The following is a 54,244-nucleotide window of genomic DNA, read 5'->3' as shown; positions in this document are numbered from 1 at the left end:
TCAACCTGCCTTTCTATACCCACGACGAACGCCTGACCACCTTCGAAGCCAAGGGCGAGCGACTGGTGCGCGGCGGACAGAAAGGCAGCTACCGCGACAACCCGGTGGACGCCATCGCCGCCGCCCTGCTGCTGCAAGGCTGGCTCGACGAAAACACCGCACTATTTGAATCCTGACAAGCGCTACGGCGCTTTTCTTTTGGTTACAACCCGAGCCCCGGTTCGCGAGAACCGGCTCGACCCCGAGAAGGAGCAACCATGAGCCTGCCCAATCCCGCCGATCTGATCAGCCAGATGGCGACCCGCCTCAAGGCGCACCTTGCCCAGCGTGAAATCAGCGAACCGCGTTACATCGGCATCCGCACCGGCGGCGTCTGGGTCGCCCAGGCCCTGCTCGCAGAGCTGGGCAGCGACGCGCCATTGGGCACGCTGGATGTTTCCTTCTACCGCGACGACTTCAGCCAGAACGGCCTGCACCCGCAAGTGCGCCCGTCCGCCCTGCCCTTCGAAATCGAAGGCCAGCATCTGGTGCTGATCGACGACGTACTGATGAGCGGCCGGACCATCCGCGCCGCCATGAACGAACTGTTCGACTACGGCCGCCCGGCCAGCGTGACGCTGGTCTGTCTGCTGGACCTGGACGCCGGCGAACTGCCGATCCGCCCCAACGTGGTCGGCGCGACCCTGTCGCTGGCCGCCCACGAGCGGGTCAAGCTGTCCGGTCCGGAGCTGGCACTCGAACTGCAAGACCTTGCCCTTTAATCCGCCCTATTGAGAGTCCCCCTCGCGATGACGCCTCTAGATACCAAGCGCCCGCTGCAGCTCAATGATCAGGGCCAGCTGCGCCACTTCCTCTCGCTCGACGGCCTGCGCCGCGAGTTGCTGACGGAAATCCTCGACACCGCCGACTCGTTCCTCGAAGTCGGCGCCCGGGCCGTGAAGAAGGTTCCGTTGTTGCGCGGCAAGACCGTGTGCAACGTGTTCTTCGAAAACTCGACCCGCACCCGCACCACCTTCGAACTCGCGGCCCAGCGCCTGTCGGCGGACGTGATCACCCTGAACGTGTCGACCTCGTCGGCCAGCAAGGGCGAAACCCTGCTCGATACCCTGCGCAACCTCGAAGCCATGGCTGCCGACATGTTCGTCGTGCGCCACGGTGACTCGGGCGCCGCGCACTTCATCGCCGAACATGTCTGCCCGCAGGTGGCGATCATCAACGGCGGCGACGGCCGACACGCGCACCCGACCCAGGGCATGCTCGACATGCTGACCATCCGCCGCCACAAGGGCGGTTTCGAGAACCTCTCGGTAGCCATCGTCGGCGACATCCTGCACTCGCGGGTGGCGCGCTCGAACATGCTCGCCCTGAAGACCCTCGGCTGCCCGGACATCCGCGTGATCGCGCCGAAAACCCTGCTGCCGATCGGCATCGAGCAATACGGCGTGAAGGTCTACACCGACATGACCGAAGGCCTGAAAGACGTCGACGTGGTGATCATGCTGCGCCTGCAGCGTGAGCGCATGACCGGCGGCCTGCTGCCGAGCGAAGGCGAGTTCTACCGCCTGTTCGGCCTGACCACCGCGCGCCTGGCCGGCGCCAAGCCCGATTGCATCGTCATGCACCCGGGGCCGATCAACCGCGGCGTGGAGATCGAGTCGGCGGTGGCCGACGGCCCGCACTCGGTGATCCTCAATCAAGTCACCTACGGCATCGCGATCCGTATGGCCGTGCTGTCGATGGCCATGAGCGGGCAAACGGCGCAACGTCAATTCGAGCAGGAGAACGCCCAGTGAAGCTCAGCATTCTCGGCGCCCGCGTCATCGATCCAAGCAGCGGCCTGGATCAAATCACCGATATTCACGTTGAAGCCTGCAAGATCGTCGCCCTCGGCGCGGCACCGGCCGGTTTCACCGCCGTCGAAACCATCGACGCCACAGACCTGGTGGCCGCTCCGGGGCTGGTCGACCTGAACGTCGCCCTGCGCGAGCCGGGCTACAGCCGCAAAGGCACCATCGCCAGCGAAACCCGCGCTGCAGCGGCCGGTGGCGTGACCAGCCTGTGCTGCCCGCCGAAGACCAAACCGGTGCTCGACACCTCCGCCGTGGCCGAACTGATCCTCGACCGCGCCCGCGAGGCCGGCAACACCAAGGTGTTCCCGATTGGCGCGCTGAGCAAAGGTCTGGATGGCGAACAGCTCGCAGAACTGGTTGCCCTGCGTGACGCCGGTTGCGTAGCGTTCGGCAACGGCCTGGAAAGCTTCCGCAACACCCGCACCCTGTGCCGGGCGCTGGATTACGCGGCAACGTTCGACCTGACGGTGATTTTCAACTCGCAGGATCACGACCTCGCCGACGGCGGCCTGGCCCACGAAGGTGCCACCGCCAGCTTCCTCGGCCTGCCAGGCATCCCGGAAACCGCTGAAACCGTGGCCCTGGCCCGTGATCTGCTGCTGGTCGAGCAAACCGGCGTGCGTGCGCACTTCAGCCAGCTGACCAGCGCTCGCGGCGTGGCCCTGATCGCTCAGGCCCAGGCCCGTGGTTTGAAAGTCACGGCGGATGTCGCCCTGTATCAGCTGATCCTGACGGACGAAGCGCTGATCGACTTCAGCAGCCTGTATCACGTGCAACCGCCGCTGCGCACCCGCGCCGACCGCGACGGCCTGCGTGAAGCGGTGAAGTCCGGCGTGGTCTCGGCCATCTCCAGCCATCACCAGCCCCATGAACGCGATGCCAAACTGGCACCGTTCGGCGCCACCGAGCCAGGCATCAGCAGCGTCGAATTGCTGCTGCCGCTGGCGATGACGCTGGTCGAGGATGGTCTGCTGGACCTGCCGACCCTGCTGGCCCGCCTGAGCGCCGGTCCGGCCGAGGCTCTGCGCCTGCCTGCGGGCAAACTGGCAGTGGGTGGCGCGGCGGATATCGTGCTGTTCGATCCGAAGGCTTCGACCGTGGCCGGCGAAACCTGGCTGTCGAAGGGTGAGAACTGCCCTTTCCTCGGCCATAGCCTGCCGGGTGTGGTGCGTTACACCTTGGTGGATGGCCGGATCAGTCACCAGGCGTAAAAAAAATGGCGAGGGAGCCAGCTCCCTCGCCATCACTTACTGAAAGGCGCCCCGCCCTTCGGCATTACGCACCGACACCTGATCGTTCAGCGTCCAGAAGTCATACAGCACCCCAAGAAAGAACAACCCGCCGGTCAGCAGATACACCAACCCGCTGATCCACTTGCCCTGATACATCCGGTGCACGCCGAGCGCGCCGAGGAAGGTCAGCAGAATCCACGCCACGTTGTACTCGATCGGGCCCGCGGCGAAACGCAGGTCGGCTTCGCGATCCATCGCCGGGATCAGGAACACGTCGATCAGCCAGCCGATCCCCAGCAACCCGAAAGTGAAAAACCAGATCGTGCCGGTCACCGGCTTGCCGTAATAGAAGCGGTGGGAGCCTGTGAAACCGAAAATCCACAACAGGTAACCGATCACCTTGCTGTGGGTGTCTTTTTCCTTCACACGGGGCAGCTGATAGCCGTTCATTAAGACCTCGTTACACGCGATAGATAAATATTCTTTAATTCTTTGTGACTTTTTTACAGGTAGCCGACGTATGGCAAATGCTACCGTGTGTCCCGTCAAAGCCTTATAGCACCGGACTTCTGTCCGACAATTGCGTCTTTTTGCCGCTTATTTGGTTCCATTGGCATCGGATTGAATCGACCAACGGCCTCGGAAGTGACAAAAAAGCTGTTATAAAGTTGCGCGCTAACACATCAAGAGCCCTGCCTAATGCGTCCATTTTTCAAGACATGGCTAACTATTTGCCTATTAATGCCACTGGCCGCCCACGCCACCAATCGTGAGCAACGTCTTCCAAACGTTAACGGTTTCACCCCTAAATCCCATGCCTCTGCTCCTTCGAACAAAGGCAAACAGGTCAAGCACACCACGCTGAGCAGCACCGGCCGAAGCAAGCTGGTGCCACCGATGGCGACCAAGGAAAGCAGCAACGTCCTCAGTCGCGCGGTAAACGTCCTCGGTACGCCATACCGTTGGGGCGGCAGCAGCCCGAGTAAAGGCTTCGACTGCAGCGGTCTGGTGAAATACGCGTTCAACGACGCCACGTTCGACCTGCCACGCACCTCGAACGCCATGGCCAGTGGTCACGGCGAGAAAGTCGAACGCAAGGACCTGAAGCCGGGCGACCTGATTTTCTTCAACATCAAGAGCCGTCGGGTCAATCACGTCGCCATCTACCTGGGCAACGACCGTTTCATCCATGCGCCACGGCGCGGCAAAGCGGTGAGCATCGACACTCTGAACAAGCCCTACTGGGAAAAGCATTACGTGGTGGCCAAACGCGTATTGCCGAAAGAGCAAGGGCAGATGCGCGTGGTTCAGCGCTAAGTTGACTGATCCAGGATTTGCTTAACCAGTACTGCCCCCTTCGCGAGCAAGCCCGCTCCCACATGGAACNGCTTGCTCGCGAAGGGGCCGGTGGTAACACCGAAAATACCCCTCAGAAATTATCTGGCGTGCGCGCTTTCTCCCGCGCATGTTCGCGGCTGATCAAGCCCTTGGTCACCAGATCCTTCAGGCACATGTCGAGTGTCTGCATTCCCAGCGAGCCACCGGTCTGTATCGCCGAATACATCTGCGCCACCTTGTCCTCGCGGATCAGGTTACGGATCGCCGACGTACCCAGCATGATCTCGTGCGCCGCCACCCGACCGCCGCCGATCTTCTTGATCAGCGTCTGCGAGACTACCGCCAGCAACGACTCCGACAGCATCGAGCGCACCATGGACTTTTCGTCCCCGGGGAACACGTCCACCACCCGGTCGATGGTCTTGGCTGCCGACGTGGTGTGCAAGGTACCGAACACCAGGTGCCCGGTCTCGGCCGCGGTCAGCGCCAGGCGGATGGTTTCCAGATCGCGCATCTCGCCCACCAGGATCACATCCGGGTCTTCGCGCAGCGCTGAGCGCAACGCAGTGGCGAAACTGCGGGTATCACGATGGACTTCGCGCTGATTGATCAGGCATTTGCGCGATTCGTGGACAAATTCGATCGGATCTTCGATGGTCAGGATGTGGTGATGACGATGGGTGTTGAGGTAATCGATCATCGCCGCCAGTGTCGTGGACTTGCCGGAGCCGGTCGGTCCGGTCACCAGCACCAGCCCGCGCGGCGCATCGGTGATCTTGCGAAAGACGTCGCCCATGGCCAGGTCTTCCATGGTCAGCACTTTTGACGGGATGGTCCGGAACACCGCCCCGGCGCCCCGGTTCTGGTTGAAGGCATTGACCCGAAAGCGCGCCACGCCGGGGACTTCGAAGGAAAAGTCGGTTTCCAGATGTTTCTCGAAGTCCACCCGCTGGGTGTCGTTCATGATGTCGTAGATCAGCTCGTGCACTTGCTGGTGATCCAGCGCCGGCAGATTGATCCGCCGCACGTCGCCATCCACGCGGATCATCGGCGGCAGACCGGCCGACAGGTGCAGGTCGGAAGCACCCTGTTTGGCGCTGAAGGCCAGCAGTTCAGTGATATCCATAGCGTCCCTCAATTCCAGTAGAATGCCGCGAACCTTCAGACCGCTGGCGCCTCTTGATGTCCACGATAGCAGACAACATTCTCCAGGTTAGTTCGCGTATTCATGCCGCCACCGCTGCCGCCGGACGCGATGAAAACAGCGTCCAGCTGCTGGCCGTGAGCAAGACCAAACCGGCACAAGCCCTGCGCGAAGCGTACGCCGCCGGCCTGCGCGACTTCGGCGAGAACTACCTGCAAGAGGCCTTGGGCAAGCAGCTCGAACTGGCCGACCTGCCCTTGATCTGGCACTTCATCGGCCCCATTCAGTCGAACAAGACCCGCTCGATCGCCGAGCATTTCGCCTGGGTGCACTCCGTGGATCGTCTGAAAATCGCCCAACGCCTGTCCGAGCAACGCCCGGCGGATCTGCCGCCACTGAACATCTGCATTCAGGTCAACGTCAGCGGTGAAGCCAGCAAGTCCGGCTGCACCCCGCAAGACCTGCCGGCCCTGGCCCAGGCCATCAGCGCCCTGCCGCGCCTGAAACTGCGCGGGTTGATGGCGATTCCCGAGCCGACCGAAGATCGCGCCGAGCAAGACGCTGCATTCGCTGCCGTTCAGAAATTGCAGGCCGGCCTCGATCTGCCGCTCGACACACTTTCCATGGGCATGAGCCACGACCTCGAGTCGGCCATTGCCCAGGGCGCGACCTGGGTCCGTATCGGTACGGCCCTGTTCGGCGCCCGCGACTATTCCCAATCTTGACCATTTCCAGATAAGGACCTGACATGAGCAACACACGTATTGCCTTTATCGGTGCCGGCAACATGGCCGCCAGCCTGATCGGCGGCCTGCGGGCCAAGGGTCTGGAAGCTGCACACATTCGCGCCAGCGATCCGGGCGAAGAAACCCGCGCCAAAGTCAGCGCCGAACACGGCATCGAAACCTTCGCCGACAACGCCCAGGCCATCGACGGCGCTGACGTTGTCGTGCTGGCGGTCAAGCCACAGGCCATGAAAGCCGTGTGCGAAGCGATTCGCCCGAGCCTGAAACCGAATCAACTGGTGGTCTCGATCGCCGCCGGCATCACCTGCGCCAGCATGACCGCATGGCTCGGCGAGCAACCGATCGTGCGCTGCATGCCGAACACCCCGGCGCTGCTGCGTCAGGGCGTGAGCGGCTTGTACGCCACCGGCGCCGTGAGCGCCGAACAACGCCAACAGGCTGAAGAACTGCTGTCCGCCGTGGGCATCGCCCTGTGGCTGAACGAAGAGCAGCAACTGGACGCGGTCACCGCCGTCTCCGGTTCCGGCCCGGCGTACTTCTTCCTGCTGATCGAAGCCATGACCGCCGCCGGCGTCAAACTCGGCCTGCCGAAGGAAACCGCCGAGCAACTGACCCTGCAGACCGCTCTGGGCGCCGCGCATATGGCGGTGTCCAGTGACGTCGACGCTGCCGAACTGCGCCGCCGCGTGACCTCGCCGGCCGGCACCACGGAAGCTGCAATCAAATCGTTCCAGGCCGGCGGCTTCGAAGCCCTGGTGGAAAAAGCACTCGGCGCCGCCGCGCACCGCTCGGCCGAAATGGCCGAACAACTGGGCAAATAAGGAGCCTCACATGATTGGATTGAACACCGCAGCGGTCTACGTGCTGCAAACCCTCGGCAGCCTGTACCTGCTGATCGTGCTGCTGCGCTTCGTCCTGCAACTGGTGCGGGCGAACTTCTACAACCCGCTGTGCCAGTTCGTGGTCAAGGCCACCCAGCCGCTGCTCAAGCCACTGCGCCGGATCATTCCGAGCCTGTTCGGCCTCGACATGTCGTCGCTGGTACTGGCGATCCTCGTGCAACTGGCGCTGATGGCGCTGACCCTGCTGCTGACCTACGGCACCACCGGCAACCCGCTGCAACTGCTGATCTGGTCGCTGATCGGCGTGACGGCGCTGTTCCTGAAGATTTTCTTCTGGGCCATGATCATCAGCATCATCCTGTCCTGGGTCGCACCGGGCAGCCACAATCCGGGCGCCGAGCTGGTGAACCAGATCTGTGAGCCGGCCCTGGCGCCGTTCCGCCGCATCCTGCCGAACCTCGGCGGTCTGGACCTGTCGCCGATCTTCGCCTTCCTCGTGCTGAAGCTGATCGACATGCTGGTGATCAACAACCTCGCGGCGATGACGATGATGCCGGAAATCCTGCGCCTGCTGATGTGAGCTGGTTTCGCTGGGACGGTGACGACCTGATTCTGGAGTGTCACCTGCAACCGGCCGCCCGCAGCGATGATTTCTGCGGGCTGCACGGTGATCGCCTGAAAATCCGCCTGACCGCCCCGCCGGTCGAGGGCAAGGCCAATGCGTACCTGATGGGGTTTCTGGCCAAGGCTTTTGGGGTTTCCAAGAGTCAGGTCAGTTTGCTCAGCGGCGAGCTGAACCGGCAGAAGCGAGTGCGCATCAGCGCACCGAAAAAGCTGCCGGACTTGCCCGGACTAGTGCGCTGATCGTTCCCACGCTCCGCGTGGGAATGCATCCCGGGACCGCTCCGCGTCCCCCGCCGAAGCGGACGCGGAGCGTCCAATGAGGCATTCCCGCGCAGAGCGTGGGAACGAGCGCAAATCAGGCCTGATCGTTGCTTGCCGCTAACCCCACCGGTCTTTAGACTTACGCCTCATTTCAACGAGAGCAGGGTCGATGCCAGCTGCCTTTCCCCCCGATTCTGTTGGTCTGGTGACGCCGCAAACGGCGCACTTCAGCGAACCGCTGGCCCTGGCCTGCGGCCGTTCGCTGGCCGATTATGACCTGATCTACGAAACCTACGGCACGCTGAACGCGCAAGCGAGCAACGCCGTGCTGATCTGCCATGCCTTGTCCGGCCACCACCACGCTGCGGGTTATCACAGCGTCGACGACCGCAAGCCCGGTTGGTGGGACAGCTGCATCGGCCCCGGCAAGCCGATCGACACCAACAAGTTCTTCGTGGTCAGCCTGAACAACCTCGGCGGTTGCAACGGCTCCACCGGCCCGAGCAGCCTCAATCCGGAAACCGGCAAGCCGTTCGGCGCCGACTTCCCGGTGCTGACCGTGGAAGACTGGGTACACAGCCAGGCACGTCTGGCTGACCTGCTCGGCATCAGCCAGTGGGCGGCGGTAATCGGTGGCAGCCTCGGCGGCATGCAGGCGCTGCAATGGACCATCACGTATCCGGATCGCGTGCGCCACTGCCTGGCCATCGCCTCGGCCCCCAAGCTGTCGGCGCAGAACATCGCCTTCAACGAAGTGGCGCGCCAGGCGATCCTCACTGACCCGGAATTCCACGGCGGCTCGTTCCAGGAACACGGCGTGATCCCCAAGCGCGGCCTGATGCTGGCGCGGATGGTCGGACACATCACGTATCTGTCCGACGACTCCATGGGCGAGAAATTCGGCCGTGGCCTGAAGAGCGAAAAGCTCAACTACGACTTCCACAGCGTCGAGTTCCAGGTCGAAAGCTACCTGCGCTATCAGGGCGAAGAGTTCTCCGGGCGCTTCGATGCCAACACCTATCTGTTGATGACCAAGGCGCTGGACTACTTCGATCCGGCAGCGAACTTCAACGATAACCTGGCGAAAACCTTCGAAGGTGCAAAAGCCAGGTTCTGCGTGATGTCGTTCACCACCGACTGGCGCTTCTCCCCGGCCCGTTCGCGGGAACTGGTGGACGCGCTGATGGCCGCGCGCAAGGACGTCAGTTACCTGGAAATCGACGCACCCCAGGGCCACGACGCCTTCCTGATTCCGATCCCGCGTTATTTGCAGGCGTTCGGCAATTACATGAACCGCATTACGTTGTGAGAAAGCCATGAGAGCTGATCTGGAAATCATCCAGGAATGGATCCCCGCCGGCAGCCGCGTGCTCGACCTCGGCTGCGGTGACGGCGAGTTGCTGACCTGGCTGCGCGACCACAAGCAGGTCACCGGCTATGGCCTGGAAAACGACCCGGACAACATCGCCGAGTGCGTGGCCAAGGGCATCAACGTCATCGAGCAGGACCTGGACAAAGGCCTGGGCAACTTCGCCAGCAACAGCTTCGATATCGTGGTGATGACCCAGGCCCTGCAAGCCGTGCATTACCCGGACAAGATCCTCGACGAAATGCTGCGTGTCGGCCGCCAGTGCATCATCACCTTCCCCAACTTCGGTCACTGGCGCTGCCGCTGGTATCTGGCGAGCAAGGGGCGGATGCCGGTATCGGAATTCCTGCCGTACACCTGGTACAACACGCCGAACATCCACTTCTGCACCTTCGAAGACTTTGAAGAGCTTTGTCGCGAACGTGAGGCGAAGGTCATTGATCGGCTTGCCGTGGATCAACAGCACCGCCACGGGTGGGCCAGTAAGCTATGGCCTAATCTGTTAGGTGAGATCGGTATCTACCGCGTCAGCAGCCCGGGGCTTGCGGATCACAGAATCGCGGTCTGAACCACGACATTGCGAGGAGAACGAACATGGGACGCTTGATTACCGCGCTATTGGCCGCCTGCCTGAGCCTGTCGGCCGTGGCCGCCGATGCCATCAAGGGCGAACGCAAGGAAGTGTTCGGTGATGTCACCGTGCATTACAACACCTTCAACTCGACCTTCCTGACACCGGACATCGCCAAGGCTGCCGAGCTGATCCGCAGCAAGAATCAGGGCGTGATCAATGTCTCGGTAATCAAGGACGGCAAACCGCTGATCGCCCAGGTCACCGGCACCGTCAAGGACCTGACCAGCCAGAGCGTGCCGCTGACCTTCCGCCAGATCACCGAACAGGGCGCGATCTACTACATCGCCCAGTACCCGGTGGAACAGCAGGAAACCCGCACTTTTGAAATCAAGGTGCAGACCGGCGACAAGATCAACACCCTCAATTTCAACCAAGAGCTTTTCCCTGGCCAATGATCAATCTCAAGCAACTCGTACTGGCCAGCCATAACGCCGGCAAACTCAAGGAACTCCAGGCCATGCTCGGCGACTCGGTGCAACTGCGCTCGATCGGCGAATTCAGCAGCGTGGAGCCGGAAGAAACCGGTCTGTCGTTCGTCGAGAACGCGATCCTCAAGGCCCGCAATGCCGCGCGCATTTCCGGTCTGCCGGCGCTGGCCGACGATTCGGGCCTGGCGGTGGACTTTCTCGGCGGTGCGCCGGGCATCTATTCGGCGCGCTACGCCGACGGCAAGGGCGACGCGGCGAACAACGCCAAACTGCTCGACGCCTTGAAGGATGTGCCTGAAGCCGAGCGCGGCGCGCAGTTTGTCTGCGTGCTGGCCTTGGTGCGTCACGCCGACGATCCGCTGCCGATCCTCTGCGAAGGTCTGTGGCACGGGCGCATCCTGACCGCTGCCAGCGGTGAACACGGTTTCGGCTACGACCCACTGTTCTGGGTGCCGGAGCGTAACGTGTCCAGCGCCGAGCTGAGCCCGAGCGACAAGAACCAGATCAGCCACCGCGCCCGTGCAATGGATCTGCTGCGCCAGCGTCTGGGCTTGAAATGACCGATAGTTCTTCCGTGTCGTCGCTGATTATCGGCGGCGCCGCCTCCTCGCCTCGGGCGCCGTTGCCGACGCTGCCGCCCCTGGCGCTGTACATCCACATACCGTGGTGTGTGCGCAAATGTCCGTATTGCGACTTCAACTCCCACACCGCCAGCCCGGTGCTGCCGGAGCAGGAATACGTCGACGCGCTGCTCGCCGACCTCGATCAGGATCTGCACGCAGTGTATGGCCGTGAGTTGAGTTCGATCTTCTTTGGCGGCGGCACGCCGAGCCTGTTCAGCGCCGAAGCCCTGGGTCGATTGCTGGAAGGCGTGAAACAGCGCATCCCGTTTGCCGATGACATCGAAATCACCCTGGAAGCCAACCCCGGAACCTTCGAACAAGAGAAGTTCGTCGCCTACCGCAAGCTGGGGATCAATCGCCTGTCGATCGGCATCCAGAGCTTCCAGCAGGAAAAACTCAAGGCCCTCGGTCGCATCCACAACGGCGACGAAGCCATCCGCGCCGCCGGCATGGCACGCCAGGCCGGGTTCGATAACTTCAACCTCGACTTGATGCACGGGTTGCCGGACCAGTCGCTGGACGATGCCCTGAGCGATCTGCGTCAGGCTATCGAGCTAAAGCCGACGCACATTTCCTGGTATCAGTTGACGCTGGAGCCGAACACCGTGTTCTGGAACCAGCCGCCAGTGCTGCCGGAAGACGACACGCTGTGGGACATTCAAGAGGCCGGACAGGCACTGCTGGCCGAGCACGGTTACGCGCAGTACGAAGTTTCGGCGTATGCCCAACCGGGTCGCCCGGCGCGGCATAACCTCAATTACTGGAGCTTCGGCGACTTCATCGGCATCGGCGCCGGCGCTCACGGCAAGCTCAGCCATCCGGACGGGCGCATCGTGCGCACCTGGAAGACCCGCCTGCCGAAGGATTACCTCAACCCGGCAAAAAGCTTCCAGGCCGGCGAGAAAGCCCTGACCAACGACGAGATGCCGTTCGAATTCCTGATGAACGCCCTGCGCCTGACCGCCGGCGTCGAATCGCGCCTGTACCCGGAGCGCACCGGCCTGCCGCTGGAGAGCCTCGACGAACACCGGCGCGAGGCCGAACAAAGCGGTCTGTTGCAGGTCGAACCGTCACGTCTGGCGGCCACCGAGCGCGGACAACTGTTCCTCAACGACTTGCTGCAGAAATTTCTGAGCTGAGCCCAACGCCCAACGGCAGCCCTAAGGAAAAAACATGGATTTGATTCTCGACCTGCTCGCCACCGTGTCCCGCTGGAGCCGCAGCAACCTCTCGGAAATCGCTCTGGCACTGGTGGGCTGTCTGCTGGTGCTGTTCGGCGCTGACTTCAAGGGCTGGGTCGAGCAACGCCTGGGCAGCATCGCCGGCGCCCTGCGCGTGCCGCTGATGGCCCTGCTGTGTCTGATCGGCAGCGGCGCGGCGCTGATCTACGCCACACCCTGGGTGGTGAAGGGCTTGAGCCAGTTCAACAACTACAGCCTGGCGCCGGTGTTGTTGGTGGTGCTGGTGTTGATTGGCGTAGTGGCCGACCGCCGCTGATTTTCAGTACACACAGAACGCAAATGTGGGAGCGAGCTTGCTCGCGAAAGCGGTAGATCATTCGATATTGATATCGACTGAAATGACGCCTTCGCGAGCAAGCCCGCTCCCACATTTATTGTTGCGTGATATTCAGGACTGCTTTTCGAACTTCAGATCCCACACGCCATGCCCAAGACGTTCGCCGCGGCGTTCGAACTTGGTGATCGGGCGTTCGGCCGGGCGGGGTACGCACTTGCCGTCTTCGGCGAGGTTGCGATAGCCCGGGGCGACGTTCATCACTTCCAGCATGTATTCGGCGTACGGCTCCCAGTCGGTGGCCATGTGCAGAATGCCGCCAACCTTCAACTTGCTGCGCACCAGTTCAGCGAAGGACGCCTGAACGATGCGGCGCTTGTGGTGACGGCTCTTGTGCCACGGATCCGGGAAGAACAGCATCAGGCGATCGAGACTGTTGTCGGCGATGCAGCGGTTGAGCACTTCGATCGCGTCGCAGTCGTAGACCCGCAGGTTGGTCAGGCCCTGAGTCAGCACGCCGTTGAGCAGTGCGCCGACACCCGGACGGTGAACCTCGACACCGATGAAATCCTGCTCCGGCGCAGCGGCGGCCATCTCCAGCAGCGAGTGGCCCATGCCGAAACCGATCTCCAGCGAACGCGGCGCGGAACGGCCGAACACCTGGTCGAAATCCACCGGCGCATCGGCCAGCGGCAGGACGAACTTCGGCGCGCCCTGATCCAGGCCGCGCTGCTGGCCTTCGGTCATGCGCCCGGCGCGCATCACAAAACTCTTGATGCGGCGGTGTTGGCGCTCGTCGCCTTCTTCCGTCTGGATTGGCGTGTCGTTCGATTCAGTCATCAATAGCTCTTACTTGATCAGACCATCCAGCGGCGAAGAGGCGCTGGCATAGAGTTTTTTCGGCATGCGGCCGGCGAGGTAGGCCAGGCGGCCCGCGACGATCGCGTGTTTCATGGCTTCGGCCATCATGATCGGCTGCTGGGCGTGGGCGATGGCCGAGTTCATCAGCACGGCGTCACAGCCCAGTTCCATGGAGATGGTGGCGTCGGAAGCGGTGCCGACACCGGCATCCACCAGCACCGGGATTTTGGCTTCTTCGAGGATGATCTGCAGGTTGTACGGGTTGCAGATCCCCAGGCCCGAACCGATCAGACCGGCCAGCGGCATCACCGCGATGCAGCCGATTTCCGCCAGTTGCCGGGCGATGATCGGGTCATCACTGGTGTAGACCATCACGTCGAAGCCTTCCTTGACCAGCACTTCGGCAGCCTTGAGGGTTTCGATCACGTTGGGAAACAGGGTTTTCTGGTCGGCCAGCACTTCCAGCTTCACCAGGTTGTGGCCATCGAGCAGCTCACGGGCCAGGCGGCAGGTGCGCACGGCCTCGACCGCGTCGTAGCAACCGGCGGTGTTCGGCAGGAAGGTGTAGCGATCCGGCGACAGCACTTCGAGCAGGTTCGGCTCGCCTTCGATCTGGCCCAGGTTGGTGCGGCGCACGGCGAAGGTGACGATCTCGGCACCCGAGGCTTCGATGGCCAGGCGGGTTTCTTCCATGTCACGGTACTTGCCGGTACCGACCAGCAAACGCGACTGGTAAGTACGACCGGCCAGAACGAAAGGCTTGTCGCTACGAACGATGCTCATGGGGAATCCTCTGTTGGGGTGAGGGTCTTGCAGAATGCCTTAAATAGCCAAACGCTGTGAAAACGTCGCGAGCGAAGGAAAGACAAGGCAAAAACAGGCGAGGAAGCGGAGTTTACGGGTTGTAAATGAGCATTCCGAGCCTGTTTTTAACGCAGTATTTCTTGCGTGCGCCGAAGGCGCCCAGCACGCAGCAGTTTTCACAGTGTTTGGGATCAGCCGCCGCCGATGGCGTGCACCACTTCGACGTTGTCGCCGTCGTTCAAAGTGGTGTCGGCATGCTGGCTGCGCGGGACGATATCCAGATTGAGTTCGACCGCCACCCGGCGTCCGGTCAGGTCCAGACGGGTCAGCAGGGCCTCAACGGTTTCACCGTCGGGCAGTTCAAAGGATTCACCGTTCAACTGAATGCGCATGCGCAACGCCGCCATCACTTTTTAGGGGGTGGCATTCTAGCCCGATCATGACCTAAAGGTCAGCACCAAGCGTCAAGCGGTTGGATACAGGCGCCAGGCGGCCAGCCCCAGGCACAGCCAGCCAATCAGGAATGCCAGACCGCCGAACGGGGTGATGATGCCGAGCTTGCCGATGCCGAGGGTGGTCAGCAGGTACAGGCTGCCGGAGAACAACAGGATGCCGACGCTGAACGATATGCCGGCCCAGGCGACCAGCCGCCCCTGAAGCTGCGTGGCCAGCAGCGCCACGCCAAACAGCGCCAGCGCATGCACCAGTTGATAGGTAACGCCGGTGTGGAAGATCGCCAGGTATTCGGGTGTCAGGCGGTTTTTCAAGCCATGGGCGGCGAATGCGCCGAGGCCGACACCGGTGAAACCAAAGAAGGCAGCCAGCATCAGAAAGCTACGCAGCATGTAGAACTCCAGTCAGACTCGATCGGCAGGGTCTGTATAATGGCCCGCTCAACCGGTTCGGCCAAGCCATCTCTATGCTGCGTTTATTTCTCCGTCGTTTCACGAAGGCCCTGCTCTGGTTCGCGGGCGGCAGCGTATTGCTGGTGTTGGTGTTTCGCTTTGTGCCGCCACCATTCACGGCGCTGATGGTCGAGCGCAAGATCGAATCCTGGGTCGACGGCGAGCCGATCGATCTGCAACGCACCTGGAAGCCGTGGGACAAGATTTCCGATGACCTGAAGGTCGCGGTGATTGCCGGCGAAGACCAGAAATTCCCCGAGCACTGGGGGTTTGACCTGAGTGCGATCAAGGCCGCACTGGCCCACAACGAGCTCGGCGGTTCGATCCGTGGTGCCAGCACCTTGAGCCAGCAAGTGTCGAAGAACCTGTTCTTGTGGTCCGGCCGCAGCTATCTGCGCAAGGGCCTGGAGGCGTGGTTCACCGCGCTGATCGAAGTGTTCTGGCCCAAGCAGCGGATTCTCGAGGTGTACCTGAACAGCGTCGAGTGGGATGACGGCGTGTTTGGTGCCGAAGCGGCGGCAAGGCATCACTTTGGCGTAGGCGCCAGGTCGCTGTCCCGGCAGCAGGCGAGTTATCTGGCGGCTGTGCTGCCGAATCCCCGGGTCTGGAGCGCCAGTCATCCGACCGCTTATGTGTCGCGCCGAGCCGGCTGGATTCGCCAACAAATGAGCCAGCTGGGCGGCGACAGCTACCTGCTGACACTCAATGATTCGCGCCGCGCGCCCTGGGCCCAATAACTTGCTGACAGGCAAACAAAAACGCCCCGATCATCACTGATCGGGGCGTTTTTTTATTGCCGGACTACCGGTTATGCGGCAATCGACAACTTGAGCTTGTTCATCGCGCTCTTCTCGAGCTGACGGATCCGCTCGGCCGACACGTTGTACTTCTGCGCCAGGTCGTGCAGCGTGGCTTTCTCTTCTGCCAGCCAGCGCTGGTAGAGGATGTCGCGGCTGCGTTCGTCCAGCACTTCCAGTGCTTCGTGCAGGTTGTGATTGGAGTTGTCGCTCCAGTCGGCATCTTCCAGTTGACGCGCCGGGTCGTACCGGTGGTCTTCCAGGTAGTTGGCCGGCGACTGGAAAGCGCTGTCGTCGTCTGCTTCCGCAGCCGGGTCGAAGGCCATGTCATGGCCGGTCAGGCGACTTTCCATCTCACGCACTTCACGCGGCTCGACGCCGAGGCTTTCCGCCACACGGTGGACTTCCTCGTTGTTCAGCCAGGCCAGACGTTTCTTCTGGCTGCGCAGGTTGAAGAACAGCTTGCGCTGGGCCTTGGTGGTCGCGACTTTCACGATCCGCCAGTTGCGCAGGATGAACTCGTGAATCTCGGCCTTGATCCAGTGCACCGCGAAGGACACCAGACGCACGCCCATTTCCGGGTTGAAACGCTTCACGGCCTTCATCAGGCCGACGTTACCTTCCTGGATCAGGTCAGCCTGAGCCAGACCGTAGCCGGAATAGCTACGGGCGATGTGTACGACAAACCGCAGGTGGGCGAGCACCATCTGCCGAGCCGCCCCCAGATCCTGCTCATAGTAGAGACTCTCGGCCAGTTCACGCTCCTGCTCCGGCGTCAGCAATGGAATGCTGTTGACGGTGTGCACGTAGGCTTCCAGGTTTGCGCCTGGAACCAATGCATACGCAGGTTGCAAAGAATTGGACATACGGAAAAACCTCCGACTTACATACTCATGCTTTTCAGCATTGCGAAAAATTGACCGGAAACTCAAATGAAAGTTTCCTTAACCACTGAAAGGTCAATCACGCGCAAAAAAGATTCTACTTCGGCGCCAGCTCCCTGAGATGACGTGCGACTGCAATCCATGCACCGATATAACCCAACAGCACCGCGCCAAGCAAGAGCGACAGACCGTCGGCAACTGGCACGCCGGCCAGTGCGAAATCGCTGCCGTACAAGCCGGCCAGCCCGACCACCGCATCGTTCAGCCAGTTCAGGCCGAACGCCAATACACCCCAGGACAGCAGTCCCGCACCGAAGCCATACAACGCGCCCATATAAAGGAACGGACGACGCACATAGCTGTCGGTCCCGCCGACGAGTTTAATCACTTCTATCTCGGTGCGGCGGTTTTCAATATGAAGACGAATGGTATTGCCTATCACCAAAAGTAATGCGGAAACCAGCAACACCGTCAGACCGAAGACGAAACGATCGCCGAGCTTGAGGATGGCGGCCAGACGCTCGACCCAGACTAGATCAAGTTGCGCCTGTTGTACCTTGGGCAGCTCGGAAAGTTTTTGTCTTAATGCTTCCAGGGTCGACTTGTCGACCTCGTTCGGCGTCACCAGCACCACACCCGGCAACGGGTTTTCCGGCAGCTCGCGCAGGGCTTCGCCCAGGCCTGACTGCTGCTGGAACTCTTCCAGTGCCTGGTCGCGACCGACATATTCAGCATCAGCTACGCCCGGCATGCCCTTGATCTGGTCGCGCAATGCTTCGCCCTGCGCCGGAGTCGCCTCGAGCTCCAGGTACAGCGAAATCTGCGCCGCACGCTGCCACGAACCGCCCAGGCGCTCGACATTGCTCAGCAACAGCGAAAGACCCATCGGCAGGCTCAGCGCAACTGCCATCACCATGCAGGTGAAGAAACTGCCGATCGGCTGCTTGCCGAGACGACGCAGGCTGTCGATCCAGCTGGCGCGATGGCTTTCGATCCAGGCACGGAACAACGTGGCGAAGTCCGGGCCATCGTCATCGTCGTGCTTTTTCTTCTTTGGCGGTTGCGGATCGGCGGCCTTCGGGGCCACGCGCTCGGAAACCTTCGGACTGCGTGTCGCACTCATACACCGGCCTCCCCGTCGCCGATCAATCGGCCGCGTTGCAGGGTCAGCATGCGATGGCGCATGCGCGCAATCAGCGCCAGGTCGTGACTGGCGATCAGCACGCTGGTGCCCAGACGGTTGATGTCTTCGAACACGCCCATGATCTCGGCCGCCAGACGCGGGTCGAGATTACCGGTCGGTTCGTCCGCCAGCAGCAAAGCCGGACGGTGAACGATGGCGCGGGCAATGCCAACGCGCTGCTGCTGACCGGTGGACAGATCGCCCGGATACAGCTCGGCCTTGTCCGACAGCGCCACGCGCTCCAGCGCCGAATCGACGCGCTTGGCGATCTCGACCTTGGACAGCCCGAGAATCTGCAACGGCAGCGCGACGTTATTGAACACCGTGCGATCGAACAACAGTTGATGGTTCTGGAACACCACACCGATCTGCCGACGCAGGAACGGAATCTGCGCGTTGCTGATGGTGCTCAGGTCTTGCCCGGCCAGCAGCAGCTTGCCGCTGGTCGGACGTTCCATCGCCAGCAACAGGCGCAACAATGTGGATTTACCGGCACCGGAGTGGCCGGTGACAAACAGGAACTCGCCGCGACGGACTCGAAAGCTCAGCTCATGCAAGCCGACGTGACCGTTCGGGTAGCGCTTACCGACCTGTTCGAAACGAATCATGAACGCTCCCGCTCGGCAAACAGTGCCTGGACAAAGGGTTCGGCTTCAAAGGTACGCAGATCGTCGATGCCTTCACCGACGCCGATGTAGCGGATCGGCAGGCCGAATTGCTTGGCCAGGGCAAAAATCACCCCGCCCTTGGCGGTGCCGTCGAGCTTGGTCAGCGCCAGGCCGGTCAGTTCGACGGTCTGGTTGAATTGCTTGGCCTGGTTGATGGCGTTCTGGCCGGTGCCGGCGTCGAGCACCAGCAGCACTTCGTGCGGCGCATCGGCGTCGAGCTTGCCGATCACCCGGCGAACCTTTTTCAGTTCTTCCATCAGGTTGTCTTTGGTGTGCAGGCGACCGGCGGTGTCGGCGATCAGCACGTCGATGCCACGGGCCTTGGCGGCCTGCACGGCGTCGAAGATCACCGAAGCCGAGTCCGCGCCAGTGTGCTGGGCGATCACCGGAATCTTGTTGCGCTCACCCCAGACCTGCAATTGCTCGACAGCGGCGGCGCGGAAGGTGTCACCGGCGGCCAGCATGACTTTCTTGCCTTCCAGCTGCAGTTTCTTCGCCAGTTTGCCGATGGTGGTGGTCTTGCCGGCGCCGTTGACGCCGACCACCAGAATCACGAACGGCTTGTTCTGGGAAGCGATCTTCAGTGGTTGCTCGACCGGTTTGAGCATTGCCGCCAGCTCGGCCTGCAGGGATTTGTACAGGGCGTCGGAATCCGCCAGCTCTTTACGCGCGACCTTCTGGGTCAGGCGCTGGATGATGACCGAAGTCGCCTCGACGCCGACGTCGGCAGTCAGCAGGCGGGTTTCGAGATCGTCGAGCAGATCGTCATCGATGGCTTTCTTGCCGAGGAACAGGCTGGCCATGCCTTCGCCGATACTGGCGCTGGTCTTGGACAGGCCCTGCTTGAGACGGGCGAAGAAGCCGGCCTTGGTTTCTTCGGTACGCGGGGCCTCGACCGGGGCTTCGACCTGGGTTTCCACAGGAACGACTGGCACTGCTGCTACCGGTGCAGGTGCAGGTGCAGGTGCAGGTGCAGGTGCAGGTGCAGGTGCAGGTGCAGGCTCGGGCGCTTCGACAATCGGGGCAACCGGGGCAGCAACCACGGGCTCTGGAATGACAGGAGCGGCTTCCACCACCGGCGCCTGAACAGGCTCTGGCGTGAACGCAGCCGGCGCGGGAATCGTTGGCGTAACGTGCGGCGCGGCCTCTTCGACCAGCGCCACCGGCTCTTCCGCTACCGGCAAGGTCAGCCACGGTTCGCTGGCCGGGGTCAGCGGCAACTCGGCGGCAGCCGGCGCTTCTGGCTCGGCCTCGGCCAGCGGTTGCAGCACCGGCTCGGCGATCGGCAGCACGACCGGTGCCGGCGCTTCTTCTATTACGGGAGCGGGCGCAAGGGCCTGCTCAGGAATGGCAGTCGGCTGTTCGACGACGGGTTCCTGCGGTTTCTTGCGCAGCCATCCGAACAGGCCTTTCTTCTCGCCAGCCGCAGCTGGGGTCTTCTTGTCGTCGTTGGAACCAAACATGGAGGACGGCTATCTCACGGTAGCGACGCGCCACAGGGGCGCCCCGGCAAATAAATATTCGATGCAGAACAGACTGTGTTTCACCCAGCTTGTTCACGCGCAACATTTTGTCGAGGCGCCAAAAGCACCTCAAAGGTCATTAAATACGAAGGACTGGAACGGCATCGTCGGCGAAAACGCAGAGTTTAGCTGAGAAACTCAAAGCTTCTGCCGGTAACCCGTACAACCTATAGACCGATCAGTGGCCTGATAGGCGTGGCCGCCAGTAAAACGGATCAGTATCCTAGCACCCTCTCGCCCGCCGACGCTAAGACCAAGCGGGCAGCCCAACAGGTTTAAAAACGAATGAATGCTCTAGCCCGCCGCGCCGCAGGCCTGCTGCTCAGCACAGTCTGCCTGCCCCTTTCGGCCCTGGCGGCCGATCCGCAACCGACCCATGAATTCACTCTCGACAACGGTTTGAAGGTCGTCGTGCGCGAAGACCATCGCGCGCCGGTGGTGGTGTCGCAGGTCTGGTACAAGGTCGGTTCCAGCTACGAAACCCCGGGCCAGACCGGTCTGTCCCACGCCCTCGAGCACATGATGTTCAAGGGCAGCGAAAAAGTCGGCCCCGGCGAAGCCTCGCTGATCCTGCGCGACCTTGGCGCCGAAGAGAATGCGTTCACCAGCGACGACTTCACCGCTTATTACCAGGTCCTGGCCCGCGACCGTCTGGGCGTGGCCTTCGAACTGGAAGCCGACCGCATGGCCAACCTGCGCCTGCCGGCCGACGAGTTCGCCAAGGAAATCGAAGTCATCAAGGAAGAGCGCCGCCTGCGCACCGACGACAAGCCGATGGCCAAGGCCTTCGAGCGCTACAAGGCCATGGCCTACCCGGCCAGCGGTTATCACACGCCGACCATCGGCTGGATGGCTGACCTTGAGCGGATGAAGGTCGAAGAGCTGCGCCACTGGTATCAGTCCTGGTACGTGCCGAACAACGCCACGCTGGTGGTGGTCGGCGACGTGACCCCGGACGAGGTGAAAACCCTCGCCCAGCGCTACTTCGGGCCGATCCCGAAACGCGACGTGCCGCCGGCGAAAAAGCCGCTGGAGCTGGCCGAGCCCGGCGAGCGCCAGATCACCCTGCACGTGCAGACTCAACTGCCGAGCCTGATGCTCGGTTTCAACGTCCCGAGCATCGCCACTGCCGAAGACAAACGCTCGGTCAACGCCTTGCGCCTGATTTCGGCGTTGCTGGACGGCGGCTACAGCGGTCGCATCCCGACCCAACTGGAGCGCGGTGAAGAGCTGGTGTCCGGCGGTTCGTCGAGCTACGACGCCTACACTCGCGGTGACAGCCTGTTCACCCTGTCGGCCACGCCGAACACCCAGAAGAAAAAGACCATGGCCCAGGCTGAAGCCGGTCTGTGGAAACTACTGGAGCAGCTGAAAACCACCGCACCGTCCGCCGAAGAACTGGAGCGCGTACGCGCGCAGGTCATCGCCGGCCTGGTCTTCGAGCGCGATTCGATCACCAGCCAGGCCACCGCCATCGGCCAGCTGGAGACCGTCGGTCTGTCGTGGAAGCTGATGGACACTGAACTGGCCGATCTGGAGAGCGTCACCCCGCAAGACATCCAGAACGCCGCCAAGCTGTATTTCACCCGCGAACGTCTCAGCGTCGCCCACGTCCTGCCCCTGGAGACGACTCATGAGTGAGCGCAAAACCCCACGCCTGCTGCTCGGCCTGATCGCCGTGGCCATCATCGCCTCCGCTGCGTTCTACCTTGTGCCAAGCGACAACACCAAGGCCAGCGAAGCGCTGGATAACGCCAAGTCCAGCCAGAAACTGCAATCGCTGGCCGAACTCGACGGCAAGGCCCCGGCCAGCCGCAAGCTCGACGTCCAGACCTGGAACACCGCCGAAGGCGCCAAAGTGCTGTTCGTCGAGGCTCGCGAACTGCCGATGTTCGACATGCGCCTGATCTTCTCCGCCGGCAGCAGCCAGGACGGCAACGCGCCGGGCCTGGCCCTGCTGACCAACGCCATGCTCAACGAAGGCGTGGCGGGCAAGGATGTCGGCGCCATCGCTCAGGGCTTCGAAGGCCTGGGCGCGGATTTCGGCAACGGCGCCTACAAGGACATGGCCATCGCGTCGCTGCGCAGTCTGAGTGCCGCCGACAAGCGCGAGCCGGCGCTGAAACTGTTTTCGGAAGTGGTGGGCAAACCGACCTTCCCGGCCGACTCGTTCGCGCGCATCAAGAACCAGATGCTCGCCGGTTTCGAGTACCAGAAACAGAACCCCGGCAAACTCGCCAGCCTGGAGCTGATGAAGCGCCTCTACGGCGATCACCCGTACGCCCACGCCAGCGACGGCAATGCGCAAAGCGTGCCGAAGATCACGCTGGCGCAACTGCGTGACTTCCACGCCAAGGCCTATGCGGCCGGCAACGTGGTGATCGCGCTGGTGGGCGATCTGTCCCGCAGCGAAGCCGAGGCGATTGCCAATCAGGTGTCCGCTGCACTGCCAAAAGGTCCGGCGCTGGCGAAAGTCGAGCAACCGATCGAGCCGAAAGCCGGCATCGGCCACATCGAGTTTCCGTCGAAGCAGACCAACCTGATGATCGCGCAACTGGGCATCGACCGTGACGACCCGGATTACGCCGCGCTGTCGATGGGCAACCAGATCCTCGGTGGCGGTGGCTTCGGCACTCGCTTGATGAGCGAAGTGCGCGAGAAGCGCGGCCTGACCTACGGCGTGTATTCGGCATTCAGCCCGATGCAGGCGCGCGGCCCGTTCATGATCAACCTGCAGACCCGCGCGGAAATGAGCGAAGGCACCCTGAAACTGGTGCAGGACGTGCTCGCCGACTACCTCAAGACCGGCCCTACCCAGAAAGAACTCGACGACGCCAAGCGCGAACTGGCCGGCAGTTTCCCGCTGTCCACCGCGAGCAACGCCGATATCGTCGGCCAGCTCGGTGCCATGGGTTTCTACAACCTGCCGCTGAATTATCTGGACGACTTCATGCGTCAGTCCCAAAGCCTGACGGTCGAGCAGGTTCGCGACGTTCTGAACAAACACTTGAGCACGGATAAACTGGTCATCGTCAGCGCTGGCCCGACCGTGCCGCAAAAGCCGTTACCGGCCCCATCTGATAAACCTGCCGAGCAGCCGCTCGGGGTTCCGGAGCATTAATGGCCAGTCCAAAGAAACCTGTACAAAAACTGCACAACGGTGTGAACCAGTTGCGCATCATCGGCGGCGAATGGCGCAGCCGAAAGCTGAGCTTCCCTGATGCGCCGGGTCTGCGTCCGACGCCGGACCGGGTGCGCGAAACCCTGTTCAACTGGCTCGCGCCCTACGTTGCCGGGGCCAAGGTGCTCGACCCGTTCGCCGGCAGCGGCGCGCTGTTTCTCGAAGCTCTGTCCCGTGGCGCGGCCCTGGGTCAGGCGCTGGATGCCAGCCACGTCGCGGTGTCCAGCCTGAAAGAACACCTCGGCACGCTGCGCTGCACCAACGGTCACGTGCAGACCGCCGATGCCCTGCGATATCTGGAAACCCAGACTGCGACCGCGTTCGACCTGGTGTTCCTCGACCCGCCGTTCAACCAGAACCTGCTGCCTACGGTGTGCGCATTGCTGGAAGAGCGCCAATGGCTGGCCGACGATTCGTGGATCTACACTGAAAGTGAAACCGCGCCATCGACCCTCGGCCTGCCGGGCAACTGGCGCCTGCACCGCGAGCAGAAATCCGGGCGGGTGTACTACGCGTTGTGGCAACGGGGCCTGCCCTCTCTCTGACAATCGTCTGGCGAACGCCGAATCTGGCGCGCGGTAGATAACTACCGCACGCCGCCCGCGCAAAATCTCCACAGTGGATTACGCCATTTCAGTAATCCATTGAGGACCCATCATTTATGGACACTTTGTGCAGCAGGATGCTGCCTGGCCCTGGCCCTGGCCCTGGCCCCGCTGCTGGCGCTGGCCCCCCCATTACCGACCACCCATGAGTTTCTGCTGGACAACGGCCTGAAGGTCATCGTCCGCGAGGATCACCGAGCCCCGCTGGTCACTTCCCAACTGTGGTTCAAGGTCGGATCGGCTGACGAAGCACCGGGCCAGACCGGACTGTCACACGCGCTGGAACACATGCTTTACAAGGGCAGCAGCAAGACCTGTCCGGGCGAAGCATCCGCCATACTGGAATCCCTGGGGGCATCGGAAAATGCCTTTACCGGTAAAGACGTCACTGCTTATCACCAGACTTTGCCCAAGCCTTATCTGGGGGTCGCATTCGAGCTGATGGCCGACCTGATGTCGACTGCTCACCTCACACCTGAAGATTTCGCTTCCGAGATAAGTGTCATTCAAGAAGAGCGCCGCTTGAGTGTGGAAGACAGTCCTCTGGACACCGCACTGGAGCGTCTGGAAACCCTGGCCTATCCCTCCAGCAGCTATCGGACCCCCGTCATCGGCTGGATGAACGATCTGCGCACCTTGAACACCGCTCAGTTGCGCGACTGGTATGAGTCACGCTATGCCCCTGGCAATGCCACGCTGGTCGTCGTCGGCGACGTCACCCTCGATTACGTTCAACCTCTGGCTCAACGCTACTTCGGCGGCCTCGCCAGTCGCCCCCTCACCCAAACCGTAAAACCGCGCGAATTGCCGCAGCCAGGCGAACGCCGCCTCATCCTCAACCAACCGGTGCCCGCCTCGCAGTTGATCATGGCGTTCAACGTTCCCAGCCTGGCTACGGCAGATACATACCGGACTGCGCATGCGCTGCGCCTGATGGAAATGTTGCTGGCAGGCTCCCAGAGCGCTCGCCTGCAAAAACACCTGCAACACAGGGAGCATGTATTCAGCCATGTCAGCGCCAGCTACGACCTTTACAGTCGCGGCGATACTCTTCTGACATTGAGCACCCGCCTCGACAGCTCACAACCCACAAGCCCGGAAACCGCACAAATACGAGTCTGGGATCTGCTCGAGGAACTGCGCACCACGCCCCCCTCTCCCGAAGAACTGGAACGCGCACGGACCCAACTGATCGCCCAGAGAGTTTTTGCCCGGGATTCGATCATGAACACTGCCATACATCTGGCCGCCCTCGAGAGCGCTGGCCTGTCGTGGCAATTGCTCGATCAGGAGATCGCCGAGCTCAAGAAAGTGACCCCCGAGGACCTCCGCCAGGTCGCTGAAAAGTACCTGATCCGCGAACGCCTCAGCACAGCCCACGTGCTTGCGGAGAAAAAACATGGATAAATCTGCGCACGTCTTTCGGTCTGCCATGGCCGGTTTTGCGTTCACCCTCTGGCTGTCAGCCAGTCCGGTTGCTGCCGATACTGCGCCAGCCGGTTTTCCCAAATCACGATTGCAATCGCTGTCGGAAACAGACACGACCCGACAGACTCCACGCCCATTGAGCATCAAGGGCTGGAAAACCACGACAGGCATCAAAACGTTATTCATCCGTACGACGGAGCTGCCGATGTTCGATGTTCACGTCAGCTTCGCCGCCGGCAGTGCACACGACGGCAATACCCCAGGACTGGCGGCGTTGATATTCAGCCTGTTCAACGAGGGGGTGAGCGGCAAGAATGACCATGCGGCGATTGCCGAAGTCTTTGACGGGGTGGGTGCGAAGCTCGGGATGGATCTCGATCAGGAGCGTGCCACGTTCACGTTACGCAGCCTGAGCGATCCAGACAAAAGCGCACCGGTACTGCAACTGTTTACGCAAATGCTGGGGCAGCCCTCCCTTTCCGATGAAGCGCTGCTGAGGGTCAAGAGCGAGCTTCGTGGCTTGCAGCTGGCACAACAGCAACAACCTGCGGACATTGCCAGGCAACGCCTTCAGGAGCTGCTGGCTCCGGACACGCCCTACGCCCGCTCGATCTACGGAACCGATGCCGACATGACCTCGATCACCCGTCAGGCCGTTCAAACGTTCCACCGACAAACCCACTCGGCAAGCCAGACACAAATTACGTTGGTGGGAGACCTTTCCGTCGAGCAGGCACAGGCCATCAGCCTGCAAATCGCCAATGCGCTACCCGCCCCCACCGTTGCACTCCCCGCCGTCGAACCGCCCAAAGCGTTCGGCACTGAAATGCATCACCATGTAGAGCGCACACAAGAACAGACTCACGTATTGCTTGGGCAACCCAGCCTGTCGCGCCAACACGAGGATTTCATTGCGCTGTATGCCGGGACGCTGATTTTCGGCAGTGGCGCAAACTCCCGCCTGATGACAGAACTGCGCAACAAACGAGGCCTGGTATACGACGTCAGCATTCGCACCAAAGACTGGGCAGGCGGCGGACTGACATCAATTGCTCTGCAGACCAGCCCCCAATTCGTGAATGAAACGGTGGCTCTGGTGAAATCGATGCTCAGCGATTTCCGGCGTGATGGCCCCTCGCAGGAGGAGCTCGATCACTTCAAACGCCGACTGGCCAACGCCAATATCACTGGCAGTGCCAGCAACGGGCAGATTCTCGCGCGCCTGATCGAGATCAACCGCCACCACTTGCCGCTCGACCTGGATTTCTTCGCGCAACAGGTGCAGAGCCTGACGCTAGAGCAGATCAGAATGGCAGTGGACAAACATCTGCCTGACGATCAGTGGCGGGTAGTGACCGTAGGTCCGACGACACCCCAACTGCCGCTCCCGCAACCGGCCATTGTCCCGACCGTCGAGCCGTCCGGGCATTCGTGTCGCGCTGATGCAGGCTTTGTGGCAAGTTAGATCTCCCTTGAAGTGGCAGCCCTTTGTGTGGCAACCACTTCATGCATGACACCGTCGAGATTTACTGTGCGCGCACCTCTTGCTCCTTCCGAACCCGGATTTCGTTTCACACCCGCCTTCGGCCTCGGCAATCCACACCTGCAAACCTTGTGGGGGCCGCTATGGCGTAAAACCGTGCACCTTGATCGCCAGCGCGAACGGCTGTGGCTGGACGACGGCGATTTCCTCGACCTCGACTGGTATGGCCCGCACAGCGCTGAAGCGCCACTGGTACTGGTGCTGCACGGGCTGACCGGCTCTTCCAACTCCCCCTACGTCGCCGGAATCCAGGCAGCGCTCGCCGCGCAAGGCTGGGCCAGTGTCGCGCTGAACTGGCGCGGCTGCTCCGGCGAGCCGAACCTGCTGCCGCGCAGCTACCACTCCGGGGCCAGCGAAGACCTCGCCGAAACCCTCCGCCACCTGAAGGCCAAGCGGCCATTGGCGCCGCTGTATGCGGTCGGCTATTCCCTCGGTGGCAATGTGCTGCTCAAGCACCTGGGGGAAACCGGCAGCGCCAGTGGCGTGCTCGGTGCGGTGGCGGTGTCGGTGCCGTTTCGCCTCGATCAATGTGCCGACCGTATTGGCCAGGGTTTCTCGAAGGTCTATCAGGCGCACTTCATGCGCGAGATGGTGGCCTACATCAAGAACAAGCAGCGTCAGTTCCAGCATGACGGGCGCGAAGATGGGATTGCAGCTTTGGCGGCCCTCGGCTCGCTGGAAAACATGCGCACCTTCTGGGATTTCGATGGCCGGGTGACCGCGCCGCTGCACGGTTTCGCCGATGCCGAGGATTATTATCGCCGGGCATCGAGCCGTTACTTTCTCGGTGAGATCCGCACACCGACCCTGATCATTCAGGCAGCGGACGACCCGTTCGTGTTTCCCCACAGCCTGCCTTCGGCCAATGAGTTGTCGGCCACGACGCAGTTCGAATTGCAGAGCAAGGGCGGGCACGTCGGCTTCGTCGACGGCACGCTCCGCCAGCCGGGTTATTACCTGGAACGACGGATTCCGCAGTGGCTGGCCGACGCGGGGCGATGAGGTCATGAGCGATCAGGGCGAGTCGATCCGCTTCTGGCAAGCCGCGCCCCTGGCCGGGGTCGAGCTGTTGACCGCGCGCTACATCGAGCATCGTTTCGCCCCGCACGTCCACGACGGTTATGTGATCGGCATGATCATGGCCGGCGCCCAACGCTACCGTTATCGCGGCGCCGAACACCTGGCGGGCAGCGGCACGCTGGTGCTGATCAATCCGGACGAAGTGCATAACGGCCACAAGGGCACCGAGGACGGCTGGCTGTACCGGGCGTTTTATCCCGACACCGGGCAGATTGTCGCGCTGTTGAATGAACTGGAACTGCCGACCGCACCGATGCCGGCCTTCGGGGCGACGCTGTATCGCGATCCGGACCTGGTCAACGGTTTCTGTCAGTTGCATCGCTTGCTGGAAAGCCCCGCCACCGCGTTGCAACAGCAAACCGTGTGGCGGGAAATGATGATGCTGCTGTTGCAGCGTCACGCAGCGGTGCAGATCAGCGGCAACCCCGGCAAGGAGCACCGCGCGGTGGCGATGGCCAAGGAGTTGCTGCACGCGCAACTGGCGGCGCCGCCCTCGCTGGAAGAACTGGCGGCGGCCGTGAACCTCTCGCCCTTCCACTTCGCCCGGGTGTTCCGCCGCGCCACCGGCATGCCGCCGCACAGCTGGCTGATGCAGCAGCGAATTGCCTGCGCGCGGGGCTTGTTGCAGAGCGGCTGCCTGCCGGTGGAAGTCGCCACGCAGCTGGGATTTGCCGACCAGAGCCATCTGAGCCGGCAATTCAAACAGGTTTATGGCGTGGGGCCGGCGGCCTATCGCAGCGCGCGGCTGGATCGCTGAGCGATTACTCGCCGGTGGCGATACCGCGCGAAGGCTCGTTGATCCACTCGCTCCACGATCCGGCATACAGCGAACCCAATGGATAACCCGCCAGACACAGGGCAAACAGGTTGTGACACGCCGTCACCCCGGAGCCGCAGTAAGCCACCAGATCGTTCGGGGAACGCTCGCCGAGTTTCGCGGCGAAACGCTGCTTGAGCTGATCGGTCGGCAGGAAACGCCCGTCGCTGCCCAGGTTGTCGGTAAACGCCGCGCATTGCGCGCCGGGAATGTGCCCGGCGATCGGGTCGATCGGCTCCACTTCGCCCTTGAAGCGCGGCAAGGCGCGGGCATCGAGCAGGGTCAGGGCCGGCTGGCCGAGGCGTTGCTGCAATTGCTCGGCGCTGAGCAGCAGGCGCATGTCCGGCTGGCCGCTGAAGTTGCCCCGGGCCGCTGACGGTGGATCAAGACTCAACGGCAGCCCCGCCGCATGCCAGGCCTTGAGCCCGCCATCGAGAATGAACACGCCGTCACGCTTGCCCAGCCACGCCAGCAACCACCAGGCCCGCGCCGCATAGGCGCCCGGGCCGTCGTCATACAGAACCACGTCGCTGTCATTATTGATGCCGAACGCTTGCAGGCGTTCGATCAGCGCCGCCGGTTCCGGCAGCGGATGGCGACCGGTCACGCCCTTGATCACCGGGCCGCTGAGGTCGCGTTCAAGATCGGCGAAATGTGCCCCGGCAATGTGCCCCTCGGCGTAGCTGCGCTGGCCGTAATCCGGGTCTTCGAGGGCAAAGCGGCAATCGAGAATCACCAGCCCCGGTTGCGCCTTGCGGGCATCCAGTGCGGTCGGGCTGATCAGTTGCGCAATCGGCATAGCGAACGACTCCAGTGAGGAAATGGGCTTACGGTCTCTCTTCGAGGGCCTGGGCCAGCGGCACGTAGAACTCTTCGAACAAGGCGTTGACCTCATCGCGGGCCTGCTCGGTGACGAACCCTGCTTCCAGCACCAGCACCTGATACACGCCACGTTTGATGGCCTGTTCGCTGAGGTAGTTGGAATTCTCCCGGGTCGTGCACAGGAAGCGCACCCAGGAGGTGAGGATGATCCACGCGTTGAGGGTCAGGGATTCGATCTGCACCCGATCCATTTTCAGGATGCCGGCGGCAACGAACCCTTCATAGATCGCCGCGCCCTGGATCACGCAGCGCTGGGAGAAGCGCCGGTAGCGCCCGGCCAGCTCAGGATCGCTGTCGAGCAGATGCTCGAGATCGCGGTGCAGGAAACGGTAGCGCCACATCGCCGACAGCAGCTCCTTGAGATAGAAGCGCTTGTCTTCGACCGTCGCGGCACGGCCCTGAGGCGGACGCAGGAAGCTGTCCACCAGGCTTTCGTACTCACTGAACAGCACGGCGATGATCGCCTGCTTGTTGGGGAAGTGGTAGTACAGATTGCCCGGAGAAATCTCCATGTGGGCGGCGATGTGATTGGTGCTGATGCTGCGCTCGCCCTGCTGATTGAACAGCTCGAGGCTGTTCTGCACGATGCGCTCGCTGGTTTTGATCCGTGGGGCCATGGCTTGAGCTTTAATTCAGAGTGCGTTGGGGGGCATCTTACGGCCTAACCGGAACGGGATAAAACCAGGATGCGCAAGGAAGCCATTTGACTTTCTAGAGCATAGACTCTAAAAAGCTCCTCACAACAACAACTCCGGAGCCGCCGATGACTGCCGATATTGCCTACCTGCAAACGCTGCAACAGCCGCTGGAAGAGCTCAACCGGCTGTTTGACGCGCAGCGTGCCGCCTACGCCGCCAACCCGATGCCGCCTGCGGCCCAGCGCCAGCAATGGCTCAAGGCCCTGCGCGATTTGCTGAGCAACGAGCGGCAGGCCCTGATCGACGCCATCAGCTCCGACTTCAGCCACCGCAGCGCCGATGAAACCCTGCTCGCCGAGCTGATGCCGAGCCTGCACGGCATTCACTACGCCAGTCGGCACATCAGCCAGTGGATGAAACCTTCAAAACGCAAAGTCGGCGTTGCTTTCCAGCCCGCGTCGGCGAAAGTCGTGTACCAGCCGCTGGGCGTGGTGGGCGTCATCGTGCCGTGGAACTACCCGCTGTTCCTGGCCATCGGCCCGCTGACCGGCGCCCTTGCGGCCGGCAATCGGGTGATGCTCAAGCTCAGCGAATCGACCCCTGCCACCGGCCTGCTGCTCAAGGAACTGCTGGCGCGAATCTTCCCCGAGGATCTGGTGTGCGTGGTGCTCGGCGAGGCCGATGTCGGCGTGGCGTTTTCGAAAATGCGCTTCGACCACCTGCTGTTCACCGGCTCCACCAGCGTCGGCAGGCACGTGATGCGCGCAGCGGCAGAGAACCTGACGCCGGTGACCCTGGAACTGGGCGGCAAGTCCCCGGCCATCGTCTCCCGCGACGTGCCGCTCAAGGACGCCGCCGAGCGCATCGCTTTCGGCAAGACCCTCAACGCCGGCCAGACCTGCGTGGCCCCGGACTACGTGCTGGTGCCGGAAGAGCGCATCGGCGGTTTCGTCGAAGCCTATCGCCAGGCCGTGCGCGGGTTTTATCCGACACTCGCCGACAACCCGGACTACACCGCCATCATCAACGAGCGCCAACTGGCGCGGCTCAACAGCTACCTCAGCGACGCTACCAGCAAGGGCGCGCTGCTGATTCCACTGTTCGACCAAGACCAAGGCCGACGCATGCCGCACAGCCTGCTGCTGAATGTCAGCGACGAGATGACGGTCATGCAGGACGAGATCTTCGGCCCGTTGCTGCCGATCGTGCCCTATCAGGATCTGGATCAGGCATTTGCTTACATCAATCAGCGGCCACGTCCTCTGGCTCTTTACTACTTCGGCTACGACAAGCGCGAACAGAAACGCGTGCTCAGCGAAACCCATTCCGGTGGCGTCTGCCTCAATGACACGCTGCTGCACGTGGCGCAGGACGACATGCCGTTCGGCGGCATCGGCCCGTCGGGCATGGGGCATTACCACGGGCACGAAGGTTTCCTGACATTCAGCAAGGCCAAAGGCGTGCTGGTCAAACAGCGCTTCAACGCGGCGAGGCTGATCTACCCGCCCTACGGCAAATCCATTCAGAAACTGATCCAGAAACTGTTCATTCGCTAACGTCACCGCCGGGTAATAACAACAATGCACCCAAGCCTGACCGAAACACCTGCCCTGTCGCGCCGTGGCCTGCTGAAATTCAGCCTCGGCGCCACGGCTTTCCTCGCTACCGCCGGCCTTGGCGCCAGCCTCAGCGGCTGTTCGTCGAGCGTTTCAGCCAACGGGTTCGCCACGCTGCGCAGCGCTGATCTGCTGTTTCTGCGTGCGCTGATTCCAGTGATGCTGGAGGGCGCCGTTACTGTGGAAAAGATGCCCGCTGCTGTCGACGGAACGCTTAAGTCGCTGGACTACAGCCTCGATCACCTGTCGCCGGAAATGCTCAAGCTCACCCGGCAACTGTTCGACGTGCTGGGCATGGCGGTGACGCGCGGGCCATTGACCGGGATCTGGGGCAGTTGGGAAAACGCCAGCCCCGAGGCGATCCGTCACTTCCTCGAACGCTGGGAAAACAGCTCGCTGAGCCTGCTGCGCATGGGCCACAGCTCATTGCTGCAAATGGTGATGATGGCCTGGTACACCCGCGCCGAATCCTGGGCCCATTGCGGTTACCCCGGCCCGCCCGCCGTTTGAGCCTGGCGACCCACGCAAAACAATAATAAGAGAACCTGATCGATGCCCGTACCCGACCCGTTTCGCGAAGGCCTTGCCCGTGGCTGGAAAACCTACAACGGCGCGCAACTTACCGATGACCTGAGCCTGGAAGCCGACGTGGCCATCATCGGCAGCGGCGCTGGTGGCGGCACCACGGCGGAAATCCTCAGCGCCGCCGGCTACAAAGTGCTGGTGATCGAAGAAGGCCCGCTCAAGACCAGCAGCGATTTCAAACTGCTGGAAGACCAGGCCTACAGCAGCCTCTATCAGGAAGGCATCGGCCGCATGAGCAAGGACGGCGCGATCACCATCCTTCAGGGCCGCGCGGTCGGCGGCACCACGCTGATCAACTGGACATCGAGTTTTCGCACCCCCGAACCGACCCTCGAACACTGGGCCAGGGAACACAACGTCAAAGGCCACAGCCCCGCCGACATGGCGCCGTGGTTCGAAAAAATGGAGCAGCGACTCGGCGTCGCCCCGTGGATGGTGCCGCCCAACGCCAACAACGACGTGATCCGCAAAGGCTGCGAACAACTCGGCTACAGCTGGCACGTGATCCCGCGCAACGTACGCGGCTGCTGGAACCTCGGCTACTGCGGTATGGGCTGCCCGACCAACGCCAAGCAATCGATGATGGTCACGACCATTCCGGCGACCCTGGAAAAGGGTGGCGAGCTGCTCTATCTGGCCCGGGCCGAAAAGCTTTTGATCAACGGCGACAAGGTCATCGGCCTGCAATGCGTGGCGATGGACGAACGTTGCGTCGAGCCGACTGGGCACGCCATTACCGTCAAGGCACGCCACTACGTGCTGGCCGGCGGCGGGATCAACAGCCCGGCGCTGCTGATGCGTTCGGATGCACCGGATCCGCACAAACGGCTGGGCAAGCGCACCTTCCTGCATTTGGTGAACATGTCCGCCGGGCGTTTCGACGAGGTGATCAACCCGTTCTACGGTGCGCCGCAATCGATCTACTCGGATCATTTCCAGTGGAAGGACGGCACCACCGGCCCAATGGCCTACAAACTCGAAGTGCCGCCGCTGCACCCGGCGCTGGCCGCCACGTTGCTCGGCGGGTTCGGTCAGGAAAGCGCGCAACACATGGCGGACCTGCCCCACACCCACGCGATGCTGGCCCTGCTGCGTGACGGTTTTCACCCGGACAGCCCGGGCGGCAGCGTCGAGCTGCGCGGTGACGGCTCGCCAGTGCTCGACTATCAGGTGTCGCCTTATACCTGGGAAGGCTTGCGCCGATCCTTCCACAGCATGGCCGAGATCCAGTTCGCCGGCGGCGCCAAAGCGGTGATGCCGATGCACGCCGATACGCGCTACGTGAACAGCCTGGCCGAGGCCCGCTCGTTGATCGACAGCCTGAGCCTCGAGCTGTATCGCACCCGCCTGGGCAGCGCCCACGTCATGGGCGGATGCGCAATGGGCGAAGACCCGAAAAGCACGGTCACCGACAGCCTCGGCCGCCATCATCAACTGCGTAATCTGTCGATTCATGACGGCTCGCTGTTCCCCACCAGCATCGGCGCCAACCCGCAGTTGTCGGTGTATGGTCTGACGGCGCAACTGGCGACATCCCTCGGCGAACGGCTGAGAAACCCGTGAAAAAGACGAAAATTCCGCTCGTCTATAGTGCTTTCTTATCCAACAGGCGACTTTCCCGACCGGGACGGCTGCGATACCATCCGACTCCCCAACGGATTCCCGCCAGGACGACGCGATGAACCGAGTGTTGTACCCAGGTACCTTCGACCCTATTACCAAGGGCCATGGCGATCTGGTCGAACGCGCCTCGCGCCTGTTCGACCACGTGATCATTGCGGTCGCCGCCAGCCCCAAGAAGAATCCGCTGTTCCCGCTGGAACAACGGGTCGAGCTGGCCCGCGAGGTCACCAAACACCTGCCGAACGTGGAAGTGGTCGGCTTCTCGACGCTGCTGGCGCATTTCGCCAAAGAGCAGAACGCCAACGTGTTCCTGCGTGGCCTGCGCGCGGTATCGGACTTCGAATACGAATTCCAGCTGGCCAACATGAACCGCCAGTTGGCGCCGGATGTGGAGAGCCTGTTTCTCACCCCGTCCGAACGTTATTCGTTCATTTCCTCGACCCTGGTGCGGGAAATCGCGGCCTTGGGCGGCGATATCAGCAAGTTCGTCCACCCGGCGGTGGCCGAGGCCCTGACCCTGCGCTTCAAGAAGTAACGACCGTTCAAACGGCGCCCGCGTGCACTACGGGCGCCAATGCGGCACAATTGCGCGCATTGATTCATAGCGCCCGGGCTCCCCGCCCCGGCTGGAGTTAGCATGTCCCTGATCATCACCGACGATTGCATCAACTGCGACGTCTGCGAACCCGAGTGCCCGAACGCCGCCATCTCCCAAGGCGAAGAGATCTACGTGATCGACCCGAACCTGTGCACCCAGTGCGTCGGTCACTACGACGAGCCGCAGTGCCAGCAGGTCTGCCCGGTGGATTGCATTCCACTGGACGAAGCCCATCCGGAGACTGAAGAACAGTTGATGGAGAAGTACCGCAAGATCACCGGCAAGGCTTGAGTCTCTTTTTAGATCGCAGCTTTGGCTGCGATCTGACTATTCGCGCTGCTCAAATCCTTCTCCAGTGCAGCCCAGGCAACGCACGAACGCCGCTTTCGCCGGCGCCACCACCAGCGCCTCTCCCGCATCGCCAATCCCGCCACCCAGCGCGGTGAACGGCAACGACACGACAAACGCCCCGGCGCCGATCACCGTCGCCACCACCAGCAATGGTCGGGCAATCAGCAGGTCGCCGAGCATGGCGTAGGCCGGTGGATTCTGGATGGCGTAACGCGGATCACCGCTGCCGCCTTCCGTGGCCTGAACGGTCAGACTCAAGCACAGCAGCAGTGCGACGATGAGGGTTTGCAAGGACTTCATGGCACGATCCTTCGGGCTGAACAGTGAGACATCTCACTATAGACCGTAGGACTTTTTCGGATGCCCTGCTCAGCTCTGGCAGCGCGGACACCAGACGCTGGCGCGCTGGCCGAGCTTGATTTCCCGCAGGCCCGTGCCACAGACCTTGCAGTGCTCGCCACCGCGACCGTAGACAAACAGCTCCTGCTGGAAATACCCCGGCTGCCCGTCGCCACCGATGAAGTCGCGCAACGTGGTGCCGCCACGCTCGATGGCCGCGGCGAGGATGCGTTTGATCTCGATCGCCAGCTTCAAGTAGCGCGCCCGGGAAATGCCCTTGGCTTCGCGGCGCGGATCGATGCCGGCGGCGAACAGCGCTTCGGTCGCGTAGATATTGCCGACCCCCACCACCACCGCGTTGTCCATGATGAACGGCTTGACCGCCATCGACCGCCCGCGCGACAGCTGATACAGGCGCTCGCCATCGAACAGATCGGTCAACGGCTCCGGACCCAGACGGATCAGCAATTCGTGATTGAGCGGATCGTTGCTCCAGAGCATCGCCCCGAAGCGCCGTGGATCGGTGTAGCGCAGGGCCAGGCCCGACTCCAGTTCGATATCGACATGCTCATGCTTGGCCGCCGGCATCCCGACCTCAACCAGCCGCAAATTGCCCGACATGCCCAGATGGCTGATCAAGGTGCCGACTTCGGCGTTGATCAACAGATACTTGGCGCGCCGCTCGACCAGCACGATGCGCTGCCCGGACAGGCGCACATCGAGGTCGTCGGGAATCGGCCAGCGCAGCCGCCGCTCACGCACGATCACCCGGCTGACACGCTGGCCTTCCAGGTGCGGGGCAATACCGCGGCGGGTGGTTTCGACTTCCGGCAATTCAGGCATGAGTGTCTCGAATCAAGGGTCTTTTTAAATCAGTGCGCGCCAAGTTCGCGGATGGTCTGCTTCAAGGTTTCGAAGTCGTAATCCGAGAGGCCGATGTATTCCAGCACCAGCGGCCCGACCGCCTGCCATTCGAAGTCTTCGGTCTGGTTACCCAAAACCCGGTACGACGCGCAGATGTGCTCGGCCATTTTGAGGATCGCCAGCAGGTTTTTCATCTGACTGTTGCGCGAGGTCTCGTCGCTGAAGATCGCCAGCGCGTTGTGGTGATTGGCGATGGCCGCGCTGACATGCTCCGGCAGGCGCCAGGACTTGGCGGTGTAGTAGCCGACCACCGAGTGATTGGTGTTGTAGACGTCGTTCTCGGTGTCCACAATCCGGCGCTCGGCACCCGCGTTGGCGTAAGCCGTTTCGAGCGTCGCCATGTAATCCGGGAAACGCTGAAGCATCAGCGGCACGCCGCAGTCATGGAACAGGCCCAGGGCGTAAGCCTCGTCGCTCGCCTCGGTGCCGACGCGTTTGGCCAGGGTCAGGCAGGTCATGGCCACGTCCTGGGCGGTGTCCCAGAAACGGTTGAGGGTGACGATAGTGTCGTCGTTCATTTCACCCTTGATCGACATCGCGTTGATCAGATTGATGATCGAACGGCTGCCCAACAGGTTCACCGCGCGCTTGATCGAAGTGATCTTGTTGCTCAGGCCGTAATAGGGCGAATTGACGATTTTCAGCAGCGAGCCGGACAGGCCGGGATCCTGGGAGATCAGCTTGGCGATCGTCTCCAGGTCGGGGTCGGGCATGTACTGCTCCATTTGCAGATCCACCATGATCTGCGGCTGCGCGGGCACACTGATGCCTTGCAGGGACTGTTGAATCTGTTCGGTGGTCAGCTCTTGGGACATAAGTACACACTCTGGGACAGGCGGCGATTCTAACCTCTAAAAACCGACGCACGACACACCAGTGGGCAATTCGCAGGAACTTTCACTTTCCACCAGCCTTCGGAATCTGTAGTGCCCGGAGCAGTTCTCCATCTGTCTCGGGCAGTAATTCCAACAGACTCAGGAGCTTAACGATGGCTACTTCTCTCAGCGGCAAGCGCGTCGCTTTTCTCGTAACCGACGGTTTCGAGCAGGTTGAACTGACTGGCCCCAAACAGGCACTGGAGCAGGCGGGAGCGCAGGTTGACATCCTCTCCGCCGAAGCCGGCAGCGTCAAAGGCTGGAACCACGATAAACCTGCAGACGACTTCAAGGTCGACCAGACCTTTCAGGGCGCAAGCATCGAACAATACGACGCCGTGGTGCTTCCCGGCGGTGTGCAGAACTCTGACACCATCCGCATCGACCAGGACGCCCAGCACTTGGTCAAGACTGGCACCTCCGCCGGCAAACCGATCGCGGTGATCTGCCATGGCAGCTGGCTGCTGATTTCGGCAGGACTGGTCAATGGCAAGACCATGACCAGCTACAAGACGGTCAAGGACGATCTGGTCAACGCGGGGGCAAACTGGGTCGATCAGGAGGTGGTCAAGGACGGCAACCTGATCAGCAGCCGCCAACCGGACGATATTCCGGCGTTCAGCGACGCACTGATCGACGCGCTGTCGGCGTAGGGCTCCGGCGCGTTTCATCGCACGCCAAACCCGGCATAAGGCGCAACACGGTATACTCCCGCTCTTTTTTCCGGAGCGACGTCATGTCCCTGCCTAGCTTGCGCCTCAAAGCCAACGCCGACCGTCGCCTGCGCGCCGGTCACCTGTGGATCTACAGCAACGAAATCGACGTGGCCGCAACCCCGTTGCACGGCTTCAAGGCCGGCGACCAGGCGATCCTCGAGGCCGCCGGCGGCAAGCCGCTGGGCATTGTCGCCATGAGCCCGAACAACCTGATCTGCGCGCGCCTGCTGTCGCGCGACATCAAGCTGCCGCTGGACAAGTCGCTGCTGGTGCATCGCCTGAACGTGGCCCTGTCGCTGCGCGAGCGCCTGTTCGACAAGCCGTTCTATCGTCTGGTCTACGGCGATTCCGACCTGCTGCCGGGTCTGGTGGTCGACCGTTTCGGCGACATCCTCGTGGTGCAACTCGCCTCCGCGACCATGGAAGCCCATAAAGATGACGTGATCGCGGCGCTGACCCAAGTACTCAAGCCAAGCGGCATCCTGTTCAAGAACGACTCCGCCGCCCGCGATGCCGAAGGCCTCGAGCGTTACACCGAAACCGTCTTCGGCGTGGTACCGGAGTGGGTGGCGCTGGAAGAGAACGGCGTGAAATTCGAAGCGCCGGTGGTTCAGGGTCAGAAAACCGGCTGGTTCTACGATCACCGCATGAACCGCGCACGCCTGGCCCCTTACGCCAAGGGCAAGCGCGTGCTGGACCTGTACAGCTACATCGGTGGCTGGGGTGTGCAGGCGGCCGCGTTCGGCGCCAGCGAAGTGTTCTGCGTCGACGCTTCGGGCTTCGCCCTCGATGGCGTTGAGCGCAACGCTGCACTGAACGGCTTTGCCGACAAGATGACCTGCATCGAAGGCGACGTCTTCGAAGCCCTCAAGGAACTCAAGGCCAGCGAAGAGCGCTTCGACGTGATCGTTGCCGACCCGCCTGCGTTCATCAAGCGCAAGAAAGACCTGAAAAACGGTGAAGGCGCCTACCGTCGCCTGAACGAGCAAGCCATGCGCCTGCTCAACAAGGACGGCATCCTGTTCAGTGCTTCGTGCTCGATGCACCTGCCGGAAGACGACTTGCAGAACATCCTGCTGACCAGCGCCCGTCACCTGGACCGCAACATCCAGTTGCTGGAGCGTGGCGGCCAGGGCCCGGATCACCCGGTACACCCGGCCATTCCGGAAACCCGCTACATCAAGAGCATCACCTGCCGCCTGCTGCCTAACAGCTGACAGCCACACGGCACTGACGCTGTCGAAAGGGGAGCCCACGGGCTCCCCTTCTTTTTGTCTTGCACTTTGCTTTCCTACATTTATCGTCCCCCGACGTGCAGGATATTTCCGCAAATAATTTATTTACTGATATTTAACTTACACATCCACTTCCAGCCGAAGATGACTCCGACAAAATTACTGGATTATTCCTACTTAATATTTGCTTGCGATTAACCCATTACAAACTATTATTAAGTCGTCACCACGGAGGTGACACAAACTAACCACGAAGCACCAATGAACAAGGAGTTCAATCATGAAAGCAATTACTCTGGAATCCCGCACCCTCGCAAACCTGGCTTTTCTGGTCGCACCTAAAGTCCGTTAAGTAAGGTTGGCGCTGGGTATAGCCGGCTACCCAGCGCCTCTGACAAAGCATCCATCCAGAGCAACGTGCCCCGACATGCATATAAACCCTTATTTATTCATACTGCCACGAACACCCGGCCAGATAGTCTGGAATTACAAAGACCATACTCAACATGAACTTGACCTTGAGTATTCCACTCGATTGGCGCAACTTATTCACAACCCTGATTTATATGACAACAGCAACACAATAGACACACAACTTTTAGATAGCGGAATACTGATTTCTTCAAAAAAACCAGCGCCCGTCTGGGGCTGGGATGAACTATCCAGGATCTACCATATCGGCACTCGGGATATTCCGTGCGAACAGACTCCCCGAAATATTCAGGAATGGTCCAGGCAATACCTCGAACACTGCAACACAGTGCTTGCCACTTCACCTCCGCCCGACATCCCTGCGGATACCGGTCCGAACGCGCTCATCACCCTGCCCGCACCGCTCGTACTGAATGACGACAGCCTGTTGAGTTCACTGACCCGACGAAAGACCTGCCGCTCCTTCACCGGTGCCGCCGTTTCGCTGGATGATGTCGGCACCTTGCTTTACCTGTCACTCGGCTACCTGCGAGAACGCGCAGCCGACCGCGACGACAGCATCGCCGACGGACTTGGAGCGCGACGCAGCAGCCCTTCCGGAGGCGGCCTCAATGCCTGCGCCGGGTTCGTGCTGGTGCAGAACGTCGACGCACTGGCGCCTGGCGTCTATGTCTACCACCCTGCCGAACACGCCCTGAGCTTCATCAGTCCCTTGCCCGACAGCGAATTTGGCAATCTGCTGGGGGGCCAGCACTTCATCAACAACCTGCCATTGGGCCTGTTCATCACCGCCCGCTTCGACCGGCTCTGGTGGAAATACCCGCATTCGCGCGCCTATCGAATGGCGTTCGTCGAAGCCGGGCACCTTTCGCAGACGTTTCAACTGGTGGCCACCGCGCTGGGCATGAACACCTGGCTCACGGGCGCGTTTTCCGATGAGCAGGTCGAAACATTGCTGAAGCTCGAGAACAGTGCGGAACAACCCTTGTTCTTCGTCGGTTGCGGGGAAAGCGATGGCCAAGCGATGTGTCAGGAAATGCGCGACCTGCTGCGTGAGGCACAGTCATGAGCGCCCTCGCCCCGAAGCCGGTCTTTCAGTTCACCCTGAGCGACTGGAACACCCGCGCCTCGGTCCGCACCAGCCCCCACGATTACCACTTGCCGGACAACGTGCAGGAACAACTGGAGACCCGGCACTGGTTTCCGCCGGCGTTCCTGCCCTATCTGGCCCACCCGTCCATTGAAGCAGCGGGCCGTTCGATGCTGCATCGGCTCACGGCCCGACATCTGGTGCATTTTCTCGACTACACCACGTTGCTCGAACACCGGATCGTCAATCGCGCCGTCGAAACCATCGTGCATGGCGAGCTTCCGGTCGCGGTGCCGGCGCCGATGAAAACCGCCGCGCTCCAGCTCTACACCGACGAGGGCTATCACGCCCTGTTTTCCAGTCAGGTGGCGGAGCAGATCGCCAGCCTCTACGCCATCACCGGGCGCCCGGTGATGCCCAGACGGATCACCCGGATGAACCTGCTGATAGCTCGCACCAGTCAGGAGCAACGGCCGCTGGCGTGCTTTCTTCTGGGTTTCGTCTCGGAAACCGTCATTGCCCGTGAACTGCTGGATGTCTGCCGCGACAGTCTGGTGTCCGGTGTCAACGACATGCTGCGCGATCACCTCACCGATGAAGCCCGCCACAGCCGGTATTTCACAGAAGTGTTCCACTACCTCTGGTTGCACCTGAACCCGCGACAGCGAACGTTTACCGCGACGACCTTGCTCGACATTCTGCAAATTTTCTTCGAAGTGGATGAGCACTGGCTGCAGGAAAACCTCGGTGGCGCGGGCATTGCAAACACCACGGTGATGGACATTCTCGCCACGATGACAACGACCCAGGCCAGTCGGCGGCGGGCACGCGCCGGCAGCCTCGCCACACTGAGCGCGTTGAAGAAAGCCGGTTTTTTCGCCGAACCTCAAAACCAGACACTTTTTGCCAGGGCAGGACTGATCGATGGATGACGGACAATCTGTGGTGACTCCGCGACAGCGGCGCGGGGCTGTCAGCCTCCTGCTGGCAATGGTGTTGCTCGGCGTCTTCCCGCTGGATGTCCTGCTGCCTTCGTTCCCGGCGCTGGCCGAACACTTTGGCCGCACCCCGGCGGACATCGCCCTGTCGATCAGCCTGTTCGCTGTCGGGATTGCCTTCGCCCAGCTGTTGATCGGTCCATTGTCGGATGTGATCGGACGCAAAGGCCTGCTGCTCGCCGGCATGAGCGCTTCAATGATCGGCGCCTTGGGGTGCGTGATGACCTCGGACTATTCGCTGTTCCTGATGTTTCGGGTGGTGCAGGCGCTGGGGTGCGGTTGCTTCGTGCTATCACAAGCGCTGGTGCAGGACCTGTTCGAAGGCGAGGAGCGTAATCGCTTGCGGATCCTGATGGTCACCGCCACCGGAATTTTCATCTCGGTATCGCCTCTTGCCGGTACCTTTCTTCAGGCAACGCTGGGCTGGCGCGGCAGCTTCTGGGTGTTTACCGCGCTGTCCGCCATCGTGCTGCTAAAGGCCTGGTGGTTTCTGGACAACAGCCGGCCGGCAGCCCGGGGCACACCCACCCACTTTCTGAAGGCTTACCGACGGGTACTGGGAGATTTCGACTTCGTCGGTTACTGGCTGATTTCGGCCTTTGCCTTCGCCTGTCACTTTTCCTTCATCGTGATTTCGCCGCTGATTTTCATGGACCGCCTGCAACTGTCCGCTTATGACTTCTCGCTGTTCCTGCTGATCTACGGCGCGGCGTATATAGTCGGGGGCATCCTGGCCAGCGTGCTGAGCAGGCGGATCAACGGTGGCCAGCAGATTATCGTCGGGTTGAGCCTGATCCTGTTCGCCGGCCTGAGCATGCTCTATCTGTCATCGAACTTCGCGCTGACCCCGGCCACGGTATTGATCCCGATGCTGATCTGCACCGCCGGCACCACCATCGCCCGGCCCGCAGCTACCTCGCGGGCGATGAGTCTGTTTCCCGAAAACGCCGGCACCTCGGCCTCGGCCGGCAGCACCATCATTTTCATCTGCGGCGGCTTGATCAGTGCCCTGATCAGCCTGAGCCCTGCCAACCTGCAATCCACGCTGGGCTACAGCTTCGTGATACTCAGCGGAGTGGCACTGGCATTGAACGCCCGAATCAGTCGGCGCAGCGATCTTGTGGGGCAACCGGACAGCGATTAACCCTGCCGGTCGTCATCCCGCACGCTTCGTCAGCACTGGAACAACGTTTTGCGCCATTCCCTCCTGACGCCAGCGGTGTAGAATCGCGAGATTCATCGCCATTCATCCCCGGCGGGTTTATGAGCTCAGGCTGAGACCAGCGGCGATCCCGCAACGTCATCGGCAACATCAGGACACACGGCCATTTCTGAGTGTTCCAGACGTCAATAGAAGCTCACTCCCCTTTGATACCTGATTAGCCGCCCGGAGTGCTCCATGCCAGATTACCGCTCGAAAACATCCACCCACGGCCGCAACATGGCCGGCGCCCGCGCATTGTGGCGCGCCACCGGGATGAAAGATGACGACTTCAAGAAGCCGATCATCGCCATTGCCAACTCCTTCACCCAGTTCGTACCGGGCCACGTTCACCTGAAGGACCTGGGCCAGCTGGTTGCCCGTGAGATCGAACGCGCTGGCGGCGTTGCAAAGGAATTCAACACCATCGCCGTGGACGACGGCATCGCCATGGGCCACGACGGCATGCTCTATTCGCTGCCGAGCCGCGAGATCATCGCCGACTCCGTCGAGTACATGGTCAACGCCCACTGCGCCGACGCCATCGTCTGCATCTCGAACTGCGACAAGATCACCCCGGGCATGCTGATGGCCGCTCTGCGCCTGAACATCCCGGTGATCTTCGTCTCCGGCGGCCCGATGGAAGCCGGCAAGACCAAACTGGCCAGCCACGGTCTCGACCTCGTCGACGCCATGGTGATTGCCGCCGACTCCAGCGCCTCTGACGAGAAGGTTGCCGAGTACGAGCGCAGCGCCTGCCCGACCTGCGGTTCGTGCTCCGGCATGTTCACCGCCAACTCGATGAACTGCCTGACCGAAGCCCTGGGCCTCGCACTGCCGGGCAACGGTTCGACCCTGGCCACCCACAGCGACCGCGAACAGCTGTTCCTGCAGGCCGGCCGCACCATCGTCGAGCTGTGCAAACGCTACTACGGCGAGAACGACGAGTCGGTACTGCCGCGCAACATCGCCAACCTCAAGGCGTTCGAGAACGCGATGATGCTCGACATCGCCATGGGCGGTTCGACCAACACCATCCTGCACTTGCTGGCCGCGGCCCAGGAAGCCGAGATCGACTTCGACCTGCGTGACATCGATCGTCTGTCGCGCAAGGTGCCGCAACTGTGCAAAGTTGCGCCGAACATCCAGAAGTACCACATGGAAGACGTGCACCGCGCCGGCGGCATCTTCAGCATCCTCGGTTCGCTGGCCCGTGGCGGCCTGCTGCACACCGACCTGCCGACCGTGCACAGCCGCAGCATGGAAGAAGCCATCGCCAAGTGGGACATCACCCAGACCGACGATGAAGCCGTGCACCATTTCTTCAAGGCAGGCCCGGCGGGCATTCCGACGCAAACCGCGTTCAGCCAGTCAACCCGCTGGGAAACCCTGGACGACGACCGTGAGAACGGCTGCATCCGCAGCTTCGAACACGCCTATTCGAAAGAAGGTGGCCTGGCCGTGCTGTACGGCAACATCGCCCTGGACGGCTGCGTGGTGAAAACCGCCGGCGTCGACGAGTCGATCCATGTGTTCGAGGGCAACGCGAAGATCTTCGAAAGCCAGGACAGCGCGGTACGTGGCATCCTCGCCGACGAAGTGAAGGAAGGCGACATCGTCATCATTCGCTACGAAGGCCCGAAAGGCGGCCCGGGCATGCAGGAAATGCTCTACCCGACCTCGTACCTGAAATCCAAAGGCCTGGGCAAAGCCTGCGCCCTGCTGACCGACGGCCGTTTCTCCGGCGGCACTTCCGGTCTGTCCATCGGCCACGCTTCGCCAGAGGCTGCGGCCGGCGGCGCGATCGGTCTGGTACAGGACGGCGACAAGGTGCTGATCGACATTCCAAACCGCTCGATCAACCTGTTGATCAGCGACGAAGAACTGGCTGCCCGCCGGGTCGAGCAGGACAAGAAAGGCTGGAAACCGGTCGAACAGCGTCCACGCAAAGTGACCACTGCCCTCAAGGCCTACGCCCTGCTGGCGACCAGCGCCGACAAGGGTGCGGTGCGCAACAAGGCGATGCTCGACGGGCTGTAAGCGTCAAATCGCAGAAACAAAAATGCCCCGCCAAGTGCGGGGCATTTTTTTTTGCCTTCAGGTTTGATCGTTCCCACGCGGACGGTTCGACGCCTCGACGTGGGAGCGATCACCGTAGCAATTACTGGATTTCCTCAGGTTTGACGATCACCCAGTTCTTGTCCGCCGTCACCGGCAAGCCTTCTTTCGCCTGGGCCGCCGCGTGCTTGGCCATCATGCCCTGAATCTGGGTCATGTATTTGTCCTTGCGGTTGACCCACAAGTGAATGCCGCCCTTCGCCACGTCCACATCGTGGAACAGCATGTAGCCGTCGCTGGTCGGCGTGTCGCCACCCACCAGTACCGGTTTTTTCCATTCGTCGATGTAGGTCAGGATCGCCGCGTGCTTGCCGGCCATCCAGGTCGCCGGGGTCCACAGGTACGGGGTCAGTTCGAGGCCGAGGTTGGCTTTCTCGTCATATTTGCCGGCAGTGATCTGCTTGCGCGCGGTGGTCAGCTCGCCGGTGTCGCGGTTCTTCAGCAAGGTGGTCACGCCGATCACGTTCTGCGGTTTGACGTTGTAGCCATACTTCGGATCGGCCGCGACCATCCGCACCAGCTCTTCGGAGGCGGCGGTCATCACGTAGACCTCGATGCCGTTCTCCATCAGCTTGTTGTACAGCTCTTTCTGGCCAGTGAAGATCTTCGGCGGATTCACGTCCAGGTTCTTGACCACGTCACCTTCGTAATAGGTCGCCGGCACCGGCTTGCCCGAGGCCATCAGCTCATCGACGTAGCCCTTGAGCTCCTTGAGGGTGAAACCGGAAAACACCTGCGCGACCCATGGATAGCAGACCATGTCGTCGACTTCGCAGAGGCGGTAGTAGTAGCTGAACAGGCTTTCCTTGTGGTCGGCGGAGTCCTTGAACGGCATCAGTTTCAGGGAGGGGTCGAGCTTGTCGCGGGTGATCAGGCCCTTGTTTTCCATGAACGGCAGCAACGACTCTTCGAGGTCGTAGCGGTAACTGGTGTTGTCCATGTCGAACACCGCGTAGTTACCCTTGTTGGCGTTGGCGGCGATCATCGCGTCCAATGCCTTGGCCTGATCCGCCGGCCAGTGCTTCAGGTCGGTGGCGAATGCCTGAGTGGCCAGGCCCATCCCCACAGTCAGTGCGACAGCCAGAAATTTCGGTGTGAACTTCATTGGCGCTTTCTCCCTGGGTCAAAGAAATCGACGCTAACAAATATGTGTGACAGTCCTCGTCTGTCAGCGACCGTCCACGTCCGTTTCGCGCCAGCTGCATCCCCGAGAGCGACACCCGCTTATTCCAAAAACGACTGACGACCTTTGATTTCGGTATTAAATCATTGGAAATCAAGCTGTTAGGCTTGCCGGTTCGCAGCAGCCCCGGAAGGCTGTTGGCACAGTCTTTTCTGGAGTCCTCATGAATCTGCCCCTGATTCTCAACTTGCTGGTGTTCCTCGCCCTGCTCTTCGGCCTGGCGCAAACCCGTCACACCTCGTGGAGCCTGGCGAAAAAAGTCCTGCTCGCGCTGGTGCTGGGCGTGGCATTCGGCGTCGCGCTGCACACGATTTACGGCGCCGGCAACCCAGTGCTGAAAGCCTCGATCGGCTGGTTCGATCTGGTCGGCAACGGTTATGTGCAACTGCTGCAAATGATCGTGATCCCGCTGGTATTCGCCTCGATCCTCAGCGCCGTGGCCCGTCTGCACAACGCTTCTTCGCTGGGCAAGATCAGCTTCCTGACCATCGGCACGCTGCTGTTCACCACCGCGATTGCGGCGCTGATCGGCATCGGCCTGACCAACCTGTTCGGCCTGACCGCCGAAGGCCTGGTCGCCGGCACCCAGGAAATGGCCCGTCTGCAAACCATTCAGACCGACTACGCCGGCAAGGTCGCCGACCTGAATGTGCCGCAACTGCTGCTGTCGTTCATCCCGCAGAACCCGTTCGCCGACCTGGCGCGGGCCAAGCCGACCTCGATCATCAGCGTGGTGATCTTCGCCGCGTTCCTGGGGGTTGCCGCGCTGCAACTGCTCAAGGATGACGTCGAGAAAGGTCAGAAAGTGATCAACGCCATCGATACCCTGCAAGCCTGGGTGATGCGTCTGGTGCGTCTGGTGATGAAGCTGACCCCTTACGGCGTGCTGGCGCTGATGACCAAAGTGGTGGCCGGTTCCAACCTGCAGGACATCATCAAGCTCGGCAGTTTCGTCGTGGTGTCGTACCTCGGTCTGGCCCTGATGTTCGTGGTGCACGGCCTGCTGGTGTCGGCGGCCGGGATCAACCCGCTGCGTTTCTTCCGCAAGATCTGGCCGGTGCTGACCTTCGCGTTCACCAGCCGCTCCAGCGCCGCGAGCATCCCGCTGAGCATCGAAGCGCAGACCCGTCGTCTGGGCATTCCACAATCGGTGGCAAGCTTCGCCGCATCGTTCGGCGCGACCATCGGCCAGAACGGCTGCGCCGGCCTGTACCCGGCGATGCTGGCGGTGATGGTAGCGCCAACCGTCGGCATCAACCCGCTGGATCCGCTGTGGATCGCGACGCTGGTGGCGATTGTTACCTTAAGTTCGGCCGGTGTGGCGGGCGTGGGTGGCGGTGCGACCTTCGCCGCGCTGATCGTGCTGCCGGCCATGGGCTTGCCGGTTTCGCTGGTGGCGTTGCTGATTTCGGTCGAGCCGCTGATCGACATGGGTCGCACGGCGCTGAACGTGAGTGGTTCGATCACGGCCGGTGCGATTACCAGCCAGGTGATGCAGCAGACCGACAAGGCACTGCTGGATGCCGATGAGCATGCGGAACTGGCTCAGGCTTGAGTAGCGTCTGACAGACCGCTATCGCGAGCAGGCCCGCTCCCACAGGGATATGCATTCCAATGTGGGAGCTGGCCTGCCAGCGAGGCTCTTAGGCTTTTTCCCAGACTTCGAAGTTGTAAGCCGGTTTGTCGCCTTCAGCCGGATTCGGCACGTTCGACACCAGTTTCCACTGGTTCAGATCGAACTCCGGAAACCACGCATCGCCTTCCGGGCTCAGTGCCACGCGAGTCAGATACAGACGATCTGCCTGCGCCAGCCCCTGCGCATACAATTGCGCCCCGCCAATCAGCATCAATTCGTCGACGCCCTGCTCTTTCGCCCACGCTTCGGCGCGAACCACGGCCGCTTCCAGCGACGGATAGACTTCCGCACCTTCCAGCACAAGATCCTGCTGACGGCTGACCACGATGTTCAAACGCCCCGGCAACGGGCGACCCAGCGAGTCCCAGGTCTTGCGGCCCATGATGATCGGCTTGCCGAGCGTCGTGGCCTTGAAGTATTTGAAGTCCCCCGGCAGGTGCCAGGGCATGCTGTTGTCGACGCCGATCACACGGTTTTCACCGAGGGCTGCGATCAGGCTGAGGGGGAGTGATTTAGTCATGCCGGCGAGGATACCAGAGCCGCCCTTACCCCGATAAGCGCCACAGCGGTTATGCTCACGGCTCAATCAAGCAACGGGATGCCGCGTGACTGAACTGACTTCACTGCAAAACCTCTGGCTCACCGAAACCGTGCGCCTGCGCGAAGAACACGCAGGCCCGCTGGACGATCTGGAAGCCAATCGCCTGGCCCGCGCGGCCGGCGGCGATCTGCCGGGACGCATTCAGCGCCGCGCCCTGTGGCTGGCCGAGCGCGACGGCCTGACCGCCGCGCTCAAGCACTGGTTGCAAGGCGCACGCCTCGCGCTGGTGTTGCTGGCGATCTTCGCGGTACTGAGCGGTGCCGGTCTGGCCTTCGCCGCACTGGGCCAGACGCCGGTCAATGTGTTCTGGGCCCTGGGCAGTCTGCTCGGGCTGAACCTGATTCTGCTGCTGAGCTGGGCGCTGGGGCTGATCTTCGCTGGCGAACATGGCGCCACCCTCGGCCGCTTGTGGCTGTGGCTCAGTGAAAAACTCGCCCGCGACGCCAAGGCGGCGCAACTGGCGCCGGCCCTGCTGCTGATGCTGCAACGCCAGAAACTCAATCGCTGGGCACTCGGTACGCTGGTCAATGGCCTGTGGTTGCTGGCGATGTTCAGCGCGCTGGTTTTGCTGCTGACCCTGATGGCGACCCGGCGCTACGGTTTCGTCTGGGAAACCACGATTCTCAGCGCCGACACGTTCATCAACATGACCCAGGCCCTCGGCGCCTTGCCCGCGCTGCTGGGCTTCAACGTGCCGACCGTGGACATGATCCGCGCCAGCGGCGACACCGCGCTGAACATCGAAAGCGCCCGTCAGGCCTGGGCGACCTGGCTGGTCGGCGTGCTGGTGGTGTACGGCGTGCTGCCGCGTCTGCTGTTGGCGCTTTTTTGCTTCTGGCGCTGGAACAGCGGCAAGGCTGCGTTGCGCCTGGACCTGAACCTGCCCGGCTACGCCCAACTGCGCGAACGCCTGATGCCGACCAGCGAACGCCTCGGCATCACCGACCCGGAGCCTGCGCAATTGCACCACGTCGAAAGCACCGTGGGCGAACACGCCAGCGACGGCGCGCTGCTCGTGGCAATCGAACTCGACGACCAACACTCATGGCCGCCGACGCTGCCGAAAAACGTCAGCAACGCCGGCATCCTCGACAGTCGGGAATCGCGCAACAAACTGCTCGAACAGCTCAGCCGCTTCCCGCCGGCGCGCCTGGCGATTGCCTGCGACCCACGGCGTTCGCCGGATCGCGGCAGCCTGGCGCTGATTGCCGAGCTGGCGCGCAATGCCGCCGCGACCCGGGTCTGGCTGTTGCAGGCGCCACAAGGACAGGCGCTGGACGCCGAACGCCTCGGTGACTGGCACGTGGCATTGCAACAGCTGGAACTGCCGTTCGCCGATTGCGCCCCGTTGAACTGGCTGGAGCACGGACATGACTGATGCCTGGAAAGCGCCGCTGAAACTGGCGGTGGTCGGCCACACCAACGTCGGCAAGACTTCGCTGCTGCGCACCCTGACCCGCGACGTCGGCTTCGGCGAAGTCTCTCATCGCCCGAGCACCACGCGGCATGTCGAAGGCGCGCGGTTGTCGGTGGATGGCGAGCCGTTGCTCGACCTCTACGACACACCCGGTCTGGAAGATGCCATCGCCCTGCTGGATTTTCTCGAACGCCTGGAACGCCCCGGCGAACGCCTCGACGGCCCGGCACGGCTGGCGCGGTTTCTCGACGGCAGCGAGGCTCGTCAGCGTTTCGAACAGGAAGCCAAGGTGCTGCGACAACTGCTCGATTCCGATGCCGGTCTGTACGTGATCGACGCCCGCGAACCGGTGCTGGCCAAGTACCGCGACGAACTGGAAGTGTTGGCCAGTTGCGGCAAGCCGTTGCTGCCGGTGCTGAATTTCGTCAGCAGTGCCAACCACCGCGAGCCAGACTGGCGCGAAGCACTGGCGCGTCTCGGCCTGCACGCGCTGGTGCGCTTCGACAGCGTCGCCCCGCCGGAAGATGGCGAGCGGCGGTTGTATGAAAGCCTCGCACTGTTGCTGGAAAACGCCCGCCCACAACTTGAACGGCTGATCGCCGATCAACAAGCGCAACGCCTTGCCCGCGAGCAAAGCGCCGCGCGCCTGATTGCCGAATTGTTGATCGACTGCGCCGCGTGCCGATGCAGTGTGGCGAGCAACGCCGAACAGGAACAACAGGCCATCAGCGAATTGCGCAAAGCCGTGCGCCAGCGCGAACAACGCTGCGTCGAAGCGCTGCTCAAGCTCTACGCCTTCCGCCCGCAGGACGCCGCCGCCAGTGATCTGCCGCTGCTCGACGGGCGCTGGGGCGATGACCTGTTCAACCCGGAAACCCTCAAGCAACTCGGCGTGCGGGTCGGCGGCGGGATTGCCGCCGGTGCCGCAGCCGGTGCGGGTGTGGATTTGCTGGTCGGCGGCATCACCCTCGGCGCCGCCGCGCTGGCCGGTGCCATTGCCGGCGGCGCCCTGCAAACCGCCCGCAGCTATGGCAACCGCCTGCTCGGCAAGATCAAAGGGCAGCGGGAACTGACGGTCGACGACAACGTGCTGCGCCTGCTGGCCCTGCGTCAGCGGCAACTGCTGCAAGCGCTGAATACCCGAGGCCATGCGGCGATGGATGCCGTTCAGGTGGCGACGCCGCAGGACAAGACCTGGCGCGAGGGCAAGTTGCCGGAAGCACTCAACAAGGCGCGCGCGCATCCGCAATGGTCTTCGCTGAATCCGCATCCGAAGCTGAATCAGGCGGAGCGGCAGGAGCAGATTGAGTTGTTGGTCGGGAAGGTGCTTGAGCTTTAGATCCGCGCCCTCACCCGGTCGACAACAAAACTTCAGCCTTGCGCTTGAGAACAGACAGATCCATTACCGGCACCGCCATTTCCTTCGCCAGCTCATCCCACTGGCGCATTCGCAGGCTGACGGCGCACAACGGATCCTGCTCGAAAACATCCGCTTCAGCCTCGGTCATCACCCCGCCCTGATACTCCAGAGTGCGGCGACTGGCTTCGCTCAAGCGCTCGTAATAACCCGATTCCCTCAGCGTCAGATAGCGCTTGGCCTGGACGTGATATTCCACCAGCCGCGCCAGGCGCTCGCTGAATCCGGCCTCACGCAAATAATCCGCACCGAGGCGTTCGTGGCTGACCACGCCGTAACCGCCCATGTTTTCCGCGCCTTCGGCACACAAGTGGCCGATGTCGTGGAAGAACGCGGCGAGCACCACTTCGTCGTCGAAGCCTTCGGCGATGGCCAGTTGCGCCGCCTGGGACATGTGCTCGATCTGCGACACCGGTTCGCCGATGTAGTCGCTGGCGCCGAACCGCTCGTAGAGGCCGAACACCCGTTCAATGACTTGTTCGTGACTCAACATCCGTTCTCTCCAAAAAGCTGTGCAACATTGCGCTCGGCCATGGCCGGGCCGACGCTCATGCCGACGCCGCTGTGCATCAACGCCACACTCAGCCCCGGCGCCGGACGCAGAAACGAAAACGGCCCCGGCCCCCGGGAACCATAGACACCCTGCCAGCGCTCGACCACTTGCACTTTGCAGCCGAGGGTCTGTTCGGCCAGCTCCAGCATCCAGTTGTCGACTTGCTCGGCGTTGAACGGCGATGGATCGCTGCCGTAATGGTGCGAGTCGCCAATGATCAGTTCGCCATACGGCGTCGGGCTGATCAGCAGGTGAATGCCGTTTTCCTGCAAGTGCGGTTGCTCGCGCAGGATTTGCGCCTGCACTGCGGCCGCTTCCGGCAAGTCAGCGAAGGCGCCGTAATGCACACAGCTGAGACCGGTGAGCAAGGCGTGTTGCAAGTTCAGGTCGATCTGCGGCCGGGCGCGGAGCATTTGCAGGCGGCAGATTTGCGGGTCGAGGGCAGCAATCGGCTCGGCCAGCAGGGTCTGATAATCGTGGCCGGAGCAGACGATGATCTGCTTGGCGGAGAATGTGCCGGCAGTACTTTGCAGGCGCCCAGGCTCGACGTCGCGCACCAGCGTGGAGAAGTGAAACTCGACGTCGAGTTCGCGGCGCAGGTATTCGATCAGCGCCGGAATCGCTTCCCGGGAATACAGCTGTTGATCGTCCATCCCGTGCAGCGCGGCGCGGTGATGGCTGAACTGGCCGCCGTACAGATCGCGCAGCGCGGCACCGCGCAGCAGTTCGACGCGGTAGTCGTGCTCCACGGCCCGCCCTGCGCAGAAGGCTTCGAGCAAGTGCTCTTCGGCCTCGGTGCGGGCGAACAGGTACGAGCCGTTGCGCTTGAGTTGCAGGCCGGCGAGCTGCGCCCACTGGCCCCAGATGTCGCGGCTGGCCTTGGCAAGTTCGAGCATCGGGCCCGGTGGCTGGCCGGTGACCAGCGCCTGGCCGAAGTTGCGCACCGACGCGCCGAGTGGCGTGGCAGTGCGTTCGAAAACCGTGACCTTGCGACCGCGCCGGGCGGCGGCATAGGCGTGGGAAAGCCCCAGGATGCCGGCGCCGACGATCAGCAAGTCTTTGAGTTGTGTCATGGAGATTTTCCCTTAATGGGAGACCGCCTTCGCGAGCAAGCCAGCTCCCACAGGGATTTACGTTGTGAATGCGATCCAGTGTGGGAGATTCTATGTTGCAGGGGAACCCTGCAACCTTAAATTCGGTTGGTATTCGCTCTGGTTTTTCATGAGGGCGAATGCCACCCGGCAAAGCTTGCGGGCGAGGATGACCAAGGCTTGGGTTCTGGCTAGACCTCTTGCCAGATAGGACTCATAGAACGGTTTCCAGACAGGGGACCGACAAGCTGCCATAGCTGCATTGTGTGCAAGACGCCGTAATTCCCCGTCACCTTTTTTGCTCAAGTGGCGAGGACTGTGTTTCTTACCTGAGTCTTTTGCCTTCAAGTCCATTCCCAGAAAGGCGATGAACGCATCGGCGCTGGCGAACTCACCTCGCATGTATGTAGTTGCCAGGCCCGTTGCCGTGAGTTCACCAACTCCTTCAATCGCTTTGCAGCGTCTGATGTTTTCACTAATTCCGGCTTCTTGGCTGACTTTACGAAGCAACTCCTGAATGGCCTGATCCAGCTGTTTGAAATGCTTCAACCCATCGGCCAAAAGATCTTCAAGAAGAGGTTCGGTTGACCAGCTCAGCTTGATACTGACTCGGACCTTCATCAGCTGTGCACGCTTGTTAAGCAGACTTTTCAACACTGTGTAGTGCCGCGGTGGTGGGTTCCAGACCCGCAGCCGATGCTGTTCACTGGTTAGATAACGCGCCAGAAGACGTGCATCACAAGGGTCGGTTTTTGCACGCTGACCGATGCTTTCGCGGTAATGGCTCACCCGGTAAGGGTCCACGATGTAAACCCGATGCCCCATACCATGGGCCAGTTCGGCCGTGTCCAGGTGGTAGAGATTAGTGGCTTCCAGGGCGATTGAGCTTTGGGCGGGCAGGGTCTTCAGCCAATGACCTACAGATGTGCGGTCGTTGTTGATGGCCTGGATGATTTTCAGATCTTCGCGATAAACGACGATTTCGGCCTTGGCCACATCGACACCAATCACCGTTGGCGAGGTAAGGATTGTCATGACGAATCCTCGGAGCTAGGGTTTAAGAGCTTGTCGGGGTCTACCGTAGCGCTGGCTTGCCTCTATCGTCGGTTTTACCGATGAATTCCTTATCGGCGCTTTAGGTAGAAAGGGCGGGACGAGAAGTCTCCCACGGTCCGTACTGGCTAGAGTCGGAATCGAGCTTTTAGTCCCGCCCACCCCTTCAAGTCTAAACATACAAGCG

Annotated in this window: 58 protein-coding genes (1 of these 58 cut by a window edge); 38 read left to right on the top strand and 20 right to left on the bottom strand. The window is 61.8% G+C overall.

Annotation, left to right across the window (positions count from 1 at the left end; translation table 11 throughout):
• From ruvX to ACTJK9_RS06195, 4 genes are all read left to right on the top strand, one after another.
• Positions 1-176 carry the 3' portion of a Holliday junction resolvase RuvX gene (ruvX, locus tag ACTJK9_RS06210; protein ID WP_007953334.1) on the top strand. It extends 262 nt beyond the left edge of the window, so the window shows 176 of its 438 coding nt (coding positions 263-438); its start codon lies beyond the left edge, outside the window; the stop codon is at positions 174-176.
• Positions 177-257: 81 nt separating this feature from the next.
• Entirely contained in the window at positions 258-761 is a 504-nt protein-coding gene (gene pyrR, locus ACTJK9_RS06205; protein ID WP_085646969.1) for a bifunctional pyr operon transcriptional regulator/uracil phosphoribosyltransferase PyrR, read from the top strand.
• Between the two features lie 27 nt (positions 762-788).
• Complete coding sequence (locus tag ACTJK9_RS06200; protein ID WP_007913665.1) at positions 789-1,793, top strand: aspartate carbamoyltransferase catalytic subunit; 1,005 nt, start codon at positions 789-791, stop codon at positions 1,791-1,793.
• Complete coding sequence (locus ACTJK9_RS06195; protein WP_440812901.1) at positions 1,790-3,061, top strand: dihydroorotase; 1,272 nt, start codon at positions 1,790-1,792, stop codon at positions 3,059-3,061. The genes ACTJK9_RS06200 and ACTJK9_RS06195 overlap by 4 nt, the downstream gene beginning before the upstream one ends.
• Positions 3,062-3,097: 36 nt before the next feature.
• Here ACTJK9_RS06195 and ACTJK9_RS06190 read toward each other — a convergent pair whose 3' ends face one another.
• Positions 3,098-3,532, bottom strand: coding sequence for an NINE protein (locus ACTJK9_RS06190; protein ID WP_064600078.1), 435 nt, complete (start codon positions 3,530-3,532; stop codon positions 3,098-3,100).
• A 249-nt stretch (positions 3,533-3,781) separates the two neighbouring features.
• Here ACTJK9_RS06190 and ACTJK9_RS06185 point away from each other — a divergent pair, with 249 nt between their 5' ends.
• The gene (locus ACTJK9_RS06185) at positions 3,782-4,399 is read left to right on the top strand and encodes a C40 family peptidase (RefSeq protein ID WP_039767935.1); all 618 of its coding nucleotides are present in this window, start codon (positions 3,782-3,784) and stop codon (positions 4,397-4,399) included.
• A gap of 112 nt (positions 4,400-4,511) precedes the next feature.
• Here the strand turns inward: ACTJK9_RS06185 and ACTJK9_RS06180 are convergent, their stop codons facing one another.
• A complete protein-coding gene (locus tag ACTJK9_RS06180) occupies positions 4,512-5,546 on the bottom strand; it encodes a type IV pilus twitching motility protein PilT (protein WP_085611975.1) in 1,035 nt (344 codons plus the stop codon).
• A 56-nt stretch (positions 5,547-5,602) separates the two neighbouring features.
• Here ACTJK9_RS06180 and ACTJK9_RS06175 point away from each other — a divergent pair, with 56 nt between their 5' ends.
• From ACTJK9_RS06175 to ACTJK9_RS06130, 10 genes are all read left to right on the top strand, one after another.
• On the top strand, positions 5,603-6,289 hold the full coding sequence (locus tag ACTJK9_RS06175; RefSeq protein ID WP_440812897.1) for a YggS family pyridoxal phosphate-dependent enzyme: 687 nt from the start codon (positions 5,603-5,605) through the stop codon (positions 6,287-6,289).
• Positions 6,290-6,312: 23 nt separating this feature from the next.
• A complete protein-coding gene (gene proC, locus ACTJK9_RS06170) occupies positions 6,313-7,131 on the top strand; it encodes a pyrroline-5-carboxylate reductase (protein ID WP_064600085.1) in 819 nt (272 codons plus the stop codon).
• Positions 7,132-7,141: 10 nt separating this feature from the next.
• Positions 7,142-7,732 (top strand): YggT family protein, encoded by a 591-nt coding sequence (locus ACTJK9_RS06165; RefSeq protein ID WP_011336374.1) that lies wholly within the window; start codon positions 7,142-7,144, stop codon positions 7,730-7,732.
• Positions 7,729-8,016 carry a DUF167 domain-containing protein gene (locus ACTJK9_RS06160; RefSeq protein ID WP_085611977.1) on the top strand — a complete coding sequence of 96 codons (288 nt, stop codon included), beginning with the start codon at positions 7,729-7,731 and terminating at the stop codon, positions 8,014-8,016. The genes ACTJK9_RS06165 and ACTJK9_RS06160 overlap by 4 nt, the downstream gene beginning before the upstream one ends.
• A 190-nt stretch (positions 8,017-8,206) precedes the next feature.
• Positions 8,207-9,346 carry a homoserine O-succinyltransferase MetX gene (gene metX, locus ACTJK9_RS06155; RefSeq protein ID WP_074690158.1) on the top strand — a complete coding sequence of 380 codons (1,140 nt, stop codon included), beginning with the start codon at positions 8,207-8,209 and terminating at the stop codon, positions 9,344-9,346.
• 7 nt (positions 9,347-9,353) lie between these two features.
• Positions 9,354-9,974: a methionine biosynthesis protein MetW gene (gene metW / locus ACTJK9_RS06150; RefSeq protein WP_011336377.1), complete on the top strand. Its 621-nt coding sequence runs from the start codon at positions 9,354-9,356 to the stop codon at positions 9,972-9,974.
• A 26-nt stretch (positions 9,975-10,000) separates the two neighbouring features.
• Complete coding sequence (locus ACTJK9_RS06145; RefSeq protein ID WP_011336378.1) at positions 10,001-10,435, top strand: DUF4426 domain-containing protein; 435 nt, start codon at positions 10,001-10,003, stop codon at positions 10,433-10,435.
• Positions 10,432-11,028 carry an RdgB/HAM1 family non-canonical purine NTP pyrophosphatase gene (rdgB, locus tag ACTJK9_RS06140; RefSeq protein ID WP_011336379.1) on the top strand — a complete coding sequence of 199 codons (597 nt, stop codon included), beginning with the start codon at positions 10,432-10,434 and terminating at the stop codon, positions 11,026-11,028. Before ACTJK9_RS06145 ends, rdgB begins: the two co-directional genes overlap by 4 nt.
• Positions 11,025-12,230 carry a radical SAM family heme chaperone HemW gene (gene hemW, locus ACTJK9_RS06135; RefSeq protein WP_440812894.1) on the top strand — a complete coding sequence of 402 codons (1,206 nt, stop codon included), beginning with the start codon at positions 11,025-11,027 and terminating at the stop codon, positions 12,228-12,230. The genes rdgB and hemW overlap by 4 nt, the downstream gene beginning before the upstream one ends.
• A gap of 34 nt (positions 12,231-12,264) precedes the next feature.
• A complete protein-coding gene (locus ACTJK9_RS06130) occupies positions 12,265-12,588 on the top strand; it encodes a DUF3392 domain-containing protein (protein ID WP_074690154.1) in 324 nt (107 codons plus the stop codon).
• 132 nt (positions 12,589-12,720) lie between these two features.
• Here the strand turns inward: ACTJK9_RS06130 and trmB are convergent, their stop codons facing one another.
• The 4 genes from trmB to ACTJK9_RS06110 form a co-directional block, all read right to left on the bottom strand.
• The gene (trmB, locus tag ACTJK9_RS06125; RefSeq protein WP_064380092.1) at positions 12,721-13,446 is read right to left on the bottom strand and encodes a tRNA (guanosine(46)-N7)-methyltransferase TrmB; all 726 of its coding nucleotides are present in this window, start codon (positions 13,444-13,446) and stop codon (positions 12,721-12,723) included.
• Positions 13,447-13,455: 9 nt separating this feature from the next.
• On the bottom strand, positions 13,456-14,250 hold the full coding sequence (locus tag ACTJK9_RS06120) for a thiazole synthase (protein WP_007953385.1): 795 nt from the start codon (positions 14,248-14,250) through the stop codon (positions 13,456-13,458).
• 212 nt (positions 14,251-14,462) lie between these two features.
• Positions 14,463-14,663: a sulfur carrier protein ThiS gene (gene thiS, locus ACTJK9_RS06115; RefSeq protein ID WP_440812890.1), complete on the bottom strand. Its 201-nt coding sequence runs from the start codon at positions 14,661-14,663 to the stop codon at positions 14,463-14,465.
• 72 nt (positions 14,664-14,735) lie between these two features.
• A complete protein-coding gene (locus ACTJK9_RS06110; RefSeq protein WP_064600093.1) occupies positions 14,736-15,116 on the bottom strand; it encodes a DUF423 domain-containing protein in 381 nt (126 codons plus the stop codon).
• A 74-nt stretch (positions 15,117-15,190) separates the two neighbouring features.
• Here ACTJK9_RS06110 and mtgA point away from each other — a divergent pair, with 74 nt between their 5' ends.
• Positions 15,191-15,913: a monofunctional biosynthetic peptidoglycan transglycosylase gene (mtgA, locus tag ACTJK9_RS06105; protein WP_440812888.1), complete on the top strand. Its 723-nt coding sequence runs from the start codon at positions 15,191-15,193 to the stop codon at positions 15,911-15,913.
• 71 nt (positions 15,914-15,984) lie between these two features.
• On the opposite strand, the gene rpoH is transcribed toward mtgA, so the two are convergent.
• From rpoH to ftsY, 4 genes are all read right to left on the bottom strand, one after another.
• Complete coding sequence (gene rpoH, locus ACTJK9_RS06100; protein ID WP_007953393.1) at positions 15,985-16,839, bottom strand: RNA polymerase sigma factor RpoH; 855 nt, start codon at positions 16,837-16,839, stop codon at positions 15,985-15,987.
• A 115-nt stretch (positions 16,840-16,954) separates the two neighbouring features.
• A complete protein-coding gene (gene ftsX, locus ACTJK9_RS06095) occupies positions 16,955-17,980 on the bottom strand; it encodes a permease-like cell division protein FtsX (protein WP_085611981.1) in 1,026 nt (341 codons plus the stop codon).
• On the bottom strand, positions 17,977-18,648 hold the full coding sequence (gene ftsE, locus ACTJK9_RS06090) for a cell division ATP-binding protein FtsE (protein ID WP_007953396.1): 672 nt from the start codon (positions 18,646-18,648) through the stop codon (positions 17,977-17,979). The genes ftsX and ftsE overlap by 4 nt, the downstream gene beginning before the upstream one ends.
• Positions 18,645-20,171 carry a signal recognition particle-docking protein FtsY gene (gene ftsY, locus ACTJK9_RS06085; protein ID WP_440812884.1) on the bottom strand — a complete coding sequence of 509 codons (1,527 nt, stop codon included), beginning with the start codon at positions 20,169-20,171 and terminating at the stop codon, positions 18,645-18,647. Before ftsY ends, ftsE begins: the two co-directional genes overlap by 4 nt.
• On the opposite strand from ftsY, the gene ACTJK9_RS06080 reads away from it, so the two are divergent.
• The 8 genes from ACTJK9_RS06080 (at position 20,170) to ACTJK9_RS06045 (ending at position 28,825) form a co-directional block, all read left to right on the top strand.
• The gene (locus ACTJK9_RS06080; protein ID WP_085611983.1) at positions 20,170-20,364 is read left to right on the top strand and encodes a hypothetical protein; all 195 of its coding nucleotides are present in this window, start codon (positions 20,170-20,172) and stop codon (positions 20,362-20,364) included. The genes ftsY and ACTJK9_RS06080 overlap by 2 nt on opposite strands.
• A gap of 152 nt (positions 20,365-20,516) precedes the next feature.
• A complete protein-coding gene (locus ACTJK9_RS06075) occupies positions 20,517-21,872 on the top strand; it encodes a M16 family metallopeptidase (protein ID WP_064600101.1) in 1,356 nt (451 codons plus the stop codon).
• Positions 21,865-23,352 carry a M16 family metallopeptidase gene (locus ACTJK9_RS06070; protein ID WP_440812880.1) on the top strand — a complete coding sequence of 496 codons (1,488 nt, stop codon included), beginning with the start codon at positions 21,865-21,867 and terminating at the stop codon, positions 23,350-23,352. Before ACTJK9_RS06075 ends, ACTJK9_RS06070 begins: the two co-directional genes overlap by 8 nt.
• Positions 23,352-23,957, top strand: a complete 606-nt coding sequence (gene rsmD, locus ACTJK9_RS06065; protein WP_440812877.1) for a 16S rRNA (guanine(966)-N(2))-methyltransferase RsmD — start codon at positions 23,352-23,354, stop codon at positions 23,955-23,957. The genes ACTJK9_RS06070 and rsmD overlap by 1 nt, the downstream gene beginning before the upstream one ends.
• 99 nt (positions 23,958-24,056) lie before the next feature.
• Positions 24,057-25,424, top strand: a complete 1,368-nt coding sequence (locus ACTJK9_RS06060) for a M16 family metallopeptidase (protein WP_440812874.1) — start codon at positions 24,057-24,059, stop codon at positions 25,422-25,424.
• The gene (locus ACTJK9_RS06055) at positions 25,417-26,910 is read left to right on the top strand and encodes a M16 family metallopeptidase (protein ID WP_440812871.1); all 1,494 of its coding nucleotides are present in this window, start codon (positions 25,417-25,419) and stop codon (positions 26,908-26,910) included. The genes ACTJK9_RS06060 and ACTJK9_RS06055 overlap by 8 nt, the downstream gene beginning before the upstream one ends.
• A gap of 66 nt (positions 26,911-26,976) precedes the next feature.
• Positions 26,977-27,990, top strand: coding sequence for a hydrolase (locus ACTJK9_RS06050; protein WP_440812869.1), 1,014 nt, complete (start codon positions 26,977-26,979; stop codon positions 27,988-27,990).
• A 4-nt stretch (positions 27,991-27,994) separates the two neighbouring features.
• Positions 27,995-28,825, top strand: coding sequence for an AraC family transcriptional regulator (locus ACTJK9_RS06045; protein WP_085611989.1), 831 nt, complete (start codon positions 27,995-27,997; stop codon positions 28,823-28,825).
• Positions 28,826-28,829: 4 nt separating this feature from the next.
• On the opposite strand, the gene ACTJK9_RS06040 is transcribed toward ACTJK9_RS06045, so the two are convergent.
• Entirely contained in the window at positions 28,830-29,684 is an 855-nt protein-coding gene (locus tag ACTJK9_RS06040) for a sulfurtransferase (protein WP_085611990.1), read from the bottom strand.
• 28 nt (positions 29,685-29,712) lie between these two features.
• Complete coding sequence (locus tag ACTJK9_RS06035) at positions 29,713-30,384, bottom strand: TetR/AcrR family transcriptional regulator (protein ID WP_039767914.1); 672 nt, start codon at positions 30,382-30,384, stop codon at positions 29,713-29,715.
• A 146-nt stretch (positions 30,385-30,530) separates the two neighbouring features.
• On the opposite strand from ACTJK9_RS06035, the gene ACTJK9_RS06030 reads away from it, so the two are divergent.
• From ACTJK9_RS06030 to ACTJK9_RS06010, 5 genes are all read left to right on the top strand, one after another.
• Positions 30,531-31,961 (top strand): coniferyl aldehyde dehydrogenase, encoded by a 1,431-nt coding sequence (locus ACTJK9_RS06030; RefSeq protein ID WP_440812866.1) that lies wholly within the window; start codon positions 30,531-30,533, stop codon positions 31,959-31,961.
• Between the two features lie 24 nt (positions 31,962-31,985).
• Complete coding sequence (locus ACTJK9_RS06025) at positions 31,986-32,531, top strand: twin-arginine translocation pathway signal protein (protein ID WP_085611992.1); 546 nt, start codon at positions 31,986-31,988, stop codon at positions 32,529-32,531.
• A gap of 42 nt (positions 32,532-32,573) precedes the next feature.
• The gene (locus tag ACTJK9_RS06020) at positions 32,574-34,169 is read left to right on the top strand and encodes a GMC family oxidoreductase N-terminal domain-containing protein (protein WP_440812863.1); all 1,596 of its coding nucleotides are present in this window, start codon (positions 32,574-32,576) and stop codon (positions 34,167-34,169) included.
• Positions 34,170-34,284: 115 nt separating this feature from the next.
• Positions 34,285-34,764, top strand: a complete 480-nt coding sequence (coaD, locus tag ACTJK9_RS06015) for a pantetheine-phosphate adenylyltransferase (protein ID WP_007953414.1) — start codon at positions 34,285-34,287, stop codon at positions 34,762-34,764.
• Between the two features lie 102 nt (positions 34,765-34,866).
• Positions 34,867-35,118: a YfhL family 4Fe-4S dicluster ferredoxin gene (locus tag ACTJK9_RS06010; protein ID WP_003195146.1), complete on the top strand. Its 252-nt coding sequence runs from the start codon at positions 34,867-34,869 to the stop codon at positions 35,116-35,118.
• Positions 35,119-35,154: 36 nt separating this feature from the next.
• On the opposite strand, the gene ACTJK9_RS06005 is transcribed toward ACTJK9_RS06010, so the two are convergent.
• The 3 genes from ACTJK9_RS06005 to ACTJK9_RS05995 form a co-directional block, all read right to left on the bottom strand.
• Positions 35,155-35,478: a hypothetical protein gene (locus tag ACTJK9_RS06005; RefSeq protein WP_011336397.1), complete on the bottom strand. Its 324-nt coding sequence runs from the start codon at positions 35,476-35,478 to the stop codon at positions 35,155-35,157.
• A gap of 69 nt (positions 35,479-35,547) precedes the next feature.
• Positions 35,548-36,360 carry a bifunctional DNA-formamidopyrimidine glycosylase/DNA-(apurinic or apyrimidinic site) lyase gene (mutM, locus tag ACTJK9_RS06000; protein WP_221398280.1) on the bottom strand — a complete coding sequence of 271 codons (813 nt, stop codon included), beginning with the start codon at positions 36,358-36,360 and terminating at the stop codon, positions 35,548-35,550.
• 29 nt (positions 36,361-36,389) lie between these two features.
• A complete protein-coding gene (locus ACTJK9_RS05995) occupies positions 36,390-37,202 on the bottom strand; it encodes an HDOD domain-containing protein (protein ID WP_178076163.1) in 813 nt (270 codons plus the stop codon).
• A 227-nt stretch (positions 37,203-37,429) separates the two neighbouring features.
• Between ACTJK9_RS05995 and ACTJK9_RS05990 the strand changes: the two genes are divergently transcribed.
• From ACTJK9_RS05990 to ilvD, 6 genes are all read left to right on the top strand, one after another.
• The gene (locus tag ACTJK9_RS05990; RefSeq protein WP_064600129.1) at positions 37,430-37,969 is read left to right on the top strand and encodes a type 1 glutamine amidotransferase domain-containing protein; all 540 of its coding nucleotides are present in this window, start codon (positions 37,430-37,432) and stop codon (positions 37,967-37,969) included.
• Positions 37,970-38,052: 83 nt separating this feature from the next.
• The gene (locus tag ACTJK9_RS05985) at positions 38,053-39,249 is read left to right on the top strand and encodes a class I SAM-dependent rRNA methyltransferase (RefSeq protein ID WP_039767907.1); all 1,197 of its coding nucleotides are present in this window, start codon (positions 38,053-38,055) and stop codon (positions 39,247-39,249) included.
• A 445-nt stretch (positions 39,250-39,694) separates the two neighbouring features.
• Positions 39,695-40,768 carry a SagB family peptide dehydrogenase gene (locus ACTJK9_RS05980; RefSeq protein ID WP_085611995.1) on the top strand — a complete coding sequence of 358 codons (1,074 nt, stop codon included), beginning with the start codon at positions 39,695-39,697 and terminating at the stop codon, positions 40,766-40,768.
• Positions 40,765-41,721: a diiron oxygenase gene (locus ACTJK9_RS05975; RefSeq protein WP_440812857.1), complete on the top strand. Its 957-nt coding sequence runs from the start codon at positions 40,765-40,767 to the stop codon at positions 41,719-41,721. Before ACTJK9_RS05980 ends, ACTJK9_RS05975 begins: the two co-directional genes overlap by 4 nt.
• On the top strand, positions 41,714-42,931 hold the full coding sequence (locus tag ACTJK9_RS05970) for a multidrug effflux MFS transporter (protein ID WP_221398282.1): 1,218 nt from the start codon (positions 41,714-41,716) through the stop codon (positions 42,929-42,931). Before ACTJK9_RS05975 ends, ACTJK9_RS05970 begins: the two co-directional genes overlap by 8 nt.
• 255 nt (positions 42,932-43,186) lie before the next feature.
• Positions 43,187-45,028, top strand: coding sequence for a dihydroxy-acid dehydratase (gene ilvD, locus ACTJK9_RS05965; protein WP_440812854.1), 1,842 nt, complete (start codon positions 43,187-43,189; stop codon positions 45,026-45,028).
• A gap of 121 nt (positions 45,029-45,149) precedes the next feature.
• Here the strand turns inward: ilvD and ACTJK9_RS05960 are convergent, their stop codons facing one another.
• The gene (locus ACTJK9_RS05960; RefSeq protein WP_221398283.1) at positions 45,150-46,211 is read right to left on the bottom strand and encodes a haloacid dehalogenase-like hydrolase; all 1,062 of its coding nucleotides are present in this window, start codon (positions 46,209-46,211) and stop codon (positions 45,150-45,152) included.
• Positions 46,212-46,452: 241 nt separating this feature from the next.
• Here ACTJK9_RS05960 and ACTJK9_RS05955 point away from each other — a divergent pair, with 241 nt between their 5' ends.
• A complete protein-coding gene (locus ACTJK9_RS05955; RefSeq protein ID WP_440812852.1) occupies positions 46,453-47,844 on the top strand; it encodes an L-cystine transporter in 1,392 nt (463 codons plus the stop codon).
• An 88-nt stretch (positions 47,845-47,932) separates the two neighbouring features.
• Here ACTJK9_RS05955 and ACTJK9_RS05950 read toward each other — a convergent pair whose 3' ends face one another.
• On the bottom strand, positions 47,933-48,445 hold the full coding sequence (locus tag ACTJK9_RS05950) for a dihydrofolate reductase (RefSeq protein WP_085612000.1): 513 nt from the start codon (positions 48,443-48,445) through the stop codon (positions 47,933-47,935).
• Positions 48,446-48,530: 85 nt separating this feature from the next.
• Here ACTJK9_RS05950 and ACTJK9_RS05945 point away from each other — a divergent pair, with 85 nt between their 5' ends.
• Positions 48,531-49,904 carry a DUF2868 domain-containing protein gene (locus ACTJK9_RS05945; RefSeq protein ID WP_440812849.1) on the top strand — a complete coding sequence of 458 codons (1,374 nt, stop codon included), beginning with the start codon at positions 48,531-48,533 and terminating at the stop codon, positions 49,902-49,904.
• Positions 49,897-51,282, top strand: coding sequence for a GTPase/DUF3482 domain-containing protein (locus ACTJK9_RS05940; RefSeq protein WP_440812847.1), 1,386 nt, complete (start codon positions 49,897-49,899; stop codon positions 51,280-51,282). The genes ACTJK9_RS05945 and ACTJK9_RS05940 overlap by 8 nt, the downstream gene beginning before the upstream one ends.
• Positions 51,283-51,292: 10 nt before the next feature.
• Here ACTJK9_RS05940 and ACTJK9_RS05935 read toward each other — a convergent pair whose 3' ends face one another.
• From ACTJK9_RS05935 to ACTJK9_RS05925, 3 genes are all read right to left on the bottom strand, one after another.
• Positions 51,293-51,853, bottom strand: coding sequence for a phosphonate degradation HD-domain oxygenase (locus tag ACTJK9_RS05935; RefSeq protein ID WP_085612002.1), 561 nt, complete (start codon positions 51,851-51,853; stop codon positions 51,293-51,295).
• Positions 51,847-52,986, bottom strand: a complete 1,140-nt coding sequence (locus ACTJK9_RS05930; protein WP_085612003.1) for a TIGR03364 family FAD-dependent oxidoreductase — start codon at positions 52,984-52,986, stop codon at positions 51,847-51,849. The genes ACTJK9_RS05935 and ACTJK9_RS05930 overlap by 7 nt, the downstream gene beginning before the upstream one ends.
• Before the next feature lie 90 nt (positions 52,987-53,076).
• Complete coding sequence (locus tag ACTJK9_RS05925) at positions 53,077-54,039, bottom strand: IS110 family transposase (RefSeq protein ID WP_221397423.1); 963 nt, start codon at positions 54,037-54,039, stop codon at positions 53,077-53,079.
• Positions 54,040-54,244 lie beyond the last annotated feature (205 nt).

The sequence above is a fragment of the Pseudomonas sp. 22082 genome (assembly GCF_052046055.1).
Classification (GTDB): domain Bacteria; phylum Pseudomonadota; class Gammaproteobacteria; order Pseudomonadales; family Pseudomonadaceae; genus Aquipseudomonas; species Aquipseudomonas pharyngis.
This window is presented reverse-complemented; position numbering and strand designations above follow the sequence as displayed.

Excerpts from the sequence above, each read along its gene's own strand:
- pyrR (WP_085646969.1), top strand. The coding sequence starts at position 258 with ATGAGCCTGCCCAATCCCGCCGATCTGATCAGCCAGATGGCGACCCGC.
- ACTJK9_RS06200 (WP_007913665.1), top strand. The coding sequence starts at position 789 with ATGACGCCTCTAGATACCAAGCGCCCGCTGCAGCTCAATGATCAGGGC.
- ACTJK9_RS06190 (WP_064600078.1), bottom strand. The coding sequence starts at position 3,532 with ATGAACGGCTATCAGCTGCCCCGTGTGAAGGAAAAAGACACCCACAGC.
- ACTJK9_RS06185 (WP_039767935.1), top strand. The coding sequence starts at position 3,782 with ATGCGTCCATTTTTCAAGACATGGCTAACTATTTGCCTATTAATGCCA.
- ACTJK9_RS06180 (WP_085611975.1), bottom strand. The coding sequence starts at position 5,546 with ATGGATATCACTGAACTGCTGGCCTTCAGCGCCAAACAGGGTGCTTCC.
- ACTJK9_RS06175 (WP_440812897.1), top strand. The coding sequence starts at position 5,603 with ATGTCCACGATAGCAGACAACATTCTCCAGGTTAGTTCGCGTATTCAT.
- proC (WP_064600085.1), top strand. The coding sequence starts at position 6,313 with ATGAGCAACACACGTATTGCCTTTATCGGTGCCGGCAACATGGCCGCC.
- ACTJK9_RS06165 (WP_011336374.1), top strand. The coding sequence starts at position 7,142 with ATGATTGGATTGAACACCGCAGCGGTCTACGTGCTGCAAACCCTCGGC.
- metX (WP_074690158.1), top strand. The coding sequence starts at position 8,207 with ATGCCAGCTGCCTTTCCCCCCGATTCTGTTGGTCTGGTGACGCCGCAA.
- metW (WP_011336377.1), top strand. The coding sequence starts at position 9,354 with ATGAGAGCTGATCTGGAAATCATCCAGGAATGGATCCCCGCCGGCAGC.
- ACTJK9_RS06145 (WP_011336378.1), top strand. The coding sequence starts at position 10,001 with ATGGGACGCTTGATTACCGCGCTATTGGCCGCCTGCCTGAGCCTGTCG.
- rdgB (WP_011336379.1), top strand. The coding sequence starts at position 10,432 with ATGATCAATCTCAAGCAACTCGTACTGGCCAGCCATAACGCCGGCAAA.
- hemW (WP_440812894.1), top strand. The coding sequence starts at position 11,025 with ATGACCGATAGTTCTTCCGTGTCGTCGCTGATTATCGGCGGCGCCGCC.
- ACTJK9_RS06130 (WP_074690154.1), top strand. The coding sequence starts at position 12,265 with ATGGATTTGATTCTCGACCTGCTCGCCACCGTGTCCCGCTGGAGCCGC.
- trmB (WP_064380092.1), bottom strand. The coding sequence starts at position 13,446 with ATGACTGAATCGAACGACACGCCAATCCAGACGGAAGAAGGCGACGAG.
- ACTJK9_RS06120 (WP_007953385.1), bottom strand. The coding sequence starts at position 14,250 with ATGAGCATCGTTCGTAGCGACAAGCCTTTCGTTCTGGCCGGTCGTACT.
- thiS (WP_440812890.1), bottom strand. The coding sequence starts at position 14,663 with ATGCGCATTCAGTTGAACGGTGAATCCTTTGAACTGCCCGACGGTGAA.
- ACTJK9_RS06110 (WP_064600093.1), bottom strand. The coding sequence starts at position 15,116 with ATGCTGCGTAGCTTTCTGATGCTGGCTGCCTTCTTTGGTTTCACCGGT.
- mtgA (WP_440812888.1), top strand. The coding sequence starts at position 15,191 with ATGCTGCGTTTATTTCTCCGTCGTTTCACGAAGGCCCTGCTCTGGTTC.
- rpoH (WP_007953393.1), bottom strand. The coding sequence starts at position 16,839 with ATGTCCAATTCTTTGCAACCTGCGTATGCATTGGTTCCAGGCGCAAAC.
- ftsX (WP_085611981.1), bottom strand. The coding sequence starts at position 17,980 with ATGAGTGCGACACGCAGTCCGAAGGTTTCCGAGCGCGTGGCCCCGAAG.
- ftsE (WP_007953396.1), bottom strand. The coding sequence starts at position 18,648 with ATGATTCGTTTCGAACAGGTCGGTAAGCGCTACCCGAACGGTCACGTC.
- ACTJK9_RS06080 (WP_085611983.1), top strand. The coding sequence starts at position 20,170 with ATGGAGGACGGCTATCTCACGGTAGCGACGCGCCACAGGGGCGCCCCG.
- ftsY (WP_440812884.1), bottom strand. The coding sequence starts at position 20,171 with ATGTTTGGTTCCAACGACGACAAGAAGACCCCAGCTGCGGCTGGCGAG.
- ACTJK9_RS06075 (WP_064600101.1), top strand. The coding sequence starts at position 20,517 with ATGAATGCTCTAGCCCGCCGCGCCGCAGGCCTGCTGCTCAGCACAGTC.
- ACTJK9_RS06070 (WP_440812880.1), top strand. The coding sequence starts at position 21,865 with ATGAGTGAGCGCAAAACCCCACGCCTGCTGCTCGGCCTGATCGCCGTG.
- rsmD (WP_440812877.1), top strand. The coding sequence starts at position 23,352 with ATGGCCAGTCCAAAGAAACCTGTACAAAAACTGCACAACGGTGTGAAC.
- ACTJK9_RS06055 (WP_440812871.1), top strand. The coding sequence starts at position 25,417 with ATGGATAAATCTGCGCACGTCTTTCGGTCTGCCATGGCCGGTTTTGCG.
- ACTJK9_RS06045 (WP_085611989.1), top strand. The coding sequence starts at position 27,995 with ATGAGCGATCAGGGCGAGTCGATCCGCTTCTGGCAAGCCGCGCCCCTG.
- ACTJK9_RS06040 (WP_085611990.1), bottom strand. The coding sequence starts at position 29,684 with ATGCCGATTGCGCAACTGATCAGCCCGACCGCACTGGATGCCCGCAAG.
- ACTJK9_RS06035 (WP_039767914.1), bottom strand. The coding sequence starts at position 30,384 with ATGGCCCCACGGATCAAAACCAGCGAGCGCATCGTGCAGAACAGCCTC.
- ACTJK9_RS06030 (WP_440812866.1), top strand. The coding sequence starts at position 30,531 with ATGACTGCCGATATTGCCTACCTGCAAACGCTGCAACAGCCGCTGGAA.
- ACTJK9_RS06025 (WP_085611992.1), top strand. The coding sequence starts at position 31,986 with ATGCACCCAAGCCTGACCGAAACACCTGCCCTGTCGCGCCGTGGCCTG.
- ACTJK9_RS06020 (WP_440812863.1), top strand. The coding sequence starts at position 32,574 with ATGCCCGTACCCGACCCGTTTCGCGAAGGCCTTGCCCGTGGCTGGAAA.
- coaD (WP_007953414.1), top strand. The coding sequence starts at position 34,285 with ATGAACCGAGTGTTGTACCCAGGTACCTTCGACCCTATTACCAAGGGC.
- ACTJK9_RS06010 (WP_003195146.1), top strand. The coding sequence starts at position 34,867 with ATGTCCCTGATCATCACCGACGATTGCATCAACTGCGACGTCTGCGAA.
- ACTJK9_RS06005 (WP_011336397.1), bottom strand. The coding sequence starts at position 35,478 with ATGAAGTCCTTGCAAACCCTCATCGTCGCACTGCTGCTGTGCTTGAGT.
- mutM (WP_221398280.1), bottom strand. The coding sequence starts at position 36,360 with ATGCCTGAATTGCCGGAAGTCGAAACCACCCGCCGCGGTATTGCCCCG.
- ACTJK9_RS05990 (WP_064600129.1), top strand. The coding sequence starts at position 37,430 with ATGGCTACTTCTCTCAGCGGCAAGCGCGTCGCTTTTCTCGTAACCGAC.
- ACTJK9_RS05985 (WP_039767907.1), top strand. The coding sequence starts at position 38,053 with ATGTCCCTGCCTAGCTTGCGCCTCAAAGCCAACGCCGACCGTCGCCTG.
- ACTJK9_RS05980 (WP_085611995.1), top strand. The coding sequence starts at position 39,695 with ATGCATATAAACCCTTATTTATTCATACTGCCACGAACACCCGGCCAG.
- ACTJK9_RS05975 (WP_440812857.1), top strand. The coding sequence starts at position 40,765 with ATGAGCGCCCTCGCCCCGAAGCCGGTCTTTCAGTTCACCCTGAGCGAC.
- ACTJK9_RS05970 (WP_221398282.1), top strand. The coding sequence starts at position 41,714 with ATGGATGACGGACAATCTGTGGTGACTCCGCGACAGCGGCGCGGGGCT.
- ilvD (WP_440812854.1), top strand. The coding sequence starts at position 43,187 with ATGCCAGATTACCGCTCGAAAACATCCACCCACGGCCGCAACATGGCC.
- ACTJK9_RS05960 (WP_221398283.1), bottom strand. The coding sequence starts at position 46,211 with ATGAAGTTCACACCGAAATTTCTGGCTGTCGCACTGACTGTGGGGATG.
- ACTJK9_RS05955 (WP_440812852.1), top strand. The coding sequence starts at position 46,453 with ATGAATCTGCCCCTGATTCTCAACTTGCTGGTGTTCCTCGCCCTGCTC.
- ACTJK9_RS05950 (WP_085612000.1), bottom strand. The coding sequence starts at position 48,445 with ATGACTAAATCACTCCCCCTCAGCCTGATCGCAGCCCTCGGTGAAAAC.
- ACTJK9_RS05940 (WP_440812847.1), top strand. The coding sequence starts at position 49,897 with ATGACTGATGCCTGGAAAGCGCCGCTGAAACTGGCGGTGGTCGGCCAC.
- ACTJK9_RS05935 (WP_085612002.1), bottom strand. The coding sequence starts at position 51,853 with ATGTTGAGTCACGAACAAGTCATTGAACGGGTGTTCGGCCTCTACGAG.
- ACTJK9_RS05930 (WP_085612003.1), bottom strand. The coding sequence starts at position 52,986 with ATGACACAACTCAAAGACTTGCTGATCGTCGGCGCCGGCATCCTGGGG.
- ACTJK9_RS05925 (WP_221397423.1), bottom strand. The coding sequence starts at position 54,039 with ATGACAATCCTTACCTCGCCAACGGTGATTGGTGTCGATGTGGCCAAG.